Source organism: Paractinoplanes durhamensis, from assembly GCF_016862175.1.
In the GTDB taxonomy this organism is placed as follows: Bacteria; Actinomycetota; Actinomycetes; order Mycobacteriales; family Micromonosporaceae; genus Actinoplanes; species Actinoplanes durhamensis.
This window is the reverse complement of the sequence record NZ_BOML01000006.1, coordinates 1-56790: the sequence shown is the minus strand read 5'-3', so window position 1 is coordinate 56790 and position 56790 is coordinate 1. Positions and strand designations below refer to the sequence as shown.

General features: G+C 70.6%; 53 protein-coding genes. 27 read left to right on the top strand and 26 right to left on the bottom strand.

Annotated elements, in window-relative coordinates:
• Window positions 1–57: 57 nt before the first annotated feature.
• The gene (locus Adu01nite_RS03185) at window positions 58–1137 is read right to left on the bottom strand and encodes a translation initiation factor 2 (protein ID WP_203724698.1); all 1080 of its coding nucleotides are present in this window, start codon (window positions 1135–1137) and stop codon (window positions 58–60) included.
• Window positions 1138–1296: 159 nt separating this feature from the next.
• Window positions 1297–2148 carry a spermidine synthase gene (locus tag Adu01nite_RS03180; protein ID WP_203724697.1) on the bottom strand — a complete coding sequence of 284 codons (852 nt, stop codon included), beginning with the start codon at window positions 2146–2148 and terminating at the stop codon, window positions 1297–1299.
• A gap of 79 nt (window positions 2149–2227) precedes the next feature.
• Between Adu01nite_RS03180 and Adu01nite_RS03175 the strand changes: the two genes are divergently transcribed.
• Window positions 2228–2608, top strand: a complete 381-nt coding sequence (locus Adu01nite_RS03175; RefSeq protein WP_239132103.1) for a hypothetical protein — start codon at window positions 2228–2230, stop codon at window positions 2606–2608.
• Between the two features lie 5 nt (window positions 2609–2613).
• Here Adu01nite_RS03175 and Adu01nite_RS03170 read toward each other — a convergent pair whose 3' ends face one another.
• Complete coding sequence (locus Adu01nite_RS03170; protein WP_203724696.1) at window positions 2614–2793, bottom strand: antitoxin; 180 nt, start codon at window positions 2791–2793, stop codon at window positions 2614–2616.
• Window positions 2790–4733: a 4-alpha-glucanotransferase gene (malQ, locus tag Adu01nite_RS03165; RefSeq protein ID WP_203724695.1), complete on the bottom strand. Its 1944-nt coding sequence runs from the start codon at window positions 4731–4733 to the stop codon at window positions 2790–2792. The genes Adu01nite_RS03170 and malQ overlap by 4 nt, the downstream gene beginning before the upstream one ends.
• A gap of 113 nt (window positions 4734–4846) precedes the next feature.
• Here malQ and Adu01nite_RS03160 point away from each other — a divergent pair, with 113 nt between their 5' ends.
• Together Adu01nite_RS03160 and Adu01nite_RS48355 are read left to right on the top strand one after the other, a co-directional pair.
• Window positions 4847–5098: a hypothetical protein gene (locus tag Adu01nite_RS03160; protein WP_203724694.1), complete on the top strand. Its 252-nt coding sequence runs from the start codon at window positions 4847–4849 to the stop codon at window positions 5096–5098.
• A 49-nt stretch (window positions 5099–5147) separates the two neighbouring features.
• Window positions 5148–6386, top strand: coding sequence for a chitosanase (locus tag Adu01nite_RS48355; protein ID WP_203724693.1), 1239 nt, complete (start codon window positions 5148–5150; stop codon window positions 6384–6386).
• Here the strand turns inward: Adu01nite_RS48355 and glpK are convergent.
• From glpK to Adu01nite_RS03135, 4 genes are all read right to left on the bottom strand, one after another.
• Window positions 6383–7840: a glycerol kinase GlpK gene (gene glpK / locus Adu01nite_RS03150; RefSeq protein ID WP_203724692.1), complete on the bottom strand. Its 1458-nt coding sequence runs from the start codon at window positions 7838–7840 to the stop codon at window positions 6383–6385. The genes Adu01nite_RS48355 and glpK overlap by 4 nt on opposite strands.
• A gap of 65 nt (window positions 7841–7905) precedes the next feature.
• The gene (locus Adu01nite_RS03145; RefSeq protein WP_203724691.1) at window positions 7906–9138 is read right to left on the bottom strand and encodes a glycoside hydrolase family 16 protein; all 1233 of its coding nucleotides are present in this window, start codon (window positions 9136–9138) and stop codon (window positions 7906–7908) included.
• Between the two features lie 96 nt (window positions 9139–9234).
• Window positions 9235–10233 carry a carbohydrate-binding protein gene (locus tag Adu01nite_RS03140; protein WP_203724690.1) on the bottom strand — a complete coding sequence of 333 codons (999 nt, stop codon included), beginning with the start codon at window positions 10231–10233 and terminating at the stop codon, window positions 9235–9237.
• Between the two features lie 126 nt (window positions 10234–10359).
• Complete coding sequence (locus Adu01nite_RS03135) at window positions 10360–10707, bottom strand: ATP-binding protein (RefSeq protein ID WP_344518095.1); 348 nt, start codon at window positions 10705–10707, stop codon at window positions 10360–10362.
• Window positions 10708–10830: 123 nt separating this feature from the next.
• On the opposite strand from Adu01nite_RS03135, the gene macS reads away from it, so the two are divergent.
• Entirely contained in the window at window positions 10831–11958 is a 1128-nt protein-coding gene (macS, locus tag Adu01nite_RS03130; protein WP_203724689.1) for a MacS family sensor histidine kinase, read from the top strand.
• Entirely contained in the window at window positions 11958–12602 is a 645-nt protein-coding gene (locus tag Adu01nite_RS03125; RefSeq protein ID WP_203724688.1) for a response regulator, read from the top strand. The genes macS and Adu01nite_RS03125 overlap by 1 nt, the downstream gene beginning before the upstream one ends.
• On the opposite strand, the gene Adu01nite_RS03120 is transcribed toward Adu01nite_RS03125, so the two are convergent.
• From Adu01nite_RS03120 to aroA, 6 genes are all read right to left on the bottom strand, one after another.
• Window positions 12599–13156: a DUF5709 domain-containing protein gene (locus Adu01nite_RS03120; protein WP_203724687.1), complete on the bottom strand. Its 558-nt coding sequence runs from the start codon at window positions 13154–13156 to the stop codon at window positions 12599–12601. The genes Adu01nite_RS03125 and Adu01nite_RS03120 overlap by 4 nt on opposite strands.
• 9 nt (window positions 13157–13165) lie before the next feature.
• Window positions 13166–13903 carry an ATP-binding protein gene (locus Adu01nite_RS03115; protein ID WP_239132102.1) on the bottom strand — a complete coding sequence of 246 codons (738 nt, stop codon included), beginning with the start codon at window positions 13901–13903 and terminating at the stop codon, window positions 13166–13168.
• Between the two features lie 382 nt (window positions 13904–14285).
• Window positions 14286–15152, bottom strand: a complete 867-nt coding sequence (locus Adu01nite_RS03110; protein WP_203725097.1) for a hypothetical protein — start codon at window positions 15150–15152, stop codon at window positions 14286–14288.
• A gap of 153 nt (window positions 15153–15305) precedes the next feature.
• Window positions 15306–16109 carry a histidinol-phosphatase gene (gene hisN, locus Adu01nite_RS03105; RefSeq protein ID WP_203724685.1) on the bottom strand — a complete coding sequence of 268 codons (804 nt, stop codon included), beginning with the start codon at window positions 16107–16109 and terminating at the stop codon, window positions 15306–15308.
• Between the two features lie 55 nt (window positions 16110–16164).
• A complete protein-coding gene (gene rsgA / locus Adu01nite_RS03100; protein WP_203725095.1) occupies window positions 16165–17241 on the bottom strand; it encodes a ribosome small subunit-dependent GTPase A in 1077 nt (358 codons plus the stop codon).
• 3 nt (window positions 17242–17244) lie between these two features.
• Window positions 17245–18537, bottom strand: a complete 1293-nt coding sequence (gene aroA / locus Adu01nite_RS03095) for a 3-phosphoshikimate 1-carboxyvinyltransferase (RefSeq protein ID WP_203724684.1) — start codon at window positions 18535–18537, stop codon at window positions 17245–17247.
• Window positions 18538–18615: 78 nt separating this feature from the next.
• Here aroA and Adu01nite_RS03090 point away from each other — a divergent pair, with 78 nt between their 5' ends.
• The 5 genes from Adu01nite_RS03090 to rsrA all read left to right on the top strand — a co-directional run bounded on the left by Adu01nite_RS03090 (window position 18616) and on the right by rsrA (window position 21705).
• Window positions 18616–19290 (top strand): SOS response-associated peptidase, encoded by a 675-nt coding sequence (locus tag Adu01nite_RS03090; RefSeq protein ID WP_203724683.1) that lies wholly within the window; start codon window positions 18616–18618, stop codon window positions 19288–19290.
• 192 nt (window positions 19291–19482) lie between these two features.
• Window positions 19483–19878 (top strand): WhiB family transcriptional regulator, encoded by a 396-nt coding sequence (locus Adu01nite_RS03085; RefSeq protein WP_203724682.1) that lies wholly within the window; start codon window positions 19483–19485, stop codon window positions 19876–19878.
• A 48-nt stretch (window positions 19879–19926) separates the two neighbouring features.
• Window positions 19927–20529 carry an alpha/beta hydrolase family protein gene (locus tag Adu01nite_RS03080; RefSeq protein ID WP_203724681.1) on the top strand — a complete coding sequence of 201 codons (603 nt, stop codon included), beginning with the start codon at window positions 19927–19929 and terminating at the stop codon, window positions 20527–20529.
• A gap of 75 nt (window positions 20530–20604) precedes the next feature.
• Window positions 20605–21411 carry a sigma-70 family RNA polymerase sigma factor gene (locus Adu01nite_RS03075; protein ID WP_203724680.1) on the top strand — a complete coding sequence of 269 codons (807 nt, stop codon included), beginning with the start codon at window positions 20605–20607 and terminating at the stop codon, window positions 21409–21411.
• 6 nt (window positions 21412–21417) lie between these two features.
• Entirely contained in the window at window positions 21418–21705 is a 288-nt protein-coding gene (rsrA, locus tag Adu01nite_RS03070; protein ID WP_203724679.1) for a mycothiol system anti-sigma-R factor, read from the top strand.
• Between the two features lie 61 nt (window positions 21706–21766).
• Here rsrA and Adu01nite_RS49050 read toward each other — a convergent pair whose 3' ends face one another.
• On the bottom strand, window positions 21767–21841 hold the full coding sequence (locus Adu01nite_RS49050; protein WP_369814844.1) for a 50S ribosomal protein bL37: 75 nt from the start codon (window positions 21839–21841) through the stop codon (window positions 21767–21769).
• 125 nt (window positions 21842–21966) lie between these two features.
• On the opposite strand from Adu01nite_RS49050, the gene Adu01nite_RS03065 reads away from it, so the two are divergent.
• On the top strand, window positions 21967–22182 hold the full coding sequence (locus Adu01nite_RS03065; protein WP_203724678.1) for a biotin/lipoyl-binding carrier protein: 216 nt from the start codon (window positions 21967–21969) through the stop codon (window positions 22180–22182).
• Here Adu01nite_RS03065 and Adu01nite_RS03060 read toward each other — a convergent pair.
• Entirely contained in the window at window positions 22179–23714 is a 1536-nt protein-coding gene (locus Adu01nite_RS03060; protein ID WP_379131051.1) for a tetratricopeptide repeat protein, read from the bottom strand. The two genes, Adu01nite_RS03065 and Adu01nite_RS03060, sit on opposite strands and share 4 nt — an antisense overlap.
• Window positions 23715–23876: 162 nt before the next feature.
• On the opposite strand from Adu01nite_RS03060, the gene Adu01nite_RS03055 reads away from it, so the two are divergent.
• The 6 genes from Adu01nite_RS03055 to Adu01nite_RS03030 all read left to right on the top strand — a co-directional run bounded on the left by Adu01nite_RS03055 (window position 23877) and on the right by Adu01nite_RS03030 (window position 38408).
• On the top strand, window positions 23877–24914 hold the full coding sequence (locus tag Adu01nite_RS03055; RefSeq protein WP_203725093.1) for an SIS domain-containing protein: 1038 nt from the start codon (window positions 23877–23879) through the stop codon (window positions 24912–24914).
• A 10-nt stretch (window positions 24915–24924) separates the two neighbouring features.
• A complete protein-coding gene (locus Adu01nite_RS03050) occupies window positions 24925–26472 on the top strand; it encodes a sensor histidine kinase (RefSeq protein ID WP_203724676.1) in 1548 nt (515 codons plus the stop codon).
• A 172-nt stretch (window positions 26473–26644) separates the two neighbouring features.
• Window positions 26645–30907, top strand: coding sequence for a LamG domain-containing protein (locus Adu01nite_RS03045; RefSeq protein ID WP_239132119.1), 4263 nt, complete (start codon window positions 26645–26647; stop codon window positions 30905–30907).
• Window positions 30908–30921: 14 nt separating this feature from the next.
• Complete coding sequence (locus Adu01nite_RS03040; RefSeq protein WP_203724674.1) at window positions 30922–37539, top strand: polymorphic toxin-type HINT domain-containing protein; 6618 nt, start codon at window positions 30922–30924, stop codon at window positions 37537–37539.
• An 8-nt stretch (window positions 37540–37547) separates the two neighbouring features.
• Entirely contained in the window at window positions 37548–37898 is a 351-nt protein-coding gene (locus Adu01nite_RS03035) for an Imm10 family immunity protein (protein ID WP_203724673.1), read from the top strand.
• 48 nt (window positions 37899–37946) lie between these two features.
• Window positions 37947–38408: an SUKH-3 domain-containing protein gene (locus tag Adu01nite_RS03030; RefSeq protein ID WP_203724672.1), complete on the top strand. Its 462-nt coding sequence runs from the start codon at window positions 37947–37949 to the stop codon at window positions 38406–38408.
• Here Adu01nite_RS03030 and Adu01nite_RS03025 read toward each other — a convergent pair.
• Window positions 38386–39807, bottom strand: coding sequence for a glycosyltransferase family 39 protein (locus tag Adu01nite_RS03025; protein ID WP_239132100.1), 1422 nt, complete (start codon window positions 39805–39807; stop codon window positions 38386–38388). The genes Adu01nite_RS03030 and Adu01nite_RS03025 overlap by 23 nt on opposite strands.
• Window positions 39808–40115: 308 nt before the next feature.
• On the opposite strand from Adu01nite_RS03025, the gene Adu01nite_RS03020 reads away from it, so the two are divergent.
• From Adu01nite_RS03020 to Adu01nite_RS03005, 3 genes are all read left to right on the top strand, one after another.
• The gene (locus tag Adu01nite_RS03020; protein ID WP_203724671.1) at window positions 40116–41807 is read left to right on the top strand and encodes a nitrite/sulfite reductase; all 1692 of its coding nucleotides are present in this window, start codon (window positions 40116–40118) and stop codon (window positions 41805–41807) included.
• A 151-nt stretch (window positions 41808–41958) separates the two neighbouring features.
• Window positions 41959–42711: a phosphoadenylyl-sulfate reductase gene (locus Adu01nite_RS03010; RefSeq protein ID WP_203724669.1), complete on the top strand. Its 753-nt coding sequence runs from the start codon at window positions 41959–41961 to the stop codon at window positions 42709–42711.
• Complete coding sequence (locus Adu01nite_RS03005) at window positions 42693–43445, top strand: sirohydrochlorin chelatase (protein ID WP_203724668.1); 753 nt, start codon at window positions 42693–42695, stop codon at window positions 43443–43445. Before Adu01nite_RS03010 ends, Adu01nite_RS03005 begins: the two co-directional genes overlap by 19 nt.
• 280 nt (window positions 43446–43725) lie before the next feature.
• Here the strand turns inward: Adu01nite_RS03005 and Adu01nite_RS03000 are convergent, their stop codons facing one another.
• Window positions 43726–43980 (bottom strand): WhiB family transcriptional regulator, encoded by a 255-nt coding sequence (locus tag Adu01nite_RS03000; protein ID WP_093619131.1) that lies wholly within the window; start codon window positions 43978–43980, stop codon window positions 43726–43728.
• Between the two features lie 404 nt (window positions 43981–44384).
• Entirely contained in the window at window positions 44385–45335 is a 951-nt protein-coding gene (locus Adu01nite_RS02995) for a diacylglycerol/lipid kinase family protein (RefSeq protein ID WP_203724667.1), read from the bottom strand.
• 52 nt (window positions 45336–45387) lie between these two features.
• On the opposite strand from Adu01nite_RS02995, the gene Adu01nite_RS02990 reads away from it, so the two are divergent.
• Both Adu01nite_RS02990 and Adu01nite_RS02985 read left to right on the top strand, forming a co-directional pair.
• The gene (locus Adu01nite_RS02990; RefSeq protein WP_239132099.1) at window positions 45388–45783 is read left to right on the top strand and encodes a hypothetical protein; all 396 of its coding nucleotides are present in this window, start codon (window positions 45388–45390) and stop codon (window positions 45781–45783) included.
• Between the two features lie 38 nt (window positions 45784–45821).
• On the top strand, window positions 45822–46544 hold the full coding sequence (locus tag Adu01nite_RS02985) for a FadR/GntR family transcriptional regulator (protein WP_203724666.1): 723 nt from the start codon (window positions 45822–45824) through the stop codon (window positions 46542–46544).
• Here the strand turns inward: Adu01nite_RS02985 and Adu01nite_RS02980 are convergent.
• The 3 genes from Adu01nite_RS02980 to sodN are packed head-to-tail and all read right to left on the bottom strand — an operon-like array spanning window position 46522 to window position 47871.
• Complete coding sequence (locus tag Adu01nite_RS02980; protein ID WP_203724665.1) at window positions 46522–46941, bottom strand: ATP-binding protein; 420 nt, start codon at window positions 46939–46941, stop codon at window positions 46522–46524. The genes Adu01nite_RS02985 and Adu01nite_RS02980 overlap by 23 nt on opposite strands.
• A 19-nt stretch (window positions 46942–46960) precedes the next feature.
• Complete coding sequence (locus Adu01nite_RS02975; RefSeq protein WP_239132098.1) at window positions 46961–47470, bottom strand: GNAT family N-acetyltransferase; 510 nt, start codon at window positions 47468–47470, stop codon at window positions 46961–46963.
• Window positions 47467–47871, bottom strand: coding sequence for a superoxide dismutase, Ni (gene sodN, locus Adu01nite_RS02970; RefSeq protein WP_203724664.1), 405 nt, complete (start codon window positions 47869–47871; stop codon window positions 47467–47469). The genes Adu01nite_RS02975 and sodN overlap by 4 nt, the downstream gene beginning before the upstream one ends.
• An 86-nt stretch (window positions 47872–47957) precedes the next feature.
• On the opposite strand from sodN, the gene Adu01nite_RS02965 reads away from it, so the two are divergent.
• The 3 genes from Adu01nite_RS02965 to Adu01nite_RS02955 all read left to right on the top strand — a co-directional run bounded on the left by Adu01nite_RS02965 (window position 47958) and on the right by Adu01nite_RS02955 (window position 50929).
• On the top strand, window positions 47958–48266 hold the full coding sequence (locus Adu01nite_RS02965) for a S26 family signal peptidase (protein WP_275414613.1): 309 nt from the start codon (window positions 47958–47960) through the stop codon (window positions 48264–48266).
• 139 nt (window positions 48267–48405) lie between these two features.
• Entirely contained in the window at window positions 48406–49665 is a 1260-nt protein-coding gene (locus Adu01nite_RS02960) for an NAD(P)-dependent malic enzyme (protein ID WP_203724662.1), read from the top strand.
• A 313-nt stretch (window positions 49666–49978) separates the two neighbouring features.
• The gene (locus Adu01nite_RS02955; protein WP_203724661.1) at window positions 49979–50929 is read left to right on the top strand and encodes a zinc-binding dehydrogenase; all 951 of its coding nucleotides are present in this window, start codon (window positions 49979–49981) and stop codon (window positions 50927–50929) included.
• Window positions 50930–50933: 4 nt separating this feature from the next.
• Here Adu01nite_RS02955 and Adu01nite_RS02950 read toward each other — a convergent pair whose 3' ends face one another.
• Together Adu01nite_RS02950 and Adu01nite_RS02945 are read right to left on the bottom strand one after the other, a co-directional pair.
• Window positions 50934–51854 carry an alpha/beta hydrolase family protein gene (locus Adu01nite_RS02950; protein ID WP_379131064.1) on the bottom strand — a complete coding sequence of 307 codons (921 nt, stop codon included), beginning with the start codon at window positions 51852–51854 and terminating at the stop codon, window positions 50934–50936.
• On the bottom strand, window positions 51836–52777 hold the full coding sequence (locus Adu01nite_RS02945; RefSeq protein WP_203724659.1) for an alpha/beta hydrolase family protein: 942 nt from the start codon (window positions 52775–52777) through the stop codon (window positions 51836–51838). The genes Adu01nite_RS02950 and Adu01nite_RS02945 overlap by 19 nt, the downstream gene beginning before the upstream one ends.
• 133 nt (window positions 52778–52910) lie before the next feature.
• Here Adu01nite_RS02945 and Adu01nite_RS02940 point away from each other — a divergent pair, with 133 nt between their 5' ends.
• Window positions 52911–53078 (top strand): hypothetical protein, encoded by a 168-nt coding sequence (locus tag Adu01nite_RS02940; protein ID WP_203724658.1) that lies wholly within the window; start codon window positions 52911–52913, stop codon window positions 53076–53078.
• A gap of 26 nt (window positions 53079–53104) precedes the next feature.
• Here the strand turns inward: Adu01nite_RS02940 and Adu01nite_RS02935 are convergent, their stop codons facing one another.
• Both Adu01nite_RS02935 and pta read right to left on the bottom strand, forming a co-directional pair.
• A complete protein-coding gene (locus tag Adu01nite_RS02935; protein WP_203724657.1) occupies window positions 53105–54217 on the bottom strand; it encodes an acetate/propionate family kinase in 1113 nt (370 codons plus the stop codon).
• A complete protein-coding gene (pta, locus tag Adu01nite_RS02930) occupies window positions 54214–56292 on the bottom strand; it encodes a phosphate acetyltransferase (protein WP_239132097.1) in 2079 nt (692 codons plus the stop codon). Before pta ends, Adu01nite_RS02935 begins: the two co-directional genes overlap by 4 nt.
• 178 nt (window positions 56293–56470) lie before the next feature.
• On the opposite strand from pta, the gene Adu01nite_RS02925 reads away from it, so the two are divergent.
• Window positions 56471–56790: hypothetical protein (locus Adu01nite_RS02925; RefSeq protein WP_203724655.1), on the top strand; the 320-nt coding region annotated here is incomplete at its 3' end.

Here is a 56790-nt window from a genome sequence, read left to right as displayed (position 1 = left end):
GTCCGGGTGGCGGACGGCCGGTGCTTCGCGTCGGCCGCCGCCGGGTGAGCCAGCTGGTCAGAGCGGGCGGGTGCGGGAGCCGATCTCGTCGTCGGCCGGGCGCCGCGGGTTGAGACCGCGGGATCGGGCCGAGTTGGTGGTGAGCCGGGCCGCGGTGCGCCGGATCTGCTCGGCGCGGTCGGCCGGGTCGTCGGCGCTGCCCAGGTAGGCGGAGAGGTTGGTGGACTCGGCCGCACCCTGGCCGTAGTCGCCGCCGGCCACCAGGTTGGCCACCCGGGCGGCCAGGTCGGCGGCGCGGGTCGCCAGGTCGGGGGCTCCGCGCAGGACGGTGTCGTCGGCGGGACGGGCCGGCCGGGACGCGGTGTCGGCGTCGAAGCCGGGGCGCAGCGTCTGCGGGGGCGAGGTGCCGAACTCGGCGTGGACGGCGACCGGCCACTCGGCGGCGGCCGGCTCGTATGCCGGGACCGGCGCATATTCCGGCGCGGCGGCGACCGGCTCGTAGACCGGCGCGGCGGAGACCGGGGCCGGCACGGCGGCGGAGCCGTAGATCGGGCGGGGGCGCGGAACGGCCTGGGACGCCTGCACCGAGATGGCGCCGAGCAGCGTCACGGTCTGGCCCTCGCCGCCCTGGTAATTGCTGAACTCGGGGCCGATGACCAGGCGGGACAGCATGCGGCCCTGCGGGGCGGGGATGCCGAGCTCGGCGGCGTGCTCCACCCGGTAGCGCGCGATCGTCTGGCGTAACACGTTGGCCAGACGGTCGGCATCACCGACCGTGGCGATGTCACCACCGGCGAGGACGAGCGCGGGGAACGTGCCGCCGGGGCCGGCGCAGACCAGCTGGATCTGGGTGACGGTGGCCGAGCGGCCGGAGTCGCGGTTGCCCGGCTGCACCCGCAGATGCTGCGGCCACGGCCAGCGCAGGTCGCCGGTCGCCCCGGTGGAGACGTCCCGGTAGATGACCCGGTCGTCGGTGACGACGACCTCGGTCTCCTCGGGCAGCGTCCAGCGCGGGAGCGAATTGGGCTCCTCGAACGCGTATTCGGCAACGGCGCAGCGGCCGCTCCACAGCACACGCGAAGCGGCGGCGTCGCCGGCGGACACGCCGGGCGCGGCCGGAAAATACTTGTCGGTCATGCGCCTACCCCCCAGTCGGCGGCCGCGAGCGGAACGCGACTGAGTCCGATTACAGCGGAGTAACAAGCACCGCGACAAGTCAGCAGCCGCGATTCACACCGGTTTTGTTGACGACAACACGACAGGCCGGATTTAGATGAACCTTCGGCCGACCGTTCGTCACTTTCGGTTACTGAACAGACCGGCCGGCGGAGTCGGTGATGCCGTGGCGTTACTGTCGGTGATCGGGAGCGTTCCTCCGGCAAAACGGTCCAGATCGGTCTCGACCCGGCCCGGGAACCAGTCGCCGGCCGCCCGCCGGGTGAGCTCCGCGATCGGCGGCGGGGTGCGGCCGGCGAGCACCACGAGATTGCCGAAGCGGCGGCCGCGCAGCACTGCGGCGTCGGCGACCAGACAGGCCTCGGGCAGCGCGGAGCGGATGGTGGCGACCTGGCCGCGGGCGAAGCGCAGCGGCGGGCCGTCGGCGACGTTGGCGATCAGCCAGCCGCCCGGGGCGAGGACCCGGGCCACCTGCTGGATGAACTCGGCCGAGGCGAGGTGGGCCGGGGTGCGGGAGCCGGCGAAGACGTCCAGCACCACCACGTCGTACCCGGCCTCGCGCATTCCCTCGACGGCCGCTCGCGCGTCGGCCACGCGTACCCGGATGGAAGCCTTGGCCGGAAGCGGAAGCTCGCGCCGCACCATCTCCACCAGCGGCCCGTCGATCTCCACCACCCGCTGCGGGGAACCGGGACGGGTCGCGGCGAGATAGCGGGGCATGGTCAGCGCGCCACCGCCGAGATGCAGCGCGCGCAGCGGTTGCCCGGGCGGCGCGATCAGGTCGATCGCGGCGGCCATCCGGCGGACGTACTCGAATTCGAGATGGGTCGGATCGGCCAGGTCGACGTGCGACTGCGGGGCGCCGTCGAGCAGCAGGGTGAACGAGTCGGGCCGGTCGGCGTCGGGGATCAATTCGGCGACGCCGGACGCCACTGTCTCGACGATCCGGTCCGATTTCCTGCGCTGTGCCACCTGATTACCCGGAATCTACAAAAAAGCCCTGATGGGGCTTTTAAACTGAGAAAAGCTTATTTGAGTACGGAGGTGGGTCGTGTCCACGAGCAATGTGCTTGCGCACATCATCGGCGAGCAGCCGCGCCACCCGGCCGGTCCGCCGCCGGCCGGCGCGATGCCCGCCATCCTGGCCGCGGCCAAGCAGGAGGCCGGCCCGCCGCTGCGCATCCGCCGGTACGAGTCCGAGGAGGGCCAGTTCTTCTGGCGCTGGGACTGCCTGGGCTGCGGCGAATACGGCGGCGGCCGGCACCACGACGACGCGGTGTCCCGGGCCGTCCGCCACTGTGGCGAACACCCGGAACACCGCTCCTCGCTGCTCCCGCCGGCGCTGTGCCGGCAGCGCGACCAGTTCCTCCCGCTGCACCCGATGCTGTTCGCCGTGGACGACGACCCGGGCCCGGAGCCGCTGGCCAGTTGACCGGGCTAGTTGACCGTGTCGCCTTCCCCGGTCCGCTTCTGCGCCTCGTCGACGCCCTTGTCGATGTGGTCCGAGTATTTGTTACCGGTCCGCTTGTCGACCTCGTCGCCGACCTTTTCCAGGGCCTGGTCCACCTGCTCGTCGTGCTTGTCGAGGAAGTCTTTGGCCTTGTCCATGAAGCTCATCGGTTCTCCTTGGTCGAGCGGTTGCGCAGGATCGACGCGGTGCGCTCGATGCGCGGGTCCGCGGCGATCTGCTCAAGGCTAAGGCGCAGCGGCATCCGCCAGTTCGGGTACTCGTCGTAGGTACCCGGCAGGTTGGGTTGGTCGAGCTCGCCGAGCACGTCGTAGAGCGACGCGGTGACCAGCCGCGAGGGGGTGCGGGCCAGGAACTCGTGCATCGCCACCACGACCTCGTCGTCGGTGCTCGCCCCGGTGATCAGGCCCTCGGCCCGCAATGCCGCCTTGAGCTGGGCGCGGTCCTTCTCGGCGGTGGCCCGCTCGTCCTCCACCGAGCCGGCCAGCTGGCCGAGCTCGGCCCGGACCTTGACCTGCTCGCCGGCCAGGAAACCGGCCGCGGTCGGCAGGTCGTGCGTGGAGATGGTGGCAAGCGCGTTGCGCGGGTAGTCGACCGGCGGATAGAAGACCTGCTCCGGGTCCTTCCAGTCGCGGGTGAACCAGAGCACCGACGAACCCATCATGTTCATGCGTTCGAGACCCTCGGTGACCGCGGGCTGCACGGTGCCGAGGTCCTCACCGATCACCACGGCGCCGGCCCGGGTCGCCTCCAGGGCCAGGATGCCGAGCATCGCTTCCGGGTCGTAGAGCACGTAGGTGCCGCTGTCGGCGTGCATGCCCGGCGGCACCCACCAGATGCGCCACAGGCCGGCCACGTGGTCGACGCGCAGGCCGCCGGCATTCTTGAAGATCCGCCGCAACATGTCCCGGTAGGCCGCGTAGCCGGTCTCGATCAACTGGTCCGGCCGCCACGCGCTCAGCCCCCAGTCCTGCCCGAGCTGGTTGAACGCGTCCGGCGGCGCGCCGATGTGCACGCCGGCCGCCAGCACGTCCTGCAGCAGCCAGCCGTCCGCACCGGCCGGGTCGGTGCCGACCGCCAGGTCGAGCACGATGCCGACCGGCATGCCCTGCTCGGCGGCGGCCGCGTTGGCCGCGCCGAGCTGCTCGTTCAGCAGCCGCTGCAACCAGACGTGGAAGCCGATCCGGTCGCTGCGGAACGCCCGCACCGCCGGGGAGTCCGGGCGGCGGAACTCGGCCGGCCACTCCTGCCAGTTCGCGCCGTACAGCTCGGCGAGCGCGCAGAACCGGGCGTAGTCGGTGAGGCCCGGGTCGGACTCCAGGTCGATCTCGCCGGCCAGCGGCCACAGGATCTCCAGCGCGGCCCGCTTGGCCTGCCACACCCGGCTGTAGTCGATCAGCTTGGTCGCGGCCGGCTTGAGCGCGTCGACCTTCACCCGCAGCGGCGGGTCGGCCCGGCGGTACTCGGCGGTGTCCTCGATGTGCAGGTAGAGCGGGTTGGCGAAGCGGCGGCTCGACGGCGAATACGGCGACGCCGGCACCGGCAGGGTCGGCGTGATCGCGTGCAGCGGGTTCAGCAGGATCAGGCCCGGCTCGCCGGACTGCCCGATGAACCGGCGCAGGTCGGCGAGGTCGCCGATGCCCCACGAGGCGTCCGAGTGCAGCGCGTAGAGCTGCAGCATCCAGCCCCACGTCTCGGGCGGCGCGGGCAGCTCGGCCGGCACCACCACCAGCGTGATGGCCTGCCCGCCGAGCAGCAGCCGGTGCCAGCCCAGCGGTAGATCGTCCGGGATGCCGTCGGTGAGATCGCGGCGGGTGCCGTCCTCCAGCTCGATCACGCCGGAGCCGGGGAGCTCGCGGCCGCTGCCGAAGCGGACCACGATCGTGCCCGGCAACCGGCCGAGTGAATCCCGCTCGCGGACCGCGGCCAGCGCGGACCTGATCGTCGGCGGCGTGGTGGCGTCGACCCCCAGCAGCCCGAGGACGCCGACGACCGACTCGGCGCTCACGTCCTTGCGCTTGCGGTGCCAGTCCTCATACCAGGTGGCCACCCCGTGGGCCTCGGCCAATGCGACCAGATCGGCGTCCATCCGCACCCCTTCGTTCGGCTTCCGCTGCTCCCTTACCCTGCCCGATCGCTCGCAATTCGGACAGCCTGTCCCGAGTACCACCGCACTTGCGCAGGTCGGGCACGATGGGACACATGTCAGCAGTAGTGAAATGGTGGTCCCGGGCCGCCGCGGCGGTTACCGGCGTGGTGCTCACCCTGGTGGTTCCGGTGCACGCGTGGGCCGCGAGCAACGGTGTGGCCGATGTGGCGATCGAGGCGGCGCGATACCGCCGGCGGCGCAGCGGTTTCGGCTTCTTCGGCATCCTCGGTGGCGTCTGCTGCCTGGTCGTGGTGGGCGCGATCGTGCTCATCGTGATTCTCATCGCGCGCCGGCGGAAGAAGTAAATTCCGCGAAGCGCAGCGGCTTCTCCGAAGCCCGACCTAGCTTTGAAGGATGCGCATACGCCGGAGGACGATCGCACTCGGCGCCGGGATCACGGTGGTCCTGAGCGTGCCGCTGGCCATCTCGGTCGCGGCGAGCGCCAACAACGACGTGCTGATCTCCCGCGGCCGGTCGGCGATCGCGTCCTCGGTCCGCGGGTCGACCTGGGTCGCCGGCCAGGTCACCGACTCCGACCCGGCCACCCGCTGGGCCAGCACCGACGGTCCGGGCACCCAATGGGTGCGGGTCGATCTGGGCGGGATGCAGACCATCGACCGGGTGCGGTTGCGGTGGGACAAGGCGTACGCCAAGACCTACCGGGTGCAGACCTCGGTGGACGGTGCCAACTGGAAGGACGTCTACGCCACCCGCTCCGGCGACGGTGGCACCGACGACCTGAAACGGCTCGGCGGCTCCGGCCGGTTCGTGCGGGTGCTGGCCATCCAGCGCGGGCGGTCCGGCGGCGGCTATTCGCTGGCCGAGGTCAAGGCGTACGGGCCGGAGTCGGCCGCGTTGCGGGCGGTGACGCCGGTGAGCGGCTCGCTCGCCGCCGGGCTGGACGACGGCCGTAAGAAGGAGACCGCGTTCGAGCTGGTGGCCAGCGCCGAGAACTCGACGTTGAGCTGGCGCGAGCAGTACGCCTACATCGAGGACATCGGGGACGGGCGCGGCTACACGGCCGGGATCGTCGGCTTCTGCTCGGGCACGTCCGACATGCTGGACGTGGTCAACGAGTACACCCGGCGCAAGCCCGCCAACGTGCTCGCGAAATACCTCCCGGCGCTGCGCACGGTCGACGGCTCCGACTCGCACGCGGGCCTCGACCCGGGCTTCACCACGGCCTGGAAGACCGCCGCCCAGGACCCGATCTTCCAGAAGGTGCAGGAGGACGAGCGCGACTGGATGTACTTCGACCCGTCCGTGCGGATGGCCCGCGCCGACGGGGTGCGCGCCCTCGGCCAGTTCGCCTACTTCGACGCGGCGGTCATGCACGGCATCTCCGGGCTGCGCGGCATCCGGGCGCAGGCGCTGCGCACCGCGAAGTCGCCCTCCGACGGCGGCGACGAGATCAGCTATCTCACCGCGTTCCTCGACGCGCGGGCCGACGAGATGCGCACCGAAGAGGCGCACCGCGACACCACCCGCGTCGACACCGCCCAGCGGCTGTTTCTCCAGCGCAGCAACCTCGACCTGGCCGGGCCGCTGAGCTGGCGGGTCTACGGCGACAGCTACCAGATTGCGGCAGGTTAGGCCCAATCCAGAGTGCGCTGCACGGCCTTGCGCCACTGGCCCAGCTCGCGGTCGACCTCCGCGGCCGGCCACGCCGGCTGCCAGCTCGCGTCCTGCCGCCAGTTGGCCCGCAGCGCGTCGGTGCCGGGCCAGAAACCGACCGCCAGGCCCGCCGCGTAGGCCGCGCCCAGGCACGTCGTCTCGGCCACCGTGGGCCGGATCACCGGCACCCGCAGAACGTCGGCCAGGAACTGCATGAGCAGGGTGTTCTGCGTCATGCCGCCGTCGACCCGCAGCGCGGCCAACGGGGTACGGCCGTCCGCGTTCATCGCGTCGATCACCTCGCGGGTCTGCCAGCCGGTCGCCTCGAGCGCGGCCCGGGCCAGGTGGCCCTTGTTGACGAAGCCGGTCAGGCCGACCAGCACGCCGCGCGCGTCGGCCCGCCAGTGCGGCGCGAACAGGCCGGAGAACGCCGGCACCAGGTAGCAGCCGCCGTTGTCGGGGACCGTGCGGGCCAGCTCCTCCACCTCGGCCGCCGACGAGATCAGGCCGAGGTTGTCGCGCAGCCACTGGATCAGCGAGCCGGTCACCGCGATCGAGCCCTCGAGTGCGTAGACGGCGGGCTCGTCGCCGATCCGGTAGCCCACCGTCGTCAGCAGGCCGTGCTGCGACCTGACCGGGGTGGTGCCGGTGTTGAGCAGCAGGAAGCTGCCGGTGCCGTAGGTGCATTTCGCCTCGCCGGGCGCGAAGCAGGTCTGCCCGAACAGCGCCGCCTGCTGGTCGCCGAGGGCCGACGCCAGCGGCACCCCGGCCAGCGGGCCGCTGGTGACCTCGCCGTAGACCTCGGCCGACGAACGGATCTCGGGCAGCATGATCGCCGGGATGTCGACCGCGGCCAGGATCTCCGGATCCCAGTCGAGGGTTTTGAGGCTCATCAGGAGGGTGCGGCTGGCGTTGGTGACATCGGTCAGGTGCTTGCCGGTGAGCTTCCAGATGAGCCAGCTGTCCATCGTGCCGAACAGCAGCTCGCCGCGCTCGGCCCGCGCCCGCAGACCGTTGTCGAGCAGCCAGGCCAGCTTCGAGCCGGCGAAGTAGGGGGCGAGCGGCAACCCCGTCCGCTCGTGGAACGCCTTTTCGCCGAAGGCGGCGTCGAATCGGCGGAGCTGCTCGTCGGTGCGGGTGTCCTGCCAGACGATCGCGTTGGCGGCCGGCTCGCCGGTCGCTCTGTCCCACACCAGGGTCGTCTCGCGCTGGTTGGTGATGCCGACCGCGGTGATCTCCAGATCGCCGACCGCCTCGGCGACGACTTCCTGCACCGCCGCCCAGATCTCCGCCGCGTCGTGCTCGACCCAGCCGGGCCGCGGGAAGATCTGGCGATGCTCGCGCTGCGCCACCGACACGATGCTGCCGGCGGCATCGAAGACGATGCAGCGCGACGAGGTGGTGCCCTGGTCGATGGCGGCGATGTAGCTCATGCCACGAGACGGTAATAGAAAAGCCGGCGGGGTTGGCCGCCGACTTTTCTACCTGTGGATAACTCCTACGCCTTGGTCCACTTCTGGTTGGTCGTGCCGCCGCAGTCCCACAACTGGAGGGTGGCGCCGTTCGCGCTGTTCCAGTCCTTGATGTCGACGCACTTGTTGGCCGAGACGTTCACCAGGTCGCCGGCCGACGACAGGGTGAACCGCTGCACCGGGTTGCCGTTGCAGGTCACCAGCTGGATCGGGGTGCCGTTGGTCAGCGCCCCGCCGGCCGGGTCCATGCACTTGCCCATGGCCCGCAGCGTGCCGTCGCTGTTGGCGGTCCACTTCTGCGCAGCGCTGCCGTTGCAGTCGTAGGTCTGCAGGCGGGCGCCGTCGGCCGGGTTGGCCCCCGGGATGTCGATGCAGCGGCCGCTGAAGGTGCTCTTGAGCGCGTTGCCGGTGGTCGTGCCGCCGCCGTTGTCGCTGTTCCAGGCCGAGACGCGGACGTAGTCGACCAGCATGGTCTGCGGGAAGACGGTGCTCGCGTCCGGGTAGCCGGGCCAGTAGCCGCCGACCGCCACGTTCAGGATCATGAAGAAGTTGTGGTCGAAGACCCAGGTGCCGCTGACGTTCGACGGCGTGACCCGGAAGTACTCGGCGCCGTCCAGATACCAGACGATCAGATTCGGGGACCAGTCCACGGCGTACGTGTGGAAGCCGTCGCCGAGCGGTGAGCCGATCGTCTTGTTGCCGCCGACGCCGCTCGCCCCCGAGTAGCCGGGGCCGTGCACGGTGCCGTACACCGTGTTGGGGGCGTTGCCGACGTTCTCCATGATGTCGATCTCGCCGGTGGTGGGCCAGTTGTTGCCGCCCAGCATCCAGAACGCCGGCCAGATGCCCTGGCCCTTCGGGATCTTGATGCTGGCCTCGAACCGGCCGTAGGTCTGCGAGAACTTGTCCGCGGTCAGGATGCGGCCCGACGTGTACTGGCAGGTGCCGTAGTGGCACTGGTAGTTGGCCGGGTTCTCCTTGCGGGCGGTGATCGCGAGGTGGCCCTGGCCGTCCTGATAGACGTTGCTGGTCGAGGTGGTGTAGTACTCCTGCTCGTTGTTGCCCCAGCCGCTGCCGCCGGTGTCGAACTTCCATTTCGACGGGTCGACGGTGGAGCCGGACGAGCCGTTGAACTCATCCGACCAGGTCACCGCGCCGATCGCGGCCTCGGCCGTGTCGTTGCGGGTGCCGGCCCAGAGCCCGCCGGCGAGGGTCGTCGCGACCACGGCCGCGGCGAGAAGGAAACGGGTCTTACGCATGGGGGATTCCTCCGGGGAAGAGGCGTGCGTTACCGGCAACAGTCTTTATAAATAGACCGTCGTCGGTCAACCCAAGCCGGAGAAATCGGCCCCTAGTTACACCTTCTCGAAGAGATTGGGCAGCTTGGTGGGCTCCCAGCCGGGGAGCGAGGTGTGCGCTTCGAGCACCTTGTAGGTCGCGCCGCCGAAGGTGACCAGGTCGCCGACCGCGTACTTGGTGAAGGCGGCCCACGGCTTGGCGGCCGGGGTCGGCGCCTCCGTCGGGGTCGGGGTCGGCGAAGCCGAGGTCGGTGCGGGCGGCTCCGGCGACGTGGTCGTCGGGGCGGCGGTGGGCTCGGTGGTGGCCGGCGGCTCGGTCGTCTCCGTCGGGTCCGGCGCCGGCGATTCCGACTCCGAGGGGGCCGGCGAGGACGGGGCCGGCGAGGAGGAGGCCGGCGAGGAGGGAGCCGGCGAGGACGGGGCGGTCGGCGGCCCGGACGGGCTCGTGAACACCTGCACGAAGTCGACCTCCATGCGCCCGGCCGAGTCACCGTCGGTGGCCAGGTTGAGCACCAGGGTCAGCGGCCCACCGGCGTCCTGCCGGACCAGGCGCAGGCTCGGCTTGCCGTCCACCGTCCAGACGACCGTCTCCGGCGACCAGTCCAGGGCGTACGTGTGGAAATTGCGTCCCGAGGTCGGGTCGATGCCGCCGTCGATCGTCTCGAGCGTGCCCTGCGGCACCCGCCCGTTCTCGTCGAGCAGCGAGAACGCGCGCCACACGCCGTTCTTGCGCTGCACCTTGATCCGGGCCTCGGCGTGCCCGAACGCGTCGGTGAACGTCTGCTTCGAGCGCAGCAGCCGGGTGATCTGGACCTCGCCGTCGGACTGCTGGGCGCCGTCGCTGACCGGGGTGCCGTTGTCCGTCAGCAGCACCCACTTGGCCAGGTCGAGGCGGCCGCCGGTGAAGTCGTCGGCGAAGGCGCTGCGGCCGTAGCGGGCGGGGTTGCGCCGGTGCGAGTCGGCCGAGGCCACATCGTCACGCGACGGCAACCAGACAGCCGCCACCAAGCCGGCGGCGACCACGGCCAGAACCGCGACGGTTCTCGGCCGGGACATCCACCGCGGTGTGCCGGAACGATGACGTGCCTCATGCACCATTGACCCCCCTCAGGTAACAGCAGGCACGACTTTGTTGACGCGGCGCCATTACCGCAAGATCGGGGACCTAGTTTTAAGGCTCTCTTAAGGAACCCGACTCGAGACCCGTACGGTCGTTCCGCCGTTCCCGGTGACCAGCTCGAAGGAGTCGGTCAACTCCTCGGCCAGCCACAGGCCCCAGCCGCCCGGCTGGGTCGCCGCAGGTCGCACCGGCCGATCCGGCACTGCCTCCGGCAGACCCGTACCCGTATCGCTGACCTCACACACCACCGCATGATCAGCACTCCACAGCGCCACCCGGCCCAGGCCACCGCCGTGCCGCACCGCATTGGTCAACAACTCGTTGACGGCGACCACGAAATCGTCCAGCTTGTCGCCGGTCAGGCCGGCCTCAGCAGCCCGGGACGCGACGGCGTGCCGCAGCGCGGTGATCGAGCTGTGGTCGAACGTCTCGGTGAGCAGAACTTCGGTGCTGATGCTTCGACGTTAGGCGACGTCCGATCTTTGTGCAGGGCGGGGCGCCCTCCGGACTCTGTGATGTGGGAAGGTCGGCGCATGCGGCAGGGGCGGGACAACGGCTTCCAGGCACCGCTGTGGCGGGCGGTGGCGGTCTATCGGATCGCCGCGCTGACCTACGCCACGATCCTGGTCATCCGGAACGTGTCGCACTACGAGCGGCCCGTTCTCGCGTGGCCGGTGGTCGCGGTCATGCTCGGCTGGACGGTCTTCACCACGTACGCGTATGCGAACCCGGCCCGCCGCAAGCCGCCGCTGTTCGTCGCCGATCTCCTGATCACCGCGGCGGCCCTGGCCGCCAGCGTGCCGGTGGTCGGCCGCCATGCGCTGGAGCAGGGCAAACCCACCCTCGCCGTGGCCTGGCACGTCGCGCCGGTGCTGGCCTGGGCGGTGGCCGGCGGCCGCCGGGCCGGGATCGCCGGCGCGCTCGCGATGGGCGCCACCGACATCGTCGTCCGGGCCCACCGCGACCAGGCCGCGCTGACCGGCTCGGTGCTGATGCTGCTGGCCGCGATCGCGGTCGGCTATCTGGTGCGGATCGCGGAGGTGGCGCACGAGCGGCTGCAGCGGGCGGTCGAGCTGGAGGCGGCCACCCGGGAACGGGAACGGCTGGCCCGCGACATCCACGACTCGGTGCTGCAGGTGCTGGCGCTGGTGAAACGGCGCGGCGCCGGGCTGGACGGGGAGGCCGGCGAGCTGGCCCGGCTGGCCGGGGAGCAGGAGGCGAAGCTGCGCAGCCTGGTCGCGGGCCGATCGGTGCCGGCCGGCGACGATGCCGATGCCGACCTGATGGCCCTGCTGCGGGTTCATGAGACGCCGACGGTGACCGTCTCCGGCCCGGCCGAGCCGGTCCGCCTGCCCGCGCACGCCGCCCGGGAGATCGCCGCCGCGGTGGCGGCGGCCCTGGACAACGTGGAACGCCACTGCACCGACGGCACCAAGGTCTACATCCTGGTGGAGGACGCGCCGGACGAGGTGGTGGTGACGGTTCGCGACGACGGCCCGGGCATCGAGCCCGACCGGCTGGCGCAGGCCGAGGCGCAGGGCCGGCTCGGCGTGGCCCAGTCGATCCGCGGCCGGATCGTCGACCTGGGCGGCCGGGTCACCATCGTTTCCGCCCCCGGCCAGGGCACCGAGTTGGAGATGACCCTGACTAGGCTGACCTGATGGTGCGGGTGATGGTGGTGGATGACCACCCGATGTGGCGTGAGGGTGTGAGCCGCGACCTCGCCGCGGCCGGGTATGAAGTGGCCGCGGTCACCGGCGAGGGGCAGCAGGCGGTGCGGATCGCCGCGGCCGCGCGCCCCGACGTCGTGGTCCTCGACTTGCAGCTGCCGGACGTGTCCGGCGTCGAGGTGATCAACGGCCTGCGGCAGGAGCTGCCGGACGTGCGCATCCTGATGCTCTCGGCCAGCGGCGAACAGCAGGACGTCCTGGACGCGATGAAGGCCGGTGCGAACGGATACCTGCTGAAATCCGCCGCCCTGTCGGAATTCGTGGACGCCGTGCAGCGCACCGCGGCCGGCGACACGGTCTTCACGCCCGGGCTGGCCGGCCTGGTGCTGGGCGAGTTCCGGCGACTAGCGGGCGCGCCCGGCGACAAGGTCGACGAGAACACGCCGAAGCTCACCGAGCGTGAGACCGAGGTGTTGCGGCTGGTCGCGAAGGGCCTGTCCTACCGGCAGATCGCCGAGCGTCTCGTGCTCAGCCATCGCACCGTGCAGAACCACGTCCAGAACACGCTCGGCAAGCTTCAGCTGCACAACCGGGTCGAATTGACCCGTTACGCAATAGAACAAGGCTTGGACTAGTCGTAGTCGGGGGCGTTGGTCTCGTGCATGGCCAGCTCCTCGGCGCTCGCGCCGCCACCGGCCGCACCCGCGTCGTAGGCCACGCTGTCCGCCTCGTCGTCGAAGCCGTAGCCCTCGTCCGGCGCCACCAGGCGACCGACCGTCTGCGGGTCGTCGTCGTCCAGCTGGCCGTCGTCGTAGAGGGAGATCTGCGACTTCGGGTCCGACGTCGGGCTCGCGCCCCACACGTCGGCGTCGAAATTGCGCTGCTCCGAGCTGTCCACCGTCTCGTCGACCGGGTCGCGGCGCGGCGGCAGCGGGTCCTCGGCGCCGACATCCGGCTCCTCCTGCCGGAGCCGCGCGTCGAGGGACTCGCCCTCGCGCGCCTCCTCGGCGGTGTCACCGAACCGGTTGGACCCGCCGGGCCCGACACCGGCCAGCGCGGCCGGGTCCTCGCCGTCGGCCCAGCGGTTGCTCTCGACGGAGTCGTAGGCGTTGGAATCGTCGTCCGCCGTCCCCGGAAGGCCTGATGCTTCCGGGTCGGACACCTCGGACGGGTAGTCGTTGTCTCGCATGGTCGCAATCTACCCGCGGCGGACCCCGGTCATGCCGCCCGAGAGCAGCGCCCATACGACCTTGCCGTGGGTGAGCGGAAGACTGCCCCAGCGATCGGCCACCGAATCGATCAGCAACATGCCCCGGCCGCCGTAGGACGTCGGCGCCGGCGCTCCGGTGAACGACGGAACGGTCGCCGAGCTGTCCCGCACCGCCACGCTGAGCCCGTCGTCGCCATGCGCCGCCAAGAGCACGATCATCGAGGTGTGCGCATGCTGCACCACGTTGTTGACCAGCTCGGTGACGACGATGCAGGCCGACCCGGCGACCTCGCCCCGGTCCCACCGCGCGCAGGCGTCGTTGATCAGCTCCCGGGACCGCCGCGCCGCGCCCACCTGCGGTTCCAGATCAACACTGAGCCGATGATCCGCGGGCAGGCCGAGCTGTGCGAAAGCTCCGTCACAGTCCGCTGCCACCGGCCACCCGGTCCCCTGCCACTCGGTGACGTCGGCCGCGTTGCACAGCGTGAGCCGGGCGGCCGGCCAGTCGGCGGTTTCCCGATACACCTCCCGCAGCACGGCCACGGCCGCCGGATCGCCGATCCGAAGATCGCCGACATCGACCACCACCGCCTCGGGTTGCCCGGCAAGCACGTCGAGCAGCACCGACCGAATTTCCGGCGCAGTTGTCACATCGAGCACCCCGGTCAGCCGGACCAGCGGAAAAGCCCGGCCGCCGTCCACCAGATGGCGCACTTCGCTCGACATGATCGCTCCATTGTGCATAACGCGTCCCCTCCCCGCATTTCCGCGCGTATGAGGACCTACCCCGTCTTCCCGACCCACGAGTGATCCCCACCCCCGGTTTCCCGTCAATGGGGACATAACCGTCGGATGGGCATGGTCGAGATGTACCCCGCGCCCCAGCTCTCATGCACGATTACGACCGCACGCCCCGCCAGGATCAACTTCCCGAAGATCAACCCCGGTTTACCGGTACGCCCCAGGCCGTCCCGGCCCCACCCTGGCCGCCCCCGCCAAGCCCCGCGACCACCGGCAACAACCGGCCGTAACGCGCCTTTCGCGCGAGGCGCGCAGAGGGCTGGGGTCGTAGTCAAACCAGCGAAGCGCCGCGTGACGGGCCGGTCGCTCAGTGGCCGGTGGGCGCGGCGCGCAGTGGCGTGCTCGGGTCCGGGCGGCGGGTCGGTGCGGTGGCGTGATGGTGCTGGGGTTCCGCGTAGCGGGTCAGGCCGATCACGGCGGCCAGGGTGACCACGAAGCCGAGCGCGGCCAGCCAGCCCCGGCCCTCGTGGATGCGGTCACCCAGCAGGAGCAGGCCGACGATCGCGGCCGGGACAGCGCCGGCCGCGTCCATGGCGGCCACCGCGGCCGTGGTGGAGCCGCGCTGCATCGCCAGGCCCAGCAGCAGCTGGCCCACCAGGGAGTGGATCACCAGGAGGTAGAGCAGCGGGTTCGTGAAGAAGCCGGCCGCCGAATGCTCGTTCGCCAGCGGCCGGGCCGCGATTGCCGCCGCCGAGAAGTCGATGCCGGCCAGCGAGCCCAGGACGACGGAGCCGAGAGCGCCGTGTAGTCGTACGGCAAAGAAGCCGGCCGCGGCGATCACCAGGACCGACGCGGCCAGAAGGACCACGACGACCGTCCCGAGCCGGCGCGAATGCGCCGGCTCCGCCGCCATGACCAGGGCGGTGATGCCGGCGAGCAGCAGCGTGAGAAGGAAGATCTCGGCGGTGGGCAGGGACCACTTGAGCACGAGCACGCCGAGCAGGGCCGTCACCCCGAGCCCGGCCGCGACGCTGGCCTGCACGAGAAAGAGCGGAAGATCCCGCCGGGCGAGGAAGGCGAGGATGAACCCGAGCACCTGACAGCCGAGGCCGAGCAGGTAGGTCCGCTGCCCGGCGAGCCGGACCAGCAGCCCCGGGTCGAAGGTGTGATGCACCGTGGTCTTGGCCGCTGCGGCCGACTGGAGCAGGTTGGCGACCCCGTACGCCAAGATCATGGCGGCGAGGAAGAACCAGCCGGGAGACACCACCTGACGCACGATAGACGAGATTCCCGCCCGGCCGACGGCCTAACCCCAACCCTGCCCATGCGATTGCTGAGGTTCGGCCCCGTTTTGCCCCATAGCAGCGCTGCCTGCCTGATCTTCAGGTCAGCTGCGGGGGCGGGTCAGGGCGGTGAGGATCGTTTCGTGCAGCAGGCCGTTGGTCGCGATCGCGGCGGTCTTGTCGCCGGCCGGGCGGCCGGTCAGCTCGGTGATGGTGCCGCCCGCCTCGGTGATGATCGGGATCAGCGCGGCCACGTCCCAGAGCGACAGCTCCGGCTCGATCATGATGTCGAGGGCGCCCTCGGCCAGCAGCATGTAGCCGTAGAAGTCGCCGTAGGCGCGGCTCCGCCAGGCGTTCAGGGCCAGGTCGACGACCGGTTCGAGGCGGCCGGCGTCGGACCAGCCGGTCAGGCTGGCGTAGCAGAAGCTGGCGTCGGCCAGCCGGCCGACGCCGGAGACCTTGATCCGGGTGGCGGCGTGCTGGTGCTTTCCGGCGAACGCCCCGTGGCCCCGCGCCGCCCACCAGCGCCGGCCCAGGGCCGGCGCCGAGACGAGCCCGGCCACCGGGGTGTCGCCCTCGAGCAGGGCGATGAGCGTGCCCCAGATCGGGACGCCGCGCACGAAGTTCTTGGTGCCGTCGATCGGGTCGATCACCCATCGGCGGCTGCCCGGGCCGGCCGCGGCCACGGTGTGCCCGAACTCCTCGCCGAGCACGCCGTCGCGGGGCCGGGCCCGCGCCAGCGTCCCCCGGATCGCCTGCTCGACGGCCGTGTCGGCGTCGGAGACCGGGGTGAGGTCGGGCTTCGACTCCACCCGCAGGTCGAGTGCCCGAAACCGCCCCATCGAGATCGAGTCGGCGGTGTCGGCGAGCAGATGAGCAAGCGCGAGGTCGTCGGCATATCCGGCCATGCGTGGCACGCTAGCCGATCACCGGCCCGATCGTCCCCGCACGCCCGCCAGGTGGTCAGGCCGGCAGTTCGGGCTCCGGGTGGTCCTGGTTGTTCAGGTCGCCGGCCCGGGAGGCCAGCAGCCGTCGGTAGGACGCCAGGCGCCGCGGGTCGGCCTTGCCCCCGGCCACCCACGCGTCCAGCCGGCAGTCGGCGTCGGCGGTCGTGTGGCCGCAGTTCGGCTGGTCCTCCAGGGTGCCCTCGACCAGGTCGGAGAAGCCGTGCAGCAGGCTCTCGGCGCTCACGTGGGCCAGGCCGAAGCTGCGGATCCCGGGCGTGTCGATGATCCAGCCCGGGTCCTTGCGGGAACGGCCCACCGACGGCAGGCGCAGGGCCACCGCGCTGGTCGACGTGTGCCGGCCCTTGCCGATCGCGGAGACCACGCCGACCGCCCGTAGGGCCTCCGGGACCAGGCGGTTGACCAGGGTGGACTTCCCGACGCCGGAGTGGCCGACCATCACCGAGATCCGGCCGGCCAGGTGGTTGCGCAGGTCGGCCAGGTCGCTGTCCGGCTGGACCAGGACGTGCGGCAGGTCGAGCTCGGCGTAGTAGTCGAGCACCGCCTCGGGGCCGGCCAGGTCGGCCTTGGTCAGGCAGAGCAGCGGCTCGATGTCGGCGTCGTACGCCGCCACCAGGCAACGGTCGATGAAGCCGGTGCGCGGCGGCGGGTCGGACAGGGCGCTGACGATCACCAACTGGTCGGCGTTGGCGACCACCACGCGCTCCAGCCGGCCCTCGGGGGTGGTGTCGTCGTCGTCCGCGGTGCGGCGCAGCACCGACGTCCGCTCGCTGATCCGGACGATGCGGGCCAGCGCGCCGGCGTCGCCGGTGACGTCGCCGACCAGGGCCACCCGGTCGCCGACGACGACCGACTTGCGGCCCAGCTCGCGCGCCCGCATCGCGGTGATGATCGGCGCGTCGGCGTCGGCGTCGGCATCCTCGCGGACACAGCCGTACCGGCCGCGGTCGACGGTGATGACCAGCGCGTCGACCGCGTCGTCGTGTTTGGGTCGGGTTCGGGTACGCGGGCGCGACGAACGGCCCGGACGGATCCGGACATCGTCCTCGTCGTACTCCCGCTTGCGTCCTGGCAGGGTCTAGCTCCTCGCCACGAGTCCCGCCCAGAGTTCGGGGAACTCGGGCAACGTCTTCGACGTACACGCTACGTCGGTCAGCTCGATGCCCGGGACAGCGAGTCCGATAACCGCGGCGGCGTGCGCCATCCGGTGGTCGGCATACGTCTCGAACGAGGACGCGTGCAGCGGCCGCGGCTCGATGCGCAGGCCGTCGCGGAACTCGGTGACCTCGGCCCCGACCTTGCTCAGCTCGGCGGCGAGCGCGGCGATGCGGTCGGTCTCGTGGCCGCGGATGTGCTCCACGCCGCGCAGCTCGCTGGGGCCCTCGGCGAGCGCGGCCAGCGCCGAGATCACCGGGGTCAGCTCGCTGACCTCGGACAGGTCGGCGGTGATGCCGCGCAGCGTGCCGGTGCCGCGCACGGTCAGGCCGTCGGGGCCCTGCGACACCTCGGCACCCAGGGCGGTGAGCAGCTCGGTGAGACGGCCGACCGGCTGCCAGCTCGACTCCGGCCAGCCGGCCAGGGTCACGGCGCCGCCGGTGACCATGGCGGCCGCGAAGAACGGGGCGGCGCCGCTGAGGTCGGGCTCGATCACCCAGGTGCGCCCGGACAGCGGGCCGGGCGCCACCGTCCACACGTCGGGCACCGACTCGTCGACGGTGGCGCCGGCGGCGCGCAGCATGTGGGTCGTCATCCGCAGGTGCGGCGCGGACGGGACCGGCGGGCCCTCGTGCCGCAGCACCAGGCCCTTGGTGAAGCGGGCCGCGGACAGCAGCAGGCCGGAGACGAACTGGCTGGACGCCGACGCGTCGATCACCGCCTCGCCGCCCTCGACCAGGCCGGCGCCGTGCACGGTGAGCGGCAGCCCGCCGGTGGCGGACGCGTCGATCGACACGCCGAGCGCGCGCAGCGCCTCGACGATCGGGCGCAGCGGCCGGTTGCGCGCGTGCGGGTCGCCGTCGAACTCGACCACGCCGTCGGCCAGCGCGGCGGCCGGCGGCAGGAACCGCATGATCGTGCCGGCCAGCCCGACGTCGACCCGGGCCGGACCGCGCAGCGGAGCGGGCTCGACCGTCCAGCGCTCGCTGTCGCCGGTGTCGACCGTGACGCCGAGCGCGCGCAGACCGGCCGCCATCAGCTCGGTATCTCGCGCGCGCAGCGGCCGCTCGATCGCCGATGGGCCGTCGGCCAGCGCGGACAGGATGAGCGCGCGGGCGGTCATCGACTTGGAACCGGGCAGGGTCACGGCCGTGCTGACCGGGGCCGACGCGGTCGGTGCGAGCCAGGGGCGGGGTTCAGCAGTCACGGTCGCCATTCTGCCGCCGGGGTACGACATTTCCGCGGCGCATTCCCGCCCCCCGGGATCTTTTCGCAAGGCGTACCGTACCGACTCATGTGCGGGCGGTACGCGACGACGCGGAGCGAAGCCGACCTCAGCGACCTCTTCGACGCTGTCGACGTGACCGAGGGGCTGGGGCCGAGCTGGAACGTCGCGCCCACCGACCCGGTTCCGCTGGTGCGCATCTCGGCGAGCCAGGCCGATGCCCGGGTGCTCGACACCGCACGCTGGGGCCTGCTCCCGCCCTGGGCCAAGGACACCCGCGGCGCCGCCAAGATGATCAACGCCCGCTCCGAGACGGTGGCCACCTCCCCGGCCTTCGCCCCGTCGTTCGCCCGCCGCCGCTGCCTGGTCCCGGCGGACGGGTGGTTCGAGTGGGTCCGCACCGGCAAGGAGCGCCAGGCGTTCTACATGACCCCGGCCGACGGCTCGGTGCTGGCGTTCGGCGGCATCTGGGCGCCGTGGGGCCCGGAAAAGATGCGCACCGTGAGCGTGCTGACCACGGCCGCGCGCGGCGACCTGGCCCGGGTGCACGACCGGATGCCGTTCATCCTGCCGCCCGACCGCTGGGCCGAGTGGCTGGGCGATGAGGGTGGCGAATTGTTACGCCCGATCACCGAGCGCGAACTGGCCGCGATCGATGTCCGCCCGGTCGGCCCGGCCGTCGGCAACGTGCGCAACAACGGACCGCAGTTGCTGGACCCGCCGCCGAAGGCAACGCTTTTCTGAACTCTTCATGATCAACAGCCGTCTTTGTCGAGATATGTACGCGTTTTCGAGTGCGAACTTTGTTTCGAGATAGATAAGCCCCTTGTTCTGATCTTCTACCGTGCGATACAAACCAGCGCCGGAGTGGTGCCGGTCCGCACGGTGCGGGCATGTCACCACGTGCAAGACCGGTCCCACGGGGGAGGTGGGCTGATGACACGGGCACGTATGCCGCGTCCGCACGAGGTGGCCATCGCTCGACGCGATCCAAGGCTGCTCGAAGCGATCGAGGAACGCCGCACCGATGAGGCTTGGCGCACGCGTGGCGCCTGCCGAAGCGTTGATCCGGAAACCTTTTTTCCGGCTCCGAACGAGCCGTCCGAGAGTGCCGTCGCACTCTGCGGGACGTGCACGGTGCAAGGTCCATGCCTGGCCTGGGCTCTACAGGTCGGCGACTGTCACGGCGTCTGGGGCGGCACCACGCCGCGCGAGCGCCGCGCCATGCTCGTCGCCTGGCGGGAACGCGTCAGGCCGGACGGATCACCTGTCGACGACGACCCGAACGAGGAGGACCGTCGCCTGCTGACACTCATACCGTTGAGTCGCTGATCGTTGCGCCTCTGCGGGTGAGACCGGCACCGCTGCTTGGATAGGGCGGTGACCAGCACCGAAACAGAGACGCCGCGCGGGCCGGCCGGAATTCGCCTCGTCGAACCGGCCGGTCCGCCCCACAGCCTGCTCTTTCTCGGCCACGGCGCGGGCGGCGGCGTCGACGCACCCGACCTGGTCGCCGTGTGTGATGCGGTGACCGCCGCGGGCGTGCGTGTGGTGCTCGTGACCCAGCCCTACCGGATGGCCGGACGGCGGGCACCGGCGCCGGCCGGGCAACTCGACGAGGCATGGTCGGCGGTGATCGCGCGATACCGCGTACCCGAGCTGCCTCTGATTGTCGGCGGGCGTTCCAGCGGAGCGCGAGTCGCCTGCCGCACCGCATCCACCCTCGGCGCCGCGGGTGTTCTCGCCCTGGCGTTTCCGCTGCACCCGCCGGGCAAACCGGACAAGAGCCGGGCCGCCGAGCTGCCCATCGACGTGCCCACGCTGGTCCTCAACGGCGACCGCGATCCCTTCGGCGTGCCGACTCCGACCGCGAACGTCGAGGTGGCCGTCCGCCCGGGCGCGACCCACGACCTCCGCAAGGATGTCGCCGGCACCGCCGAACTGGCCGTGGCCTGGATGCGTAGCCATGGTTGGGCTCGCTGAAAATCCCGGAATGCAAGTTGCGGGTCCGTGGTTATAACACCCGCGAGCTTGTCTGCCGAGAGGGGTTTGAGCAGGGTGCGAGCCGGAACTGAGACCGTGGACCGTCAGGTCGCCCGGGTGCGTGATCTTCTTTCCGCACCGGAGTGGCCGGCCGCCGAGACCACGCCCACGCTTCGATCGGAAAGTACGCCATTGGTGAGTGTCAGCACACCCGCGGTTTTCTCAGCCTCCCCTGGGGCACTACCCGTATCCTCGGCGGGGCAGTCGAGGGGAGAGTCGAGGGTGGCCCAGACAGAGCGTACGGAGGAGCGCCGCGCGCGCTTCGAGCGGGACGCGTTGCCGTTCGTGGATCAGCTATATGCGGCGGGTCTGCGGATGACGCGCAATCCGGCCGACGCCGAAGACCTGGTGCAGGAGACGTTCCTGAAGGCGTTCTCCGCGTTTCACCAGTTCGAAGAGGGCACGAACCTCAAGGCGTGGCTGTACCGAATCCTGACCAACACTTACATCAACTCCTACCGGCGTAAGCAGCGCCAGCCTGTCCAGGCTCCGACCGAGGAGATCACCGACTGGCAGCTGGCCTCGTCGGAGTCGCACACGTCGGTGGGTCTGCGCTCGGCGGAGACCGAGGCGCTCGACCGCCTGCCGGACAGCGACATCAAGGACGCGTTGCAGCAGTTGCCGGAGGATTTCCGGCTCGCGGTGTACCTCGCCGATGTCGAGGGCTTCTCGTACAAGGAGATCGCCGACATCATGGGTACCCCGATCGGCACGGTCATGTCTCGGCTGCACCGCGGCCGTCGCAACCTGCGTAAGCTTCTCGAGCGTTACGCCGCCGACCGGGGCATTACCCGGACCGCATCGGAACCGCAGGAGGCGTGACGCGAGATGAGCGGCGTGAACGGCGAGGAACTAGAGCCTGATTGCGGCTTCGTCCTCAATGAGGTTTATCTCTACCTTGACCTGGAGTGCAGCGAGGATCGGCGGTCGCTGATCCAGAAGCACCTGGACGACTGCACCCGGTGCCTGCACGAGTACGGCATCGAGCACGAGGTGAAGGCCCTGGTGGCCCGGTGCTGCGGCGACGAGACGGCGCCCCGGGAGCTGCGCGAGCGGCTGCGGGTCAAGCTCGACCAGCTCGAGGTGCAGGTCGAGACGCGGGAGTACCTCCCGTAGGACGACAAATGCGAAGGCCCGGCGGGGTTACCCGCCGGGCCTTTCGTATGTCGGGGCGACCTCAGCTGTTGGGACGCTTGCCGTGGTTGGCGGCGCTCTTCTTACGAGCCTTCTTCTTGCGGGACTTCTTCGCCATGGTGACTCCTGTTCGTTGCACGTTTCCCGGCCCGATCGTAGTCGGCGCGCCGGGTAAGGCCGGACTCGGCCGTGCGAGATCCATGGTTTGATGGCCCTGAACGAACGTTCGAGGAGGGGGTTCCGATGGCGGACGAGATCCGGGCCGAGATGGTGGCCAACGTGTGGAAGGTCGTGGCGTCCGCCGGGGATACGGTCGCCGAGGGGGACACCCTGGTGATTCTCGAGTCGATGAAGATGGAGATCCCGGTGCTCGCCGAGTCCGACGGCACCGTCCGCGAGCTGGCCGTCAACGAGGGTGACGTGGTGCAGGAAGGCGACCTGATCGCGAAGATCGGCTAGCTTCGTCGCCAGCGCAGCAGCAGGCGGTTGCGGCCGCGGGTCCGCTGGCGGGGGACCACCGGCGTGCGGACCAGGCCGGTGGCGGTGGCCCGGACGGCCGGGTCGAGGTCGGGCGTGGCCAGGGCCAGCTCGGCCACCGTGCGCGCGCCGGGCCGGCCGGTCACCTCGGCGAGCCAGCCGGCGACGATCGCGGCCACGTCGGCCCGCGCCTCGGGGTCGATCCACGCCGAGACGATCATCGCGAACAGCGCGGCCTCGGTGACCCGGTCGAGCCCGCCCTCGATCAGGTCGAGCAGGATCTTGCGCCGGGTCGAGTCCAGCCAGGGCTCCTCGGCGCCGTGGTGCAGCAGGCCCAGGCACGCCCAGATCTCCACCGCGGCCACGTCGGCCGGCGGGTGGGCCAGCATGGCCAGCAGGTCGAACGGTTGCACCATGATCAGCTGGACGGCCGCGTCGTAGGCGGCCGGGGGATGCGCCCAGGACAGCGAGGCGACCTGGCGCAGCCGGCGCACGGCCTCGGCCGAGGGCTCGTCGGCGGAGCGCGCGTTGCCGCGGGGCAGCGGGGCCGCGGCCGGGGTGCCGCCGAGCCAGGACACGTCACGGCAGCAGTCGGCCAGGTCGGTGTGCTCGTGCGACTCGTCGGGGTGGTCGCGGATGAAGTCGGCGAGCCGGACCAGGTGGGCCAGGTCGCCGTCGGCGCGGTGCCGCAGCCGGTGCGCGGTGTGCACGGCGCAGTCGTAGTCCGGGTCGCGTTCGAGCGCGCGGTCGACCCAGTTCAGGGCGTCCTCGAGGCGGCCGTGGTCGGCGAGGGTGCCGGCGATGTCGGCGTACACCGAAAGGTCGTCGGGGTCGTGGGTGACCGCCCGGCGCAGCGCGGCCAGCGCCTCGGGCACCTTGCCGGCGCTGCGGTAGGCGTAGCCGAGCCAGATCTCGGCGAGCTTGGAGGGCCGGACGCGGGCGCCGCGGGCCGCCCACTCGACCGCGAGCGTGGTCTCGCCGATCCGCCGGGCCAGGGCCGAGCCGGCGCCGAGCAGCATGGCGTGTTCGGGGTTGGCCCCCACCGCGTGTTTCGCCACGGTCAGGTAGGGCCGCAGGGTGGCCCGGGTGCGGGTGGGGGCCGGATCGCCCACCGCGGTGCAGAGCCGCATGAGCAGTTGGACGAGCAGGCCGGGGTCGATGCGCATGCCGAGGCCGGGGTCGCCGACCCAGGGCACGCCGGCCCAGTCGGCGCCGGGCGCGCGGCCGCTGGCCGCGGCGAGCAGCGGCAGGCCCTCGTCCGGGTGGCCGGCCGCGGCGAGCAGGTGGGCCCGGGCGGCGAGCCCGCCCGCGGTGACGTGCGGGGCCAGCGGGAACAGCGCGAGGCCGCCGCCGGGCAGGGCGGCGAGGCGGCCGAGCAGCTCGTGCGCCTCGGGGAGCGTGGGTGCGTGGGTGAGCGCGCCGGCGAGGTGATCGGCGGCTTGCTGCGGCTCATCTCGCGCCAAAGCGGATCTTGCCTGCTCAAGAGCGCGGTCGGCTGCGCGGTGTGCATCCACGAACGAGAACAGTAGGGGAAGAGGGGCTGGATGTCAGTACCAGGTTTTGCTCATTAGTGCTCGAAACATTGACTATACGAGCGTCTTCTTGCAAGACTGCGCATCAGATGCGCGGAGATGCGCTCAACAGGGGAGGAAAACGTGACCCAGCGGGGCCAGGGCATGGCGGCGGACATCGCGGAACAACCGGGCGGATTCGCCCGCCTGCTCGACGGCGAGCACCGGGCGGCGATCGCCGCGGTGGCCGCCGAGGTCGCCGGGCGCAAGCCACGGAATGTGATGTTCGTCGGCCGCGGCACGTCCGACCACGCCGCGCTCTACGGGGCGTACCTCACCGAGATCCGGCTCGGACTTCCGGTCGCCAGCGCCTCACCCAGCGCGATCACCCTCTACGGCGCCCGGCCCGACTTCAGCGGCACCCTGGTCATCGGGGTCAGCCAGAGCGGTGGCTCCTCCGACCTGACCGGCGTGCTCGCCGCCGCCCGGGAGAACGGCGGCCTGACCCTGGCCGTCACCAACAACCCCGACTCGCCGCTCGCCCGGGCCGCCGAGCTCTCCATCGACGTGGCCGCCGGGCACGAGCGGGCGGTCGCGGCGACCAAGACCTACACCGCCGAGCTGCTCGCGCTGCTGCTGCTCATCGAGGGCGTGCGGGCCGGCGACGGCCGGTTGCCGGCCGAGGAACGGGCCGCCCTGGACAAGCTGCCCCAGCTGGCCGAGGACGCGCTCGCCGACCCGGCCGCCGACGCGCTGGCCCAGCGCTACCGGTTCGCCTCCCGGATGGTCACCACCGGCCGGGGATATGCGTACCCGACCGCCCGGGAGGCCGCCCTGAAGCTGATGGAGACGTCCTACCTGCCGGCCCTCGCGTTCTCCGGCGCCGACCTGCTGCACGGCCCACTGGCGATGGCCGACCCGGACGTGCCGGTGCTGGCCGTGGTCGGCGACGGCCCGGGCGGCCGGGCCATGCGCGACGTGGTCGACCGGCTCGCCGAGCGGCGCGCCGACGTGGTCACCATCGGGGCCAGCGACATCGACGGCGCCAGCGGCCGGCTGGCCGTGCCCGCGATCGCCGACGAGCGCTACAGCCCGCTGCTCGACATCCTGCCGCTGCAGAAGCTGGCTCTCGCCCTGGCGCTCGCCCGAGGTGAGGACCCGGACGCACCGCGTGGACTCAAGAAGGTAACGAGCACCCTGTAGAAATAAGGGCGTGTCTACGCTCCGTGATCTGGCCGAGGAGCACACCGGCCTCGGCCCAGCCGACATCGACCACCTGCACCGCCTCGCCGGGGACTGGCAGTTGCTGAGCGACCTGTCCTTCGCCGACCTGCTGTTGTGGGTGCCGGTGCGGAGCGATCCGGGCCGGGCGCGGGAGTTCCTGTGCGTTGCCCAGGTCCGGCCGACCACGGCGCCGACGGCGTACCAGGACGATCAGGTCGGCAAGATCGTCGGCGGGCCGGAGGTGGCCCACCTGGACATCGCCTTCACCCAGGAGCGGATCTGGCGGGAGGGCGACCCGGTCTGGTACGGCGACACCCCCGCCCGGCACGAGGCGATCCCGGTGCGGCTGCGCGGCGAGAGCGACCGCGAGGAGGGCTGGAGCGAGGTCATCGCGGTGATCGGCCGGGACACCAACCTGTCCACCGCGCGCACCCCCAGCCAGCTCGAGCTCAACTACCTGACCACGGCCGACGACCTGGCGCAGATGATGGCCGACGGCACGTTCCCGCCGCCGCGGCACCCGGGGGAGACCACCTCGGCGCCGCGGGTCGGGGACGGGCTGATCCGGCTCGACGCGAGCGGCAAGGTGACGTACGCGAGCCCGAACGCGCAGTCCGCCTTCCGCCGGCTCGGCTTCAACGCGCACCTGGTCGGCGAGGAGCTGTCCGGCCTGATCAGCCGGCTGGCCGCCGATCCGCTGGAGGGCAACGACGCGGCCGAGCGGATGCTGGCGTCGCTGCGCGGCGAGTTCCCGCCCCGGCAGGAGGTGGAGGCGCGCGGCGCCACCGTGCTCACCCGGGCGCTGCCACTGCTGCCGGCCGGAGTGCCGATCGGCGCGCTGGTGCTGGTCCGGGACGTGACCGAGGTCCGCCGCCGGGACCGCGCCCTGATGACCAAGGACGCCACCATCCGGGAGATCCATCACCGGGTGAAGAACAACCTGCAGACGGTGGCCGCGCTGCTGCGCCTGCAGGCCCGCCGGGTGGACTCGCCGGAGGGCAAGATGGCGCTCCAGGAGTCGGTGCGCCGGGTCGCCTCGATCGCGCTGGTCCACGAGACGCTCTCGATGTCGAGCGACGAGGCGGTCGAGTTCGACGGCATCGTCGACCGGGTGGCCACCGCGGCGACCGAGGTGGCGGCGACCAACTTCACGGTCAAGATGCGGCGCGAGGGCACCTTCGGGGTGCTGCCCGCCGAGATCGCGACGTCGCTCGTCATCGTGGTCAACGAGCTGCTGATCAACGCGGTCGAGCACGGCTTCCCGGCGTCCGACGACGACGAACCGCTGGACACCGAGCGGGCCGAGGTGGGCGAGGTGGTGGTCTCCGCGCACCGGTTCCGCAAGCAGCTGCACGTGACCGTGGCCGACAACGGCGCGGGCCTGCCGGACGGCTTCCGGGCCGAGTCGAGCGGCAACCTCGGCCTGCAGATCGTCCGCGCGCTGGCCACCGGTGAGCTGCGCGGAAGCATCGAGTTGCGGAACCGGGCCGGCGGCGGCACCGAGGCCGTGCTGGTGGTTCCGTTGGGTAAGAGATAAGTCTAATTAGATGGTCTTCACTATTGACTAAGGTCTACTTAAACATCTAACTTCGGGATCCACGCACGCCGAAACGGGGTCGGTCGGGCGTCGATGCCTTGGTGCTCGAATTCCCTGCTTGAACCCTGCTCGGGTGGTTTTTGCTTGGTTCACGGGGGAGCAACACGTGTCGATGACGCATGCCCGGATTGCGCTGGGCTCCGCGCTCGCGGTCCTGGCCACATCCATATCCGCGGTCGGATTCAGCAACACCGCACAAGCCGCCTGCCCATCCGGGGAGGCCGTCAGCGAGACCGAGGCGAGCGCGCAGCGGCTCGCCGAACTCTGCGACAAGCCGGTCGAGGTGCTCGCCGAGGCGAACGAGACCACCAAGGTCCTCGCCCTGCCGAACGGCAACTTCTCCTACGAGTCGTACGTCGAGCCGCAGCGGGTCGAGCGTGACTCGCGCTGGATCGCCCTCGACACCAACCTGGCGCCCGGCGCCGACGGGCGGCTCCGCCCGCGCGCCGCGGCCGACGTGTCCTTCTCGGCCGGTGGGTCCGGCCCGCTCGCGGTCTACCGCGAGGGCGGCGCCGACTTCTCGCTGACCTGGCCGGACGCACTTCCGGCCGGCGTGGTCAGCGGCGACGCGATCACCTACCCCGAGGTCTACCCGGGTGCCGACCTGGTGGTCCGCGCGGTGGCCGGGGGCTTCTCGCACGTGCTGGTGGTCAAGACGCCGGCGGCCGCCGAGAACCCGAAGGTGCGCGCGACGGCGTACCAGATCGGTGGCTCCGCGACGGTGACCGAGACCGACGGTGAGATCGTCCTGAAGGGACCGCGCGGCGTCGTCGCCGGCGCGCCGCGCGCGGCCGCCTGGGACTCCACCCGCAGCAAGCCCGACCCGGCCGGCACGCTGCGCCGGCTCGCCTCCGAGGCGGCCGTGGCCGATCCCTCCACCCTGCAGGCGCCGGGCGGCCTGGCCCAGCAGGCGGAGGTCGACGTCGAGGTGGCCGGCAAGCGGCTGACCGTGCGGACCGACCCCGCCCTGCTGGACGGCGCGGCGCGGTTCCCGATCTACATCGACCCGACCTACTCGAAGTACTACCAGAAGTGGATCCCGGTCAACGACTCCCGGCCGGACACCAAGTGGACGTCCGGGAACGCCTGGCCGCGCGACGTGATCCGGATCGGGTCGAACTTCGACGACTACGGCGACATCTGGCGCGCGCACACCCAGTTCGACGTCACCGCGCTCAAGGGCAAGCGGATCATCAAGACGCCGAGCGTCGAGGTCTACCTGACGCACACCGCCTGGTGCGCGGGCGAGTCGATGCAGCTGTGGCAGACCAACGGGATCGACGGCAACACCCCGACCTGGAACGGCATGAAGGGCAAGTGGCTGCACGGCGCCGCCCTGCAGACCAAGACGGTCAAGGCGAACAGCGGGTGCAGCGGGCAGACGCCGTCCTGGGCGAAGTTCAACGCGGCCGGGGTGAAGACCCACGTGCAGCGGCACGCCGACGCGAGCTACAGCACCATCACCTTCGGCCTGCGGATGAAGACCGAGAGCGGCGGCCACTGGGCCAAGGCCGAGCGCGGCAAGGTCAAGCTGGTCGCCGAGTACCAGTCGAAGCCGACTTCGCCGGTCGCGGTCCGCTCGTCGCCGGGCGGCAACTGCAACGCGACCTCGCCCGGTCCGTGGATCAACGACAGCACCCCGGCGCTCTACGGCAAGGCCGCCGACGCCGACAACTCGGTGAAGATGGTCTTCGACCTGACCGGCCCGACCACCCCGGCCGACTTCACCTCCGGCGCGGTCGCGTCGAACAAGGAGGCCGGCTGGACCACCCCGGTCCTGGCCGACGGCGCCTACAAGTGGCGCGTGCATGGCACCGACGGCACCGATACGACGGCCTGGACCGGCTACTGCTACTTCCGGATGGACCACACCCCGCCCACCCTGCCGGTGATCACCCGGACCTCGGGCACGCCGGTACTCGGGCAGCCGGTGACGCTGAGCTTCGCCTCCACCGACGCGGGGTCGGGCGTGCTGCGCTTCGAGTACGGCATCGGCGTGGACGCCAAGGAAGCCCCGCTGACCGCCGCCTCGGGCAAGGCGAACCTGACCTTCACCCCGGACACCGGGCGGACCCAGGTCTACGTCTGGGCGCGGGACAACGCGGGCAACTACTCGGCCCGGGCGATCTACAACGTGTTCACCGGCCGGGTCACCCCGGTGCAGCCGATGGGCATCTGGCGGATGACCTGGGACCTGCGTGACGACTCGGGCACCACCGACGTGTCCGGCAACAAGGACATCGCCGCCGCCCAGAAGGACCTCACCGCCACCGCGACCGGCACCGGCTACGGCGCCGACCGGCAGGGCCGGGGCGGCGCGGCGCTCACCCTGAACGGCAGTGCCTGCGCCTACACCGGGCCGGTGCTGCGCACCGACGCCGAGTTCACCGTCGCCGCCTGGGTGAAGCTGGCCGACAAGACGGCCGACCGGGCGGTGGTCACCATCTCCGGCACCAACACGCAGGCGATGACCCTCTACTACGACAAGGCCAAGGACCGCTGGAACCTCGGTGTCTCCTCGGCCGACGTGGCCACGCCGACCTGGACGACGGTCTACAGCCCGGCCGCACCGGCGGTGAACACGTGGGAGCACGTCGGCGCGACCGTGGACCCGGCCGGCAAGCTGCTCCGGCTCTACGTCAACGGCAAGATGGTCGCCGAGGCGGCGATCGCCAACCCGACCTGGCACGCCGGCTACCGCACGATGATCGGCTGCAGCGGGACCTCGACGGTCTCCACCACCAAGCCGATGAACGGCACGATCGACCAGGTCGGCATCTGGAGCGGCCTGCTCAGCGAGGCGCAGATCCTGGCGGCCGGCAACGAACTGCCGGCCGGCATCTCGGGCGCCTGGGCGCTGCGCGGCAACGGCTCGGACCGGGCCGGTCACGAGTACGACCTGACCGTCCCCGAGCCGGTGGTGGCGACGCCGACGCCGGAGCCCACCGAGGAGCCGACGGAGGAGCCGACCGAGGAGCCCACCCCGGACCCGACCGACCAGCCCACCCCGGACCCGACCGAGACCGGCGACCCGACCGAGCCGGACCCGACCGGAACCCCCGAGGTGCCCGAGGAGACCGACGAGCCGACCGAGGACCCGACCGAACCGGAGACCCCGCCCGTGCCGGCCGTGCCGGTGGAGTGGACCGCCGACCAGTACGCCCGGCCCGACTCGGCCTGGTACGTCAGCGGTGACCGGTGCGCCACCAGCCCGCGCTCGGTGATCCGCAGCGACGAGTCGTTCTCGGTCTCGACCTGGGCCCGGATCGACGACATCACCGCGATGAACCAGACCATCCTCGGCTCCGACGGCGGCCGGGTCAGCGGCTTCTTCCTGGGCGCCCGGGCCAACGGGCAGGGTGTGCCGTTCTGGTCGCTGATGATGAAGGCCGGCGACGACGAGACCTCCTCGTCCGAGTGGGCCTACTCGACCACCGACGCGTTCGCCGCGACGGCCGGCAAGTGGACCCACCTGACCGCCGTCTACAACGCCACCACGAAGTCGATCACCCTCTTCGTCAACGGCGCGAAGGCGTCCACGGTGACCCGGACCGGCGCGAACTGGAGTGCCACCGGACCGCTGACGATCGGCTGCGGTAGGTACGCCGGGGCGGCCGCGGACTACTTCCGGGGCGCGATCTCCGACGTGAAGGTGTGGCGCGGTGCGCTGACCGACGCCGAGGCGGCCGCGGTCAAGCAGGCCAACAACCCGGTCAAGGTCGAGGGCCAGTGGCCGCTCGAGGGCCCGCGCGCCGACGAGCCGACCAACCTGGACGACACGTCCGGCAACGGCCGTCATCTGTCGGTGGCCGGCGAGTACACCTGGGAGCAGGACCGGTTCGCCAGCCGGAACGGTGCGCTGGGCCTGGCCCTGGCCGACGGATCGTGTGCCACCACGAGTGGAGCGGTGGTTCGCACCGACGGCTCCTTCTCGGTGGCGGCCTGGGTCGCGGTGGACGCGTTGACCGGCACCCGCACCGTGGTGTCCCAGTCCGGCGCGGTCCGGCAGGGCTTCCGGATCGAGTACTTCGGTGACGCCGGCCGCTGGCGGGTCGTCATGCCGGGCGCCGACACGTCGGCGGCCGCCCTGGTCGAGGTCCGCTCGCTCGCCGCTCCGGTGGTCGGCACCTGGACCCACCTGGCCGCCGTCTACGACCTGCCGGCCAAGAAGCTGCGCTTTTACGTCGACGGTGAGCCGCAGGGCGAGGTCGCGGTGCCGGCGACGCCGTGGCACGCCGCGGGTCCGCTCACGGTCGGTTGCACCGGCACGACCGCCGGCGCCCGCTCCAACTACCTCGGTGGTGTCGTCGACGACGTCCGGGTCTGGACCTCCACGGTCGACCCCGACCTCTTCGGCACCTTCGCCCACGCCTGATGGGGAGCCAAAACATGTCCCACAGATCTAGGTTCGCGCTGGCCACGGCCGCGCTCATGGTTACCGGATTCCTCACCTACCACTGGGCCGCACCGATCCTGAACGGCGAGCGGGACGTCGATTCCGTCGCCGCCAAGGACTTCGGCACCGTCAAGGTCAAGACCGCGCCGCTGCCCACCGACGGTGGCGCCTGGACCGGTCCGGAGAAGGGGCGCTGGCCGTCGGCCGGCTCCGCCGAGATCACCCTGACCAGCACCGCGGTGTCGGCCCGGGCCGGGTCGATCCCGGTCACGGTCCGACCGGTCAAGAACAAGAAAGCGCCTTCCCGGGTACGCGTCTCCACGCTCCCCGAGGAGCAGTCCACCAAGCTCGGCCTCAGCGGTCCGGTCATCGCCGTCGAGGCCGACCAGCCGGGCGACGTCGAGACGACCGTCGACTTCGACACCTTCGCCGGCCTGTACGGCGGCGGCTGGTCGAGCCGGCTCAACCTGGCCCAGCTGCCCGCCTGTGCGGCCACCACGCCCGAGCTGCCGGAGTGTCAGGACCCGGTGCGGGTCCCGACCAACCGGGCCGGGAACACCCTGTCCACCCCGATGACGCTGTCCGGCTCGGCCGCGACGGTGCTCGCGCTGGCCGCCGACACCGAGTCGGGCGAGGGCGACTACAAGGCCAGCGACCTGCAGGCCTCCGGTTCGTGGACGGCCGGCGACGGATCCGGCGCGTTCACCTACACGACCGCGATCACGGTGCCGGCCACCCAGGGCCCGACGCCGGAGATCGCGCTGAGCTACTCGTCGCAGATGGTCGACGGCCGAACGGCCGGCGCCAACAACCAGGCCTCCTGGGCCGGTGACGGCTGGGACTACACGCCCGGCTTCGTCGAGCGCTCCTACGTGCCCTGCCTCGACGACCTGGCCAAGGTCGACGACAAGGACCCGAACAACAAGGAGAAGAAGACCGCCGACCAGTGCTGGAAGGACAACTCGCCGAACATCACGGTGGCGCTCGGCGGCACCAACACCACCCTCGTCAAGGACGACGACACCGGGAAGTGGCGGCCGGCCCAGGACGCCAACTGGAAGGTGGAATACGAGGGGGCGCCGGCGACCAAGGACGCCGCCACCACCGAGCGCTGGACCATCATCACCGCCGACGGCACCCGCAACTACTTCGCCGCCGAGGTGGCCGCCGCGAACTCGCGCTGGACCGTGCCGGTCTTCGGTAACCACGAGGGCGAGAAGTGCCGCGCCGACGCGTTCAAGGACTCGTCCTGTCAGCAGGCCTGGCGCTGGCTGCTCGACAAGCAGGTCGACATCCACGGCAACACCACCCGGTTCTACTACAAGAAGGAGACCGGGCACTACGGCGCGGCCGGTGACAAGGCCAACCGGGTCTCGTTCGACCGCGGCGGCAACCTCGAGCGCATCGAGTACGGCCTGAACTCCGCCTACCCGGACACCGCCGCGACCGCCCGGGTCGTGTTCAGCACCGCCGACCGCTGCTTCGCCACCGAGTGCTACAAGGACGACAAGCCGGTCAAGGCGAACTGGGCGGACGTCCCGTGGGACAAGGAGTGCGCCGCCGAGCCGTGCACCGACAAGCTCGCGCCGGTCTTCTTCTCGATCAAACGCCTGACCAAGATCACTTCCGAGGTACGCCGGGGCAGCGCGTTCAGCCCCGTCGAGTCGTGGACCCTCGACCAGGAGTTCAAAGCGCCGAAGGCGGCCCAGTCCGCGTCGCTCTGGCTCAAGCAGGTCACCCACGCCGGCCACGTCGGCAGTACCGTCACCGACCCGCCGGTGGTCTTCACCGGCGTCGAGTTGGCCAACCAGGTCAACGCGATCGCCGGCGCCCAGCTGTTCTCCCGCTGGCGGATCGACAACGTCCGCACCGAGTCGGGCGCCGACATCCACGTCACCTACTCCGACGCCGACTGCGATGCCGGTGACCTGCCGGCCGTGGAGAGCAACACCCGGCGCTGCTACCCCGTCTACTGGACGCCGGACGGCTACTACGACCCGACCCGCGACTGGTTCCGCAAGTACGTGGTCACCGAGGTCACCCAGAGCGACCGCACCGCCGACCAGCCGCCGGTCCTGACCCGGTACGCCTACTCCACCGAGGGCACCGACACCAACGTCCTGTGGGGCTGGGACGACGGTGAGTTCACCAAGAAGAAGCACCGCACGTACGGCCAGTGGCGCGGCTACTCCCAGGTCATCACGCGGGTCGGCCAGACCGACACCGGCAAGGTGCTGACCACCCGCAAGCGCTTCTACCGTGGCCTCGACGACCAGCCGCTGCCCGACGACAAGACGCGCAGCGTGCAGGTCACCGACGCGGCCGGCACCAACTACACCGACCACTCGGCGCTGGCCGGCTCGCCCCTGGAAGAGGCGAAGCTCGACGGCGACACCGTGGTCGAGGCGGAAACCACGGCGTACTCGGTGAAGCAGACCGCCGCCCGCAGCCGCACCGGCGGCAGCGACAAGGCGTACCGGATCGAACCGACCGTCGAGAAGACCCGCAAGCTGCTGGCGGCGGGGGTGTGGCAGCAGACCGAGAAGCGCACCGCGTACGACGACGAGGGCAACGTCGAGCAGACGTCCGACCTCGGCGACACCGGCAAGGGCGGGGACGAGACCTGCACCCGCTACACGTACGTCAGCAATGACGATCCGTGGCTGCGCGGGCTGGTGTCCCGGGAGGAGAAGGTCGCCAAGGCCTGCACCGAGACGGTGGCCCGGCCGGCCGACGTCATCTCCGACGTCAAGACCTTCTTCGACAAGTCCGAGACGCACGGGACCGCGCCCACCAAGGGCCTGGTCACCCGGATCGACACGCTGAGCGCCTGGACCGGCGGTGCGGCGGTCTACACCACGACCGCCCGCTCCGCGTTCGACGCGCTCGGCCGCAAGACCAGCGACACCGACGAGCTGGGCAAGGTGACCACCACCAGCTACACGCCGGCCGGCCCGGGCCCGGTCACCCAGACCACGACGGTCAACCCGCTAGGCCACAAGATCATCACCGACCAGGACCCGGCCTGGGCCGAGCCGACCTCGATCCTGGACGCCAACAGCAAGCGCACCGATCTGGAGCGGGACCCGCTGGGCCGGCTCACCAAGGTGTGGCTGCCCGGCCGGGCCAAGGCCACCGCCACGCCGAACATGGAGTTCAGCTACCTGATCCGCAACAACGGCCCGCTCGTGACCACCACGAAGCGGCTCGGCGCGACCGGGAACTACGTCACCGAGGTCGGGCTGTTCGACTCGCTGTACCGGTCGGTGCAGACGCAGGAGGACGCGCAGAAGACCACCGACGGCAAAGACGCCCGGATGGTCAAGTCCACCGGCTACGACGACCGCGGTCAGGTCGGGTACAAGTCGGAGCAGAACTACGTGCTGGGCAAGCCCGGCACGGCGCAGGTGGAGATCCAGCCCGGCGCGGACCGCTACCGGACCGTCACCACCTACGACCGGGTCGGCCGGGTCGTCGAGGAGGCGCTCTGGTCGAACAACGTGCGCAAGTGGGGCACCACCACGGCGTACGGCGGAAGCAGCGCAGGCTGGCAGACCGCGGTGACCCCGCCGGCCGGCGGTACCCCGACCGTCACCATCGAGAACGCCGGCGGCGACGTCGTCGAGAAGCGTGAGTTCCACGGCGTCGTGCCGAGCGGCGACTTCGACGCCACCAAGTACACCTACACCGCGCGTGGCGATCTCGCGACGGTCAACAAGGGCTCCTTCACCTGGAAGTACGAGTACGACCTCCGGGGTCGCGAGGTCAAGACGACCGATCCCGACAAGGGTTCGACCTCGGTCGAGTACAACAACGCCGACGACGTGGTGAAGTCGACCGACGCCAAGGGCGACATCGTCTCGACCACCTACGACGACCTGGGCCGGCAGAAGGAGCGGTTCTTCAACGGCACCAAGTCGGCCGCCTGGACGTACGACTCGGTGGCGAAGGGGCACCTGACGAAGGCGACGTCGATCGTCGACGGGTTCTCCTTCAGCAAGGAGATCTACGAGTACAACGACGCCTACCAGATCGTCGACGAGGAATCGGTCATCCCGGCGATGACCGGCCTGACCGCGCTGGCCGGCACCTACGTCACCACCAACACCTACACCGCCAACGGCCTGCTCTGGCGGACCAGCCTGCCCAAGGTCGGCCCGATGGAGAAGGAGGGCATCACCCGCACGTACGACGACCTCGGCAACGTGGTCAAGCTCGCGGGTACCTCGTCGCCGTCCGGCACGGTCCGCACCTACGTCGAGAAGGCCAGCTATTCGCCGTACGGCGAGGTGCTCAACCGTTGGCTGGGCACCTCCACCGGGGACAAACCGCAGGCGTACCAGAGTTACGTCTACGACGACGTCACCCGGCGCCTGCAGGAGTTCTACTTCGACCGCGACGCCACCGTGCCGAACGTCGCGGCCCTGAAGTACGACTACGACCAGGCCGGCAACGTGCTCTCGATGGCGAACCGGCCGATCGACGCCGACAACAACGCCCGGCCCGGGGAGGAGGACGTGCAGTGCTTCTCGTACGACTACCTGCGCCGGCTGACCCAGGCGTGGTCGCAGGCATCCACCACCTGTGGCACGCCCGCGGCCGGCGGTAAGTCGCCCTACTGGAAGTCGTGGGCCCTCGACGAGCACGGCTCGCGCACGTCGGCCACCGACCACGTGACCGGCAAGAAGTCCGACTACGCCTACGCCAGCGGCACGCACGAGCTGGCCACCATTACCACCGGCGCCGACGTCGAGCACTACGACTACGACGAGAGCGGCAACCTCGAATACCGCAAGATCGGCGACCGGACCGAGACGTACGACTGGAGCGCGCACGACAAGCTGACGAAGATCAGCGGCCCCGAGGGCGACACCAAGATGGTGTACGACGTGGACGGCAACCGGATGGCCCGGATCGACCCGAACGGCGCCGCCACGGTCTTCGTCTACGGCCACGAGTACACGACGACGCCGACGGCGGGCACCACCGCGACTCGCTACTACGAGCACGGTGGCGACGCGGTCGCCTCGCGGACCGACAGCACCAGCAAAAAGGGCGACATCATCTGGCTGGGCTCGGACTCGCAGGACTCGGCGACCTGGGCGGTCAACTCGGTCACCCGGGTCGAGACGGTCAAGTACAACGACCCGTACGGCAACGCCCGCAACAGCACGGTGAACACCCAGTGGCCGTCCGGTCAGCGGGGCTTCGTCGGCGGCATCAGCGATCCGACCGGCCTGACCCTGCTGGGCGCCCGCTACTACGACCCACGCACCGGCGCGTTCCTCTCGGTCGACCCCGAGGTGGACGAGTACGACCCGCAACGCCTGCATCCGTACGCCTACGCCAACAACAACCCGACCACCTTCTCCGACCCGGACGGCCTCTTCTGGGGCGCGCTCAAGAACGGCATCCAGAAGGCCGCCAGCTCGGTCGCGAGTGCCGCGACGAGCGCGGCGAAGGCCGTCGTCGACAACGCCGGCACGATCGCCACGGTGGCCGGCACGATCGCCACGGTGGCGGCGTTCCTGCCGCCGCCGGCCCAGGTCGTCGCCGCGGCGGCCGGAGCGGTGGCGGCGGTGGCCGGAGCCATCGACACCGCCAAGAGTTGTGTGGGCGGCGACACCATGGGTTGTGCCATGGGCATCGCCGGGATGGTTCCGGGTGTGCGCCAGGCCAAGACGGCCGCACGCGGTATCGGAGCGGTGAAGAACGCCGCCAAGTCCGGCGCGAAGGGCCGAGCCGCCCGGAGCGCCGGCGACTCCTGCGAGTTGCCGGGAAACAGCTTCGTGCCGGGAACACCGGTCCTCATGGCCGACGGCAGCCGCCGGCCGATCGAGGACGTCCAGGTCGACGACGAGGTCATCGCGGTCGACCCGGAAACCGGCGAGGCCGGCGCCCGGCCGGTGGTCGCGACCATCACCGGGCACGGCGAGAAGACGCTCGTCGACATCACCCTCGACAGCGACGGTGACACCGAGGCGGACGGCTCGGTCACGGCGACCGACAAGCACCCGATCTGGGTGGTGACGGCCGCCGCCTGGCTGGACGCCGACCAGCTCACCGCCGGCATGACGCTGCTGACCGACGAGGGCCGCCTGGCCACCGTGCTGACGGTCACGGTGCACACCACGATCGCCACGGTCCACAACCTGTCGATCGACAGCATCCACACCTACTACGTGGTGGCCGGGACCACCTCGGTTCTCGTGCACAACTGCCTGACCGGCAACCACGAGATCCAGGTCGACATCTACGACGAAGCGGGCAACTGGAAGACCGGGGTCTGTCTCCGCAGCGGCTGCAAGCAGCCGGGGGAGAGCAACCTGCAGGCACACACCGAGAACCGCCTGTCCCGGATGCTGCACAGCCTCGCCCGGCCGGCCATCAAGAAGGACCGCTACTTCGGGCAGATGCCGAAACTGAAGCGCGGCGACTCGGTTGTCATCAAGGGCGGGAATCACCCCTGCCTGCGGTGCCGAGGTGCAATGAATCGCCTGGCCAGGGACAATCCGGGAACCAACGTGGTCTATATGTGGCCGTCCGGTGGCGGGGTAACCTCCTGGTGGCAGGCGCTGCGGCCCTGGCGCTTCTGGAACAAGCTTATTTAGGCGAGGACATGACTGCGATTTCGTTCTACCGCTACGAGCTCGTCGACGAGGTAATGACTCTCACCCTGTCGGAGAAGCCCGAGGAAGAAGGCTTCACCGTCCATTTCATGCACGCGACATGGGAGGACGACGAGCACACGCACGAGGTGGCCAACGGCTCGGACGACAGTGCCGAGACCGCGGTGACCGCCTGGTCGATCGCCGACCGGGTTCTCTCGGTGACCTTCGAACCGGAGGCGGCCGAGGAACTCGGGTTCGACGAGGACCTGGAGCTGGAGCTGGAGTTGCCGGACGCCGGCATCGCCGAGGTCCGGCGGCGGCTCACCGAGATCCTGGTGGACGTGCCCGAGTCGAGATAGCAGGAAGTAGGTAGGGAGGCCGCCCGTTCGGGCGGCCTCCCGTCTGTCATGGCTCAGAGGTTTCCGCGCCGGGTCGGCCGGCGGTTGCGCCGGTCGGGCTGGTTTCCGGGCCGGCAGGTCGACATCGCGCCCTGGCGGGGTGCGGTCGCGGGCGTCGAGATGCACCCGGCGGCCGTTGCGTTCCTGGCCGAGTTCGGTGGCCTGACCGTCGGCGTCCGAGGCCTGGGCTGGGGCCGGACCGCGATGCAGGAGCCGTTCGAGCTGGATCCCACGCTGTGCGTGGGCGAGGACGACCGGTTCGTGGAGTGGGGTGAGTTCCTCGGCCGGCCCCTGTTCCCGCTCGGCGAGCTGGATCACGGACGCTTCCTTCTCGGCATGGCCGAGGACGGCGCGATCTACCTGGTGAGCGACTGGCTCGGCCTGATCGAGGACGGCCCGGCCGACGCCGCGCTGACCGCCCTCTGCCAGGGCACCATGGCCCGCGAGCTCAGGGCCGGACGAAGAGCGTGATGGTGAAGCCGCCGACCCGCCAGAAGGCCGGCTGGTCGTAGGACTTCAGGGCGGCCTTCTCGCCGCTGGTCAGCTGGTTGGTGGCGGTCGCCCGGAAGTACGGGTCGATGTTGTCGGCGGCGACCACCCAGATCCGCTTCGTGGTGCCGAGGCACTTCGCCGCGTCGGTGCACTCGGTGGCCCACAGCGAACCCTCGGTCACCTCGTCCGCGACGAGCATCAGGTCGCGCGGGGTGCGGTCGCGTAAGTAATAGGCCAGCCCCAGGTCGACCACCTGCCAGCCGTCGCGCGGTGCGTAGACGATGCCGTCGCCGGCGGCCTGGTTGTCCCGGATGACCTCGGCGGCGGCCCGGTAGTCCCACGACGAGTGGTCCCGGCGGATCTCCTGCTGCTTCGGGAGGCCGGCGGCGCCGAGCACCAGCACGGCGGCCAGCGCCACCGGCAGGCGGACGACGGTCAGGCCGGCGCCGGCCAGGGCACACAGCAGGGGTACGCAGAACAGCAGGTAACGGGCCACGAAGATGGGTGCGCCCCCATGGTCGTACGCATAAAGCAGGCCGACCGGCAGCAACACCGCCGCCCAGAGTGCCGCCGCCGGGGTTGCTCGTCCGCGCTGCAGCGCGGTGACGGCGAGGATCGCCACCGCGCCGCCCACCGCCGGCACCAGGAAGAGGTTGCCGGGAAACTCGGCCAGGGTCGTCAGGTCGGCCGCCTTCAGCCAGTTGAGCTGGGCCGACTGCTGGCCCAGCCCGCCCGCGGTCAGCGGCAGCATCGCCCCGATCCCGGCCCCGGCCGCGAGGAACCACCACAGCGCCCGCCATCGGCCGTCCCGCCGGACCGCGACCAGCACCAGCACCGCATGCCCGGCCAGCACCAGCAGGCTGAGAAGGTGGGACAGGCCGGCCAGCGCCACGCACAGGCCGTAGCCGGACCAGGTCCACCAGCGCGAACGGTCCAGGGCGATCGCCAGCACCAGGGTGGCCAGCGTCGCGAACAGGGTGGCGAAGGCGTACCCGCGGATCTCCTGGCCGTAGCGGGAGACGGCCGGCACGATCGCGAAGAGCAGGCCGCCGAGCAGCCCGGCCGCGTTGCCCCACCATCGCCGGGCGAGCAGGGCCACGATCGCCGCCGTCGCGCTCATCGCGATGATCGACGGCACCCGCATGGCGATCACCGAGTCGCCGAACCCATCGATCCAGGCGTGCAGGAACAGGTAGTACGGAACCAGGACGCCGTCGATGTGCCGGCCCATCGCGAAGATCTGCGGCACCGTCCGGGTGGCCGCGCTCCAGCTCGCCATCTCGTCCCGCCACGGCCCCGGGTCGCCCGCCCGGTAGCTCACCACCAGCGCGGTGATCAGCGCAGGTAGCGCCCAGTGGAGATGACGAGAGAGCTTCACGGAGTAAGAGACTCCCAGGTGAACTTGTGTGCTCGTACGCACACTCCCGGAATCTGGACCACACTGGCCCAGAATGCCTCCGTGTGCGAGGCTAGCGACATGACCGCTGCTGTTGACCGCCGCTTCGTGGCTCGCCGCCACGTCGATTACGGCCGCGTCCGCAGCGCGATGTGTCCGGCTTACTGACGCCGCCCGATTTGAGTCCGGGCGTGCGAGACGCGCCGGCACTCTCCTGACACAGACGTCACGAGTCCTCCAAATGCCGCAAGCGTCGAAGCGCGCCCACCGACATCCGGAGGACCGCCGACATGGCGCTCAGCAGCACCCCCGCTTCACCGGCCGCCCGCCCTCGTAAGGCGCGTGGTGAGGGTCAGTGGGCGCTCGGACACCGCGAGCCGCTCAACCCCAACGAGCGCAGCAAGAAGGACGACAACCCGCTCAACGTCCGGGCGCGGATCGAGAACATCTACGCCCACCGCGGCTTCTCCTCGATCGACCCGGCCGACCTGCGCGGCCGGTTCCGCTGGTGGGGGCTCTACACCCAGCGCAAGGCCGGGATCGACGGCGGCCGCACCGCGGTGCTCGAGCCGGAAGAGCTCGAGGACGAGTACTTCATGCTTCGCGTCCGGGTCGACGGCGGCGCGCTCAACCTGGCCCAGCTGCGGGCCATCGCCGGCATCTCCACCGAGTTCGGCCGGGACTCGGCCGACATCACCGACCGGCAGAACATCCAGATGCACTGGATCCGGGTCGAGGACATGCCGGAGATCTGGCGCCGGCTCGAAGCGGTCGGGCTGCAGACCACCGAGGCCTGCGGTGACTGCCCCCGCGTCGTGCTCGGGTCGCCGGTCGCCGGGGTCTCGGCCGACGAGGTGATCGACGCGACGCCGGCGATCGACGAGATCGTCAAGCGCTACGTGGGCGACCCGGCCTACTCCAACCTCCCGCGCAAGTTCAAGTCGGTCATCTCCTGGCTGCCGGACGGGCCCTACCAGGCGAACGACATCTCGCTCGTCGGCGTGGTGCACCCGGTCCACGGGCCCGGCTTCGACCTGTGGGTCGGTGGCGGCCTCTCCACCAACCCTCGGCTGGCCGAGCGGCTCGGGGTGTGGGTGCCGCTGGCCGAGATCCCGGACGTCTGGGAGGGCGTGATCGGGATCTTCCGCGACTACGGCTACCGCCGGCTGCGGCACCGCGCCCGCCTGAAGTTCCTGCTCGCCGACTGGGGCGTGGAGAAGTTCCGGGAGATCCTGGAGAAGGAATACCTGGGCCGCGCGCTGATCGACGGGCCGGCGCCGGACCTGCCGGAGAAGCCGATCGACCACATCGGCGTGCACAAGCAGAACGACGGGCTCAACTACGTCGGCGCCGCCCCGATCGTCGGGCGGTCCTCGGGCACCCAGCTGAGCAAGCTGGCGGACCTGACCGAGGCGGCCGGTTCCGGCCGGGTTCGGCTCACGCCGTACCAAAAGCTCCTGGTCCTTGATGTTGTCGATGACAACGTCGAAGGGCTGATCCGCGGGCTGCGCGAGATCGGCCTCGAGGCCCGGCCGTCCGCCTGGCGGCGCGGCACCATGGCCTGCACCGGCATCGAGTACTGCAAGCTGGCCATCGTCGAGACCAAGGCGCGCGGCGAGGAGTTGGTCGCCCGGCTCGAGGAGCGGCTGGCCGACTTCGACGCGGACATCTCGGTGCACATCAACGGCTGCCCGAACGCCTGCGCCCGCACCCAGGTCGCCGACATCGGCCTCAAGGGCCAGCTGGTGATGAACGCGCACGGCGAGCAGGTCGAGGGCTTCCAGATCCACCTCGGCGGTGCGCTGGGCATGGCCAAGGGCGAGACCGCCGGCTTCGGGCGCAAGGTGCGCGGCCTCAAGGCCACCGCCGAAGAGCTTCCGGAGTACGTCGAGCGCGTCGCCCGCAACTATCTGGCCGGCCGCACCGGCGGCGAGACGTTCGCCACCTGGGTGCTCCGGGCCGAGGAGGCGCTTCTCAAGTGAGCGACGCCCGATCCGCCCCGCTCTACTGCCCCTACTGCGGCGAAGAGGACCTCCGCCCCAACGAGGCATCGCACGGCGCCTGGGAGTGCCACTCCTGCGCCCGAGTCTTCACGGTCAAGTTCAACGGGTTGCTGTCCAAGGGAGTAAACCGATGACAGTTCTGGCCACCTCACTCAACCTCATCGGTCTCGGCCCGGCGCCGGTCGCCGGTCGCCGCACTCCGGACGAGCTCAAGGCGCTCGCGCTCGACGCCGCCGTCGCGCTCGAGGGCGCCCCGGCCGAGCAGATCGCCAAGTGGGCGACCGACACGTTCGGCGCGCGCTTCTGCGTCACCAGCTCGATGGCCGACGCTGTCGTCGCCCACCTGTTCTCCCGGGTCGCGCCCGGCGTCGACGTCGTGTTCCTCGACACCGGCCTGCACTTCCCGGAGACGCTCAAGGTGCGCGACACGGTCGCCGCGACGATGAACGTGAACGTGCGCTCGATCCGCCCGCAGATGACCGTGGGCCAGCAGGACGGCGAGTTCGGCCCCCGGCTGTTCGCCCGCAGCCCCGACGAGTGCTGCTTCATGCGCAAGGTCGAGCCGCTGGAGCGGGCCCTCGCCGAGTACGACTCGTGGGCCACCGGCCTGCGCCGCGACGAGTCGCCGACCCGCGCCAACACGCCGGTCGTCACGTTCGACGCCAAGAAGGGCAAGGTCAAGGTCAACCCGATCGCGGCCTGGACCCAGCCGGACGTGGACCGCTACATCAGCCGGTGGAACGTGCCGGTCAACGAGCTGTTCAAGAAGGGCTACGGGTCGATCGGCTGCTGGCCGTGCACCCGCCGCACCAAGGCCGGCGAGGACCCGCGCGCCGGTCGCTGGGCGATGTTCGAGAAGACCGAATGCGGCCTGCACGTCTGAGCGTCGTTCTGGTCGCCCACGGCAGCCGTGATCCGCGGGCGGCCGCGGCCACCACGTCGCTGGCGCGCGCGGTGCGGCGGGCGCATCCCTCGTGGGATGTGCACGCCACCTACCTCGACCATGCGGGGCCGCGCCCGCTCGACGTCCTGGCCGGGCTGGCCCCGGGCAGCCGGGCGGTCGTGGTGCCGCTGCTGCTGACGAAGGCCTACCACGGCCGGATCGACATCCCGGCGGTCGTCGAGGCGGCCGCGGATCTACCCGTTTCGGTGACCCTGGCCGAGGTGCTCGGCCCCCAGCCGGCCCCGGTGGCCGGTCGGCCGCCGGTCCCGCCGCTTCTGATCGACGGCCTGATCCGGCGGCTGCCCGCGGCCGGGCTCGACGCGGTCGTGCTCGCCGCGGCCGGGACGCGCAATCCGGCCGCCCGGGCGACCGTCGAGTGGGCTTCCGACGCCCTCAGCGCCCGCCTGGGCCTTCCGTGCGCGGTCGCCTATGCCTCGGCCGCCCCGCCGCTCCCGGCCGCCGCTGTGGATCTCCTCAGGGCGTCCGGCGCCCGCCGCATCGGCATGGCCGCCTATTTCCTGGCGCCGGGCCACCTCTACGACCTGGCCGCCAACTCAGCCCGGGAAGCCGGCGCAATGGCGATCGCCGAGCCGCTGAACGATGCACCGGAGATCGTCGGTCTGGTCACTGCCCGGGTGAACGAGGTCGCTGCCCGAACGTCCGTGGCGGCCTGACCGTGCTTGATCTTCGCACCGTGGATTGCGGAGAGTGACTGGATCATGTGGCCCCGTAGCGGGCCCGGCGGATCCACAGCGGAGGGTGATCGGGCTTACGCGGCACGCAATTTCGAGATCATTTCGCGAATCCGAACCGGACTCACCGTGATCCAAATTGCGCTCTCCGGCACCACTCTCATAAAGCTCTCAGGAATATGAGCCCTCGGTAATCGAGTCAGAACAGCAAGACGCCCCGGTGCCGATCGGCCCGGGGCGTAAATGCTCTAGGGGGATTGGTTCAGGCGGTAGGAGCGCCGACCCGGAGGCCGCCACGACGCTTGACTGCGCGCCGCTCATCTTCGCTCATCCCGCCCCAGACGCCGGCGTCCTGACCGGACTCGAGTGCCCACGAGAGGCATTCCTCGGTCACGGGGCACCGCCGGCACACGGCCTTGGCCTGCTCGACCTGCAGGAGCGCGGGGCCGGACGTCCCGATCGGGAAGAACAGCTCCGGGTCCTCGTCGCGGCAGATCGCATCGTGACGCCAGTCCATGGCGGCAACACTCCTTGTTTCGGATGGGGTTAATGAATTCGCGTACTGGTTTACCAATGCATGCGCGGTGGTGACCGTTGGGCGGGGGCCCGTCCGATCGCCGAGGCGTCAGCAAGCTTTTGTCTTACTCGGTACCGTTCGGCGCTTCTTGTTTAGGAACGCGCGCAAGCAGCAACCGGTTACTTCTTATCGCTTGTGAATGCTTTCACGAACTCGTGCGATGTCAAGGGTAGCCGCGGAATTTTCTCCGCGCGGGTGAGCTGGCTCACGACCCCTTTGTCCGGTTCTGCCTACTACTGCCAGAGCCGGTTGACGGACGCTCCCATCAATGTAGTACGGTCCGGGCCGCGTTGCCGCTCTTTTCACGGTCTTTCTGTAACGGATCGTGAGCACGTACCCGATCGTCAGCAGATCACACGCAACGCATCGGGGACGGACACGAAGTGCACCTTCTGGCGCTCGCCGAGGTAGTCGCCGTCCAGCTGAAAAGCCTGCGGCCGATTGGCCACCACGGTGAATTCCGCCTGGTCGTGCAGGTGCAGGACCTGCTTCCCGTGTGGATCGCCCTTCCGGGTGGCCAACTGGGCAAGCGTGCGTGTGGTGCTCGTCACCGCCAGACGCCGTAACGCCACCACATCGAGCCCGCGGTCGAAGGACGCCTCCGGGCTCGGATTGATCGGCCGGTCACCCAGATAGGTCCACGGTGCTGTGTTCTGCACGATGACCGTGCCCAGGTCGGCCTCGGACGGTTCGCCCGGCCGCTCGATCGAGATCGGTGGCGTCTTCCGATCGTCGCCCACCATGAACTGGCCGACGATCGAGCGGAAGTAGAGCGACGGCGTGGACTTGCGGCCGCGCAGACGGGCCTGCTCGACCCGGCGGACCACCGCCGCGTCCAGGCCGACCCCGGCGGCGAAGGTGAAGTAGCGGTCGTCGGCGCGACCCAGCCCGATCACCCGGTGCCGGCCGTCGCGGAGCGCCTCGAGGATCATGCTCGTGCCGTCGACCCAGTCACGGGGAAGGCCGAGCGCGCGAGCGAAGACGTTTGTCGAACCGCCCGGCACCACCGCGAGGGCCGGCAACGCCTGCGCCCGGGGGCCGTCGAGGCCGTCCAGCGCGGCGTGCGCCGACATCAGGCCGTTGACCGCCTCGTTGACGGTGCCGTCGCCGCCGAGGGTGACCACGACATCGACGCCGCTCTCCGCGGCCGCGCGGGCCAGCGACGCCGCGTGCCCGCGGCGGACGGTGTATTCGACGGTCAGGTTGACCGCGCTGCGCAGGGCCCGGACCAGGACGTCTCGGCTGCGTTCGCTGGTCGTGGTGGCCTTGGGATTAACCACCAGTAACGCTCGCATGGGCGGCACAATACCCGCCGAGCGCCTTCGAAGCTGTCGGTAAGGTGCTGGAGTGACCGGTGAGAACCAAGTCGTTGACAACCCCCCGACTTTGATGTGGGCGTCGTTCCTGCTCTACCTGGAGTGCGCCGGGCTGACCGGTCTCACCCTCTACCTGATCTACCGGGACGTGACCGCGGAGTCGCTGCAGGTCGGCGTGGCGATCTCGCTGACCGTGATGACCGCGCTCGCCGCGGCCGTCGTCTTCCTGCTCGGCCGGTCGCTGGCCCGGCGTGCCAAAGGTGCCCGCGGCCCGGCCATCGTCGTGCAGCTGTTCGTGATCGCGGCCGGCGGCTTCCTGGTGCAGGTCAACCCGCTCTGGCTGGGCGTGGTCCTGATGGTTTTGGGGGCGCTGACGGGGGTACTCATCGTGCTTCCGCCGAGTACGAGAGCGCTCGGCGTCGATTAGTGTCCCTCGAACCGCGAGCTAGGGCCTACCCTGTGTAGGTGACCGGATCAACGGTGCGACCCCCGGCCTATCAGCTGCTGGCGGACGAGTTGCGGGCGGACATCACCTCGGGGCGACTGCAGCCCGGCGAACGATTGCCACCCGAACCGGAGTTGTGCGTCAAGACCGGCGTGAGCCGGAGCACCGTGCGGGAGGCGCTGCGCCTGCTGGCCAGCCAGCACCTGATTGTCACCACCCGTGGCGTGACCGGCGGCAGCTTCGTGTCCCACCCCGATGCCGAGCAGCTGGCCGAGGGCCTGGCCACCGGTTTCACGCTGCTGACCAACACCGACGGGGTCGGCCTGGCCGACCTGCTCGAGCTGCGCCGCGCCCTCGAGGTGCCGGCCGCCGGGCTGGCCGCGCTGCGCCGCGACGACGACAACCTGCTCGAGATCCGCAGCGCGCTCTTCGACCCGGCGCTGGACGACCTCGAAACCATGCTGGCCGCGCACGCGGCGTTCCACATGGCGGTCGCGAAGGCCACCGCCAACCCGCTCTTCGAGCTGGTGGTGCGCCCGCTGTATTACGCGTCGTACGGCGAGGAGGTCACCGACCACCTGCCCGAGGGTTACTGGGTGCAGATCGACGCCGACCACCGGCGGCTGATCGACTGCCTGGTCAACCGGGATGCGGAAACGGCCGGTCAGGTCGCGATCGCCCACCTCGACTACGTCATGCGGTCGACCCAGGAGCCGGAGGTCAGCCCTCGGTACGCCGGGTGAGCAGGCGGATCGTCGCGTGCTTGCCGCTCGCCTCGGCCGACGCCGAGGTGGTCAGCGCGGTCAGCACCTTCCAGGCGAAGGACGACTCGGCGGGCAGCTTGGCGCCGCGGACCGTTGTCACACTCACCTCGACGGTCAGTGCGTCCTCGGTCACCGCGAACCGGCACTCGAGCTCGGCGCCGCGGGTCGCGATCGCGAGCAACATCGCGCACGCCTCGTCGACGGCGATGCGCAGGTCCTCGATCTCGTCCAGCGCGAAGTGCAGCCGAGCCGCCAGCCCAGCGGTCGCCGTCCGGAGCACACCCAGGTAACCGCCGTCGGCGGGCACCGTGAGCAGGACGACGTCGTCGCCGAGCACTTGGTCCGGGTTTGGATGCGTCAGAGTCACGTTTGCCATCCTCCCAACGGACGAGAGCCTATCTGCTGATCGGGGTCGCCGGGGAGGCCCGTTCGGCGAGCCGGGTCAACGCATCGCCCGACAGGCGGTACGGAACCCAGTCCGCGGTGACCTCCGCGCCGATCGCGGCATAGAACTCGGCGGCCGGATTCCAGTCGAGCATCACCCACTCGAGGCGGTGGTAGCCACGGCGTACACAGATCTCGGCCAGCGCCGCCAGCAGGGCGCCGCCGGCGCCGGTGCCGCGCGCGGCCGGGCGGACGTAGAGGTCCTCCAGGTGGATCGCGCTGGTGCCGGTCCAGGTGGAGAACTTCAGGAACCAGAGCGCGAACCCGATCGGCGCGTCCGCGTCGTCGACGGCGACGTGGCCGAAGACGGTGGGCTCGGCGAACAGGACGTGCTCGAGCTGGTCGATGGTGAGGTGGCACTGGTCGGCCGCACGTTCGAAATCGGCCAGCTCGTGCACCATCGCGACAACGGCCGGCACGTCCTCAGGACGTACCGGCCGCACCGTAGCGCTGAAACTCACGCCTGCTTGGTCTCCCAGAAGATCTTGGAGATCTCCTCGATCTTGCCGAGCAGCTTTTCGGCCACCGCCGGGTCGACCGAGCCCTTGGCGCCGGAGGCACCCGCGAGCTTGGTGGCCTCGTTGAAGAGCGCGTGCAGGTTCGGGTACTTCTCGAAGTGCGGAGGCTTGAAGTAGTCCGTCCACAGCACCCACAGGTGGTGCTTGACCAGTTCGGCCCGCTGCTCCTTGATCAGGATGGCGCGAGTGCGGAACTCGGGGTCGGTGTTCGCCTGGTACTTCTCGGCGATCGCCTTGACCGACTCCGCTTCGATCCTGGCCTGGGCCGGGTCGTAGACGCCGCAGGGCAGGTCGCAATGGGCGCTGACCACGATCCGCGGCGTGAAGAAACGCGGAAGTCGCATGAGGACTCCTCCATACGGGTTTGCGATGATCCGCGGTTGACACTACCCCTTACATCCCGCCGCTAACGCAACGGAGGACTGATGCCTTGAGATGGCAATTACCACTGTTCGCTGTCTTGGTGAACGGTCCGTCGATGGTGCCCGCTCTGCGGTCCGGTGACGCGTTGCTGGTGCGGCGCGGGGGACGGGTGCGGGCCGGCGACGTCGTGGTCGCGCGCTTCCGCAGCCGCCCCGACCTGCTGGTGGTCAAGCGGGCCCTACACGAGCAGGACGGCGGATGGTGGATCCAGGGCGACAACCAGCTGATCGAGGACGACTCCCGGCGGTACGGAGTGGCTGATGTCATCGGCCGAGTCTTAATTCGCTACTACCCGCGCGTAGGTCGGCTAGGTTAGTGTCCTAGAACCGCAGCGCACACCCGCGCAGCGGTTGCTACCCCGGGTGATCCCCGCATCGCACCGCCGCTCGGCGCCCATTCGCGACCGAGGACCGAGCCGGTGCACCGTGTCAATGCCGATGCCGTGTGGAGTCCCCATGTCTTTCTTCAGTTTCGAACTCGACCCCTCTCTCGCCGCCGATCCGGTCTTCGACCTGCATAAACACGGCAAGATGTCGATCAGCCCGACCGTCTCGCTGGCCAGCCGCGACGACCTGTCCCTCGCCTACACCCCCGGCGTCGCCCGGGTCTGCGAGGCCATCGCCGAGGACCCCGCGCTCTACCCCGACTACACCTGGACGGCCAACACGGTCGCCGTCGTCACCGACGGCTCCGCGGTGCTGGGCCTCGGGAACATCGGCCCCAAGGCCGCGATGCCGGTCATGGAGGGCAAGGCGATCCTGTTCAAGCAGTTCGGCGGGGTCGACTCGATCCCGATCTGCCTGGACACCCAGGACGTCGAGGGCATCATCGCGGTGGTCAAGGCGCTGGCGCCGTCGTTCGGCGGCATCAACCTCGAGGACATCAGCGCCCCGCGCTGCTTCGAGATCGAGCGGCGCCTCGACGCCGAGCTGGACATCCCGGTCTTCCACGACGACCAGCACGGCACCGCGGTGGTCACTCTCGCCGCCCTGCGCAACGCGGCGAAGCTGCTCGGCCGCCAGTTCGGCGACCTGCGCGTCGTGATCAGCGGCGCCGGTGCGGCCGGCGTGGCGATCACCCAGACCCTGATCGCGGCCGGCATCGACGGCGCGAACGTCATCGTCTGCGACTCGCGCGGCATCATCCACGCCGACCGCGGCGACCTGACCTCGGTGAAGGCCGACCTGGCCGCCACCACCAACTTCTCCGGCCGCAGCGGCGGCATGACCGAGGCCCTGATCGGCGCGGACGTGCTGATCGGCGTCTCCGGCGGCGCCATCGAGGAGAGCGCGCTGGCCGGCATGGCCCCCGGCGCCATCATCTTCGCCCTGGCCAACCCGACCCCCGAGGTCCACCCGACGATCGCCCACAAGTACGCCGCGATCGTCGCCACCGGCCGCAGCGACTTCCCCAACCAGATCAACAACGTTCTGGCCTTCCCGGGAATCTTCCGCGGTGCCCTGGACTCCCGGGCCACCACGATCACCCCCGCGATGAAGGTGGCCGCGGCCGAGGCGATCGCCGAGATCGTCGCGGACGACCTGCGCGCCGACGCGATCGTCCCGTCGCCGCTGGACCCGCGGGTGGCCCCGGCGGTCGCCGCCGCGGTCTCGGCGGCAGCTTCCCGCGACGGCGTGGCCCGCCGCGAGGTCACCCCGGCCACCCCTGCCGCCCCGGCCACCGCGGACGCGACAACCTCGCAGCCGAACCACTGACCCAAGCCCAGATCCGAACGAAAGGCCCGGCGATTCTCCGCCGGGTCTTTCGCTGTCTCAAACCTTTTTGAGTACGCCGGAAGCCCTCCCGCCGAACCATGGCCGCCCCCGCCAAGCACCGCGACCACCTGCCGAAACCGGCCATAGCGCGACTCTCGCGCGAGGCGGCCTCCACCCTCCTGGCCGGTGGTGGCGCGGGGAGGGTGAGTGGCTACGGCCGGGGCTGAGCAGGCGGGTTCGGGACTGGTGCGGTTGTGGACGTTCGGCCGCGTACTCGTCGAGGTTGATCTTTTAAGGCTTATAAGGTCGCAGGATGCGTGCTGCCTCTGCCACCGCCGCTGATGCTGATCGGCCGTTGCGTGCCCTTACCGTGGGTGATGTTGCGGAGCCCGTCGTTCCGGACGGGTGGGTGAGTGTCGAGGTGCGGGCGGCCTCGCTCAACCACCATGACCTGTGGTCTTTGCGTGGGGTCGGGCTGCCGGGTGATCGGCTGCCGATGATTCTCGGGTGTGACGCCGCCGGGATCACTCCGGAGGGTGACGAAGTGGTGATCTATCCGGTGGTGCCGGACGAGCGGGATCCGCGTGGGCTGTCGCTGCTTTCGGAGCGTTATCCGGGCACGCTTGCGGAGCGTGTCGCGGTGCCTCGGGACAATCTGATTCCCAAGCCGGCCGGGCTGTCCTTCCTGGATGCGGCGTGCCTGCCGACCGCCTGGCTGACGGCGTATCACATGCTCGTCACCCGCGGGCGCGTCGACGTGGCCTCGTCGGTGCTGGTGCAAGGCGCCGGCGGCGGGGTGGCGACGGCCGCCGTCGCGCTGGCCGTGGCGTTGGGCAAGACGGTCTATGCCACCAGTCGTGACCAGGGGAAACGGGACAAGATCGAGGCGCTCGGGGCGGTGCCGGTGCGGCCCGGCGCGCGGCTTCCGGAGCGGGTCGACATCGTGATCGAGTCGGTGGGGGCGCCGACCTTCGAGCATTCGATGAAATGTGCGGCCCCGGGTGCCCGGATCGTCGTTTGCGGCGCCACCGGCGGGCATCTCGCCACCGTCGACCTGCGGCGGCTGTTCGCGATGCGGCTCGAACTGCTCGGCAGCGTGATGGGGATGCTGCCGGAGCTGGCCGACCTGATGGATCTGCTGGTCGCGAAGGATATTCGGCCGGTGATCGACTCGACCTACGGATTCAGCGCGGTGGCCGACGCCTTCGCCCACCTGGAGTCGGGCGACGTGTTCGGCAAGGTCGCGCTCGACTTCCTGCACTGAGGTCTCACAGGCGGTCGGTCAGCGTTGCCAGGCCGCCCTTCGTCGCGTCCGCCGTCAGCCGGGACTTCGCGGTCTCGTCGCCGTAGAGACTCCACCGCCAGTAATCGGTGGTCGTCTCGACGATGACGCTCAGTGATCCTTCGGTGAAGTTGTGGTTGCCCTTGGTGACGGTGAGGAACGCCCCGGGCCAGGTCATGGCGTCGAAGACGGACCGGGCATCCGCGTAGGCGACGGTGTCGTCCTTCCGGCCGTGCACGAACATGATCGGCGCCTCGGTGCCCTTCAACGGGGTCACGATCAGCTGCCGGCCGGCCAGCACCAGGCCCGCGGTCAGCCTGGCGTCCCGGTTGCCGGTGAACATGCCGAGCGTCGTCACCCCACCCGCGGAATGGCCGCCCGCCGCGATCCGGTCGGTGTCGATCCAGTCCGGGTATTTCTTCAGCAGCTCGCCGATCACATAACTGGCGTCGGCCGGCTGGTTGACCACGTCCACCGCGTTGAAGTCGCGCACCCCTTCCGAGGTGTGCGGGTAGGCGGGGGCGGCGACGATGAACCCGGCCTTCGCCCACGTGGTGATCAGCTCGGCGTAGTTGCTGGGCTTGGCGGTCAGGCCGTGGCTGAACAGGATCAGCGGGAACGGGCCACCGCTGGCCGGGTGCCAGATCGTGGTCGGCAGCGGCCGGTCGTCGCCACGGCTGAACGACACCTCCGTGGTCTGGATCTCGAAGGCCTCGGCCGGCGCGGTGTCGGCGGCTTCGCTCGCCTCGCCCGCGTCGCTCGCCTCGCCCGCGTCGCTCGCCTTTGTCGCCGGTGCGCTGCTGATCGGTTGTTGAGCCGTCGTGGACGCCTTCGACGTCGAACACGCGGCCACCGCGGCCGTAGCGCCTGCTGCGACAAGGACTTTGATCAAGGTACGCCGTTGCACCGGGCCCATTGTGCAGTCGATACCTGTGCGTCAGCTGGGCCCGAGCTGCAGACCATCCGGGGCAGCCGGCGGCGGGCGGATTCGTCGCCGGTCAGTGTCCAGCGCAGGAAGTCGATCACCGTGACCCGCATCGTGTCGTAGCCGAGGTCGCCCGGCCGCAGGTAGGTGGCGTGCGAGTTGTGGCGCAGGAACATGTAAGCCTTGGGCCACGGGATCCGCTCCCAGGCCGCGTGGCTCACCGTCCGCGGCACCACCGGGTCGGCCGTACCCTGCAGGAACAGCATGCGAGCCGGCGGTCCGGCGAACGCGCCCGGCGCCGCCCAGCCGGCCATCACGATGCCGGCCCGCAGCCGCGGATCGTGGCCGGCGGTGAACAGTCCGGTCGTGGTGTAGCCGCCGGCCGAATGCCCGATCGCGGCCTGATGCTCGGCGTCGATCCGATGCCAGAGTGGGTCGGTGCGGGTGTAGTTGAGGCGGAGTACGCGGGACAGGACGTAGCGGGCGTCGGCCGGCTGGTGCACGATGTCGGCCCGCCGGAAGTCGGTGGTGAACTCGCTCGTGTGCGGGTAGGTCGGCGCGGCGACGATGAAGCCGGCGGCGGCGAACGCGGCGGAGTAGCGCTCGGCCGAGCCGGACAGCCCGTGGCTGAAAAGCACGAGCGGGAAGCGGCCCGCGGCCGGGGCCGTCCCCGTCGGTGTCGCCGGGTAGAAGATCAGCGTGGGCAGCGGGCGACTGTGGCCTCGGTGCAGGTCCAAGCGGCGCACCCCGACCGGATAGGTCGGGTAGTCGGGCATCGGCGGGAACTCGGCCGGCGCTGTCGCGGGCGGGGAGCCGGCCTCCGGGACGGGCGACCGGGAGCAGCCGCCGGTCGTCAACACGAGCACCAGGGCCACCGCCGCCCACGCCAGCCGCCCCGCTCCCATGAGCCGACGCTACGACCCAACACACCCACGAAGGGGTGAAATTGCCGGACCGGGTGAATTTCTCCTGGTAGGCGACATCACCGCTCGGGTGGGGGAGTCGGCGGCCGAGCGTCTTTTCGCTATGGTCTTGGCCATGTCTGACAACAGCGTCGATCCGAGCGGCAACACCGAGGCGTTCCGGGCCTTCACCCAGAGCACCCCGCAGGAGCCGGCCGCACCCTCCTCCAAGACCCCGCTGATCATCGCCGGCGCGGTCGTCGCCGTCGTGCTGATCGGCCTCGTCGTCTGGCTGGCCTCCTAAGTCAGCGCTTCTTGAGCTCGCGCCGCCTAAGCCAGTCCGAGCGCCGCCCGGGCCTGGTCGGCGATCTCCAGCTCTTCCTCGGTGGACACCACGCACACCGCGGTGCGGCTGCCGTCCGGCGAGATGATCGTGGCGCCGGCCTCGTTGCGGGCCGGGTCGACGGCGATGCCCAGCGGTTCCAGACCGGCGAGTGACTCCGCCCGCACCTCGGGGGAGTGCTCGCCGACGCCGGCCGTGAACGTGATGGCGTCCACCCGGCCGAGCACCGCCAGGTAGGCGCCGACGGTTTCGCGCAGCCGCCGCAGGTAGACGGCGAAGGCCAGGGTCGCGGCCTGGTCACCGGCCGCGCGGCGCTCCTCGACGGCGCGCATGTCGTTGTCGCCGCACAGGCCGAGCACGCCGCCGTGCCGGGTCAGCGAATCCTCGATCTCGTCGAGCGGCATGCCCGCCACCCGGTGCAGGTGGAAGATCACCGTCGGGTCGATCGAGCCGCTGCGGGTGCCCATCACCAGGCCGTCCAGCGGGGACAGGCCCATCGACGTGGCCACGCTGCGGCCGCCCTGCACCGCGGTCGCGCTCGCGCCGTTGCCCAGATGCAGGGTGATCACGTTGGTGTCCTCGACCGGCTTGCCGAGGATCTCGGCGGTGCGGCGGGCAACGTACGCGTGTGAGGTGCCGTGGAACCCGTAGCGCCGGATCTGCCACTTGGCCGCCAACTCCGCGTCGATCGCCCAGGTCACCCCCTCGGGCGGGATGGTGGCGTGGAACGCGGTGTCGAAGACGGCCACCTGCGGCACGTCGGGCAGCAGGTGGCGGGCCACCTCGAGGCCGGTCACCGCGGCCGGGTTGTGCAGCGGCGCCAGCGGGATCAGCGACTCTATCCGGGCCACCACGTCGTCGTCGACCACGGTCGGCTCGGTGAAGTCGGAGCCGCCGTGCACGACCCGGTGCCCGACCGCGGCCAGGCCCGCCAGGTCGGTCGCCGACATGATCTTCTGCAGCGCCTCCCGATGGTCGGCCGTGTCGCCGCCGGGCTCGCCGATCTTCTCGACCAGCCCCTTCGCCAGCGTCGCGCTGCCGTCGAAGAGCCGGTATTTCACCGAGGAGGAACCGCTGTTGAGCACCAAAACCCTGGTCATCGAGCCGCCGCCTGAATCGCCGTGATCGCCACTGTGTTGACGATGTCCTTGACCGTCGCACCGCGGGACAGGTCGTTGACCGGTCGCCGCAGCCCCTGCATGACCGGCCCGACCGCAACCGCGTGGGCCGACCGCTGGACCGCCTTGTAGGTGTTGTTCCCAGTATTGAGGTCGGGGAACACGAAGACGGTCGCCTTTCCGGCAACGGTGCTGTCCGGCAGCTTGGTGGCCGCCACCGCCGGGTCGACCGCCGCGTCGTACTGGATCGGGCCCTCCACCGGCAGGTCGGGCCGGCGCTCGCGGACCAGCGCGGTGGCCGCCGCGACCTTCTCCACGTCGGCGCCGGCGCCGGAGCTGCCGGTCGAGTAGGAGAGCATCGCGACCCGCGGCTCGATGCCGAACGCGGCGGCCGTGTCGGCCGAGGAGAGCGCGATGTCGGCCAGCTGCGCGGCGTCCGGGTCGGGGTTGACCGCGCAGTCGCCGTAGACCAGCACCCGGTCGGCCAGCAGCATGAAGAACACGCTGGAGGCGACCGACAGGCCCGGCACCGTGCGGATGATCTCGAAGGCGGGGCGGATGGTCGCGGCCGTGGTGTGGTTGGCGCCGGAGACCATGCCGTCGGCATACCCCTCCTCGACCATCAGGGTGCCGAAGTAGTTGACGTCGCGAACCACGTCATACGCCAGATCCAGCGTTACGCCCCTCTTCGCGCGCAGCTCGGCGTAGCGCGACGCGAAGCGGTCGCGCCACTCGCTCGTCTCCGGGTCGACCAGGTTGGCGCCGCCGATCGCGACGCCGAGCTCGCGGGCCCGGCGGGTGATCTCGGCCCGGTCGCCCAGCAGGGTCAGCTCGGCGACGCCACGGCGCAGCAGCGTCTCGGTGGCGCGCAGGATCCGCTCGTCGGTGCCCTCCGGCAGCACCAGGTGCCGTCGCTCGCCGCGGGCCTTGTCGATCAGATCGTTCTCGAACATGAGCGGGGTCACCCGCGAGGATCGGGCCACGTCGAGGATCCGGGCGAGCTCGGCAGTGTCGACGAACTCCTCGAACGCGCCCAGCGCCGCCTCGACCTTGCGCGGGGTGCCGACGCTCAGCCGCGCCTCGATGTGGGAGGCGGAGGCGATCGTGTGGTAGCTGTCGGCCTTCACCACCAGCATCGCCAGCCCCGTGTTGAGCTTCTCGATCACCGCCACCGCGCGCGGGTCGGGCGCCTCACCCAGGGTCAGCACCAGCCCGGACAGCGTGACGTTGCCGGCCGCGTGCGCGGCGCTCGCGGCGACCAGCAGGTCGGCCCGGTCGCCCGGAGTGATCAGCATGGCTCCGTCGGTCAGGTGCTCCAGCATGTTGGGCACGTGCGCGGCGCCGACCACGTAATCGAGCACATCCCGGTCGAGGGCGCTCTCCGAGCCGGAGACCACGGTGGCGTCGAGGGCCGCGGCCACCTCGGCGACGGTCGGGGCGGCCACGGCCGGAACCTCGGGAATCGACCACATCGGCACCGGCAACCCGGCGGCCGGCTGCAGCGGCACCCCGGCCGGCACCCGGTTGGCGATCACCGCCAGCACGGTGGCGTCGAGGTCGACCAGCGAGTGATAGGCGCTGCGGGCGGCCGCGCCGATCGACTCCTCGGTGCGCCCCTCGCCGCTGACCACCGGGATCACGACGCTGCCGAACTCGGTCGCGAGCCGGGCGTTGAAGCCGAGCTCGCGGGGCATCTCGTCGCCACCGCTCGCCGGGCTGCCGGTGAAGTCGCTGCCGATCACCACCACCGAGGCGCAGCGCCGCTCGACCTCGCGGTAGCGCTCGACGATCCGGGCGATCAGCTCCTCCCACTTGCCGTCGGCCACCAGCTGGCCGGCCTCGGCCGCGGTGACGCCGAACGAGTCGGCGTAGGGGGCCATCACCGGATATCGCTCGGTGAGCAGGGTCAGCAGGGGGTCATCGCCCGGCCCGGGGAGCAGCGGGCGGAACACACCGATCCGAGCCACCTGGCGGGAGAGCAGCTCGACCAAGCCGAGCGCAACGGTGCTCTTACCAACCCCAGGCCCAAGTCCGGCCACATAGACGCTTCGTGCCACGCCCCCAACGTACCGGCGAAGGCCCGCCCCCTGCCGGGCCAAAAGTCCTCTTGTGGATAACATCTTGCCTAGTGCACACTAGGCGCTAGTCACCCCCTTATCCACAGGCCAGATGCGTGGCACTTGTGGCGTCTGCCGTGCTCGGTACGGTCCATCCCAACCAAACCTGGAGGTCCCGATGAATGCTCAATTCGAGAAGCGCCTGGTGGCGGTAGAGAAGCGCGTGGAGCTCGAAGCTGAGTTACGCGCCAAGGTCGATCGAGATCTCGCCGACCTTCAGAGCAGCCAGCGGGGCATGCTCAAGGTGGTCAACGCTCTTCGCGAAACGCAGGTGAAGCAGGGCAGAACCATCGATCGGCTGGACCAGCGGATGGATCGGTTCGAGGCCACCCAGAACCTGCACACCACCGCCCTGAACCATCACAGCGCCGTACTCACCGAGCTGGCTCAGCTCGCCGTCGAGCAGAAGCGGCGAACGGATCAGCTGGACATCAAGGT

Bases quoted from the DNA above. Each gene is read 5' to 3' on its own strand.
- Adu01nite_RS03185 (WP_203724698.1), bottom strand. From the start codon at position 1,137: ATGACCGACAAGTATTTTCCGGCCGCGCCCGGCGTGTCCGCCGGCGAC.
- Adu01nite_RS03170 (WP_203724696.1), bottom strand. From the start codon at position 2,793: ATGAGCTTCATGGACAAGGCCAAAGACTTCCTCGACAAGCACGACGAG.
- malQ (WP_203724695.1), bottom strand. From the start codon at position 4,733: ATGGACGCCGATCTGGTCGCATTGGCCGAGGCCCACGGGGTGGCCACC.
- Adu01nite_RS03160 (WP_203724694.1), top strand. From the start codon at position 4,847: ATGTCAGCAGTAGTGAAATGGTGGTCCCGGGCCGCCGCGGCGGTTACC.
- Adu01nite_RS48355 (WP_203724693.1), top strand. From the start codon at position 5,148: ATGCGCATACGCCGGAGGACGATCGCACTCGGCGCCGGGATCACGGTG.
- glpK (WP_203724692.1), bottom strand. From the start codon at position 7,840: ATGAGCTACATCGCCGCCATCGACCAGGGCACCACCTCGTCGCGCTGC.
- Adu01nite_RS03145 (WP_203724691.1), bottom strand. From the start codon at position 9,138: ATGCGTAAGACCCGTTTCCTTCTCGCCGCGGCCGTGGTCGCGACGACC.
- Adu01nite_RS03140 (WP_203724690.1), bottom strand. From the start codon at position 10,233: ATGTCCCGGCCGAGAACCGTCGCGGTTCTGGCCGTGGTCGCCGCCGGC.
- macS (WP_203724689.1), top strand. From the start codon at position 10,831: ATGCGGCAGGGGCGGGACAACGGCTTCCAGGCACCGCTGTGGCGGGCG.
- Adu01nite_RS03125 (WP_203724688.1), top strand. From the start codon at position 11,958: ATGGTGCGGGTGATGGTGGTGGATGACCACCCGATGTGGCGTGAGGGT.
- Adu01nite_RS03120 (WP_203724687.1), bottom strand. From the start codon at position 13,156: ATGCGAGACAACGACTACCCGTCCGAGGTGTCCGACCCGGAAGCATCA.
- Adu01nite_RS03115 (WP_239132102.1), bottom strand. From the start codon at position 13,903: ATGTCGAGCGAAGTGCGCCATCTGGTGGACGGCGGCCGGGCTTTTCCG.
- Adu01nite_RS03110 (WP_203725097.1), bottom strand. From the start codon at position 15,152: ATGATCTTGGCGTACGGGGTCGCCAACCTGCTCCAGTCGGCCGCAGCG.
- hisN (WP_203724685.1), bottom strand. From the start codon at position 16,109: ATGGCCGGATATGCCGACGACCTCGCGCTTGCTCATCTGCTCGCCGAC.
- aroA (WP_203724684.1), bottom strand. From the start codon at position 18,537: ATGGCGACCGTGACTGCTGAACCCCGCCCCTGGCTCGCACCGACCGCG.
- Adu01nite_RS03090 (WP_203724683.1), top strand. From the start codon at position 18,616: ATGTGCGGGCGGTACGCGACGACGCGGAGCGAAGCCGACCTCAGCGAC.
- Adu01nite_RS03085 (WP_203724682.1), top strand. From the start codon at position 19,483: ATGACACGGGCACGTATGCCGCGTCCGCACGAGGTGGCCATCGCTCGA.
- rsrA (WP_203724679.1), top strand. From the start codon at position 21,418: ATGAGCGGCGTGAACGGCGAGGAACTAGAGCCTGATTGCGGCTTCGTC.
- Adu01nite_RS03065 (WP_203724678.1), top strand. From the start codon at position 21,967: ATGGCGGACGAGATCCGGGCCGAGATGGTGGCCAACGTGTGGAAGGTC.
- Adu01nite_RS03055 (WP_203725093.1), top strand. From the start codon at position 23,877: ATGGCGGCGGACATCGCGGAACAACCGGGCGGATTCGCCCGCCTGCTC.
- Adu01nite_RS03045 (WP_239132119.1), top strand. From the start codon at position 26,645: ATGACGCATGCCCGGATTGCGCTGGGCTCCGCGCTCGCGGTCCTGGCC.
- Adu01nite_RS03040 (WP_203724674.1), top strand. From the start codon at position 30,922: ATGTCCCACAGATCTAGGTTCGCGCTGGCCACGGCCGCGCTCATGGTT.
- Adu01nite_RS03035 (WP_203724673.1), top strand. From the start codon at position 37,548: ATGACTGCGATTTCGTTCTACCGCTACGAGCTCGTCGACGAGGTAATG.
- Adu01nite_RS03030 (WP_203724672.1), top strand. From the start codon at position 37,947: ATGGCTCAGAGGTTTCCGCGCCGGGTCGGCCGGCGGTTGCGCCGGTCG.
- Adu01nite_RS03020 (WP_203724671.1), top strand. From the start codon at position 40,116: ATGGCGCTCAGCAGCACCCCCGCTTCACCGGCCGCCCGCCCTCGTAAG.
- Adu01nite_RS03010 (WP_203724669.1), top strand. From the start codon at position 41,959: ATGACAGTTCTGGCCACCTCACTCAACCTCATCGGTCTCGGCCCGGCG.
- Adu01nite_RS03005 (WP_203724668.1), top strand. From the start codon at position 42,693: ATGCGGCCTGCACGTCTGAGCGTCGTTCTGGTCGCCCACGGCAGCCGT.
- Adu01nite_RS03000 (WP_093619131.1), bottom strand. From the start codon at position 43,980: ATGGACTGGCGTCACGATGCGATCTGCCGCGACGAGGACCCGGAGCTG.
- Adu01nite_RS02995 (WP_203724667.1), bottom strand. From the start codon at position 45,335: ATGCGAGCGTTACTGGTGGTTAATCCCAAGGCCACCACGACCAGCGAA.
- Adu01nite_RS02980 (WP_203724665.1), bottom strand. From the start codon at position 46,941: ATGGCAAACGTGACTCTGACGCATCCAAACCCGGACCAAGTGCTCGGC.
- sodN (WP_203724664.1), bottom strand. From the start codon at position 47,871: ATGCGACTTCCGCGTTTCTTCACGCCGCGGATCGTGGTCAGCGCCCAT.
- Adu01nite_RS02960 (WP_203724662.1), top strand. From the start codon at position 48,406: ATGTCTTTCTTCAGTTTCGAACTCGACCCCTCTCTCGCCGCCGATCCG.
- Adu01nite_RS02955 (WP_203724661.1), top strand. From the start codon at position 49,979: ATGCGTGCTGCCTCTGCCACCGCCGCTGATGCTGATCGGCCGTTGCGT.
- Adu01nite_RS02945 (WP_203724659.1), bottom strand. From the start codon at position 52,777: ATGGGAGCGGGGCGGCTGGCGTGGGCGGCGGTGGCCCTGGTGCTCGTG.
- Adu01nite_RS02940 (WP_203724658.1), top strand. From the start codon at position 52,911: ATGTCTGACAACAGCGTCGATCCGAGCGGCAACACCGAGGCGTTCCGG.
- Adu01nite_RS02935 (WP_203724657.1), bottom strand. From the start codon at position 54,217: ATGACCAGGGTTTTGGTGCTCAACAGCGGTTCCTCCTCGGTGAAATAC.